Consider the following 57,671-nt stretch of genomic DNA (forward strand, 5'->3'; position numbering starts at 1 on the left):
ACCAGCGGTGGGCCGAGTCGGAGCGTCGTTGGCGCCAGGCCGAAGCGTGGGGCTTCGACCATGCCTGGACGTACGACCATCTGGGGTGGCGTGACCTGGTGGACGGCCCCTGGTTCGACTCGGTGCCGACCCTCACCGCGGCGGCCACGGTCACCAGCCGGATCAAACTCGGCACCCTGGTCGCCTCGCCCAACTTCCGGCACCCGGTGCACTTCGCCCGCGAGGTCACCGCACTGGACGACATCTCCGCCGGCCGGGTGCTGCTCGGCCTGGGCTCCGGCGGGATCGGCTTCGACTCCGCCGTGCTCGGTGGCGAGACGCTGCCACCCCGGCAACGGGTGGACCGGTTCGCGGAGTTCACCGAGCTGCTCGACCTGATTCTGCGCCAGGACCGGGTCGACTGGCGGGGCGAGTGGTTCGCCTCGGTCGACGCGCGTAACAACCCGGGCTGCGTACAGACGCCACGGGTGCCGTTCGTGGTCGCCGCCAACGGACCGCGCGCGATGAGGCTGGTGGCGCGCTTCGGGCAGGGCTGGGTCACCACCGGTCTCGGCGGCGACGACATGCCGTCCTGGTGGCGTACGGTGACCGAACTCAGCGCGCAGCTCGACCGTACGCTCGACGCGGCCGGCCGCGATCCGGCCACCCTGGACCGCTACCTCTCGCTCGACGCCGCCCCGGTCTTCTCCCTCTCCAGCGCGTCGTTCTTCGCCGACGCGGTCGGACGGGCCGCCGAGCTGGGCTTCACCGACGTGATCACCCACTGGCCCCGGAAGTCCAGTTGGTACGCCGGTGACGAGGCCGTGCTCGAAGAGGTGGCCACCACGCTCCTGCCCACGCTGCGCTGAACGCCCGTCGTCGACGTGAGCGGCCGGCTCGGATGAGCCGCACGGCTCACGGGTCCAGGTCGCGCCCGTCGAGCAGGCTGCGTACGCGCAGTTCGCGGGCGACCTCCGGCGGGCAGTCGGCGACGATGGCGGCGGTGCCGACCACGGTCCCGCCCCGGGCCTCGACCACCTGGTAGAGAGCGCGGAGCTGGGCGCCGGTGGCGACCCAGTCGTCCACGACGAGCACCCGGTCGGACGGGCCGAGGTGCCGGTCGCGTACGCCGAGGGCGAGGCGGCGGCCACGGTAGTCGGTCGAGGTGGTGGCCCAGGTGGTCGGTTCGGCGATCCGGCGGTCGCCGGTGTTCTTGTACGCGGGCAGGAAACCGACGCCGAGCACGGTCGCCACCAGGGGTCCGATCATCAGACCGGTCACCTCGGGAGCGATCACGACGGTCGGACGTACGGGCTGGAACAGGTCGGCGAGCGCTGGTCCGATCTCGGCGAGGATGTCCGGATCGCGCCACCAGCCCGACATGTCGCTGACCAGGTGCGTGCTCGCCGGCCCGGGGTCGGTCCAGCGGAACCGTTCGGTCAGACGTTTCCTCAGCTCAGCGGGCATCTGGACCATCCTGGGGTACGGGCACGACCGGCCCAGGGTGGGTCGGCCGATCGGCTACAGGTTTCACCACAAATCCGGGCAAACTACCATGATCACGTTGACGAGCCAAGTGCCCCGCTCGTTACCTTCCGACCTTCGTCGTGTTGTCAGCGGGAAGGACAGGTCGGTGACGGAGAAGCACCCCCTGGTTCGTGTATTCAAGTCGCCGGTCGGTCTCACCGCCAGCGTGGCGCTGGGCGTGGCGCTCGCCGTCGGTGGCGCGGTCGGCGGCGTACACCTGGCCAGTCGCCCGACCTCGTCCACCGCGACGGTCGCCACCGGCGCCGAGCCCACCACGTCGTCGGGTGGCCCGGCGACCGCGTCGCCGAGCCCGGTGCAGTCGCTGAGCCCGTCCCCCGCCGCGACCTCGGCCAGCCCGAAGGCGACCAGCACCCCGGCCCGTGCCTCGCGTGGCAACACCCGCGCCGCCACCCCGAAGCAGACCGCCACCAAGAAGCCCAAACCGGCCAGCACGCCGGTGGTCGGCACCGGTACCTGCGGCGCTTCCTTCTACGACCAGGGCCAGATCACCGCGAACGGTGAGAGCTTCGACCCGAACGCGCTCACCGCGGCCCACCTCACCCTCGCCTTCAATACCCGGGTACGGGTGATCAATCCGACCAACGGCAAGTCCGTCGTGGTACGCATCAACGACCGTGGCCCGTACGTCGGCGGCCGTTGTCTCGACCTGTCCCGGGCCGCCTTCGCGGCGATCGCCTCCACCGACCTCGGCGAGCTGACCGTACGGTACGAGATCCTCGGGTAACGGGACCTTGACCAGCGTCCTGATCGCTGCGTAGTGGTGGGACCTCAGCCCGGCACCGGCCAGGTGGACAGAACCGACTCAGACGAGGGGCCAACTTCGTTCAACAGCGCCCGTCGATCAGGCATGCTGTTCCGCGTACCCATGCAATTCTTGCCGCCGGGCCGCCGCCCGCTGAGTTCTGGTTCCCGCGCCGGTCTCGGCGCGGCCCTCGTGCTGCTCGCACTCGTCTCCGCGATCGAGTTCGCCGACGGCACCCGGGCCGACCACATCGGACTGCTGGTGGCGGCCCCGTTCCTCGCCGCCGCCTTCGCCTCCTGGCGGGTGGTGCTCGGGGTGGGCGCGGCGGCGACGGCGATCGGCGCGGCCTTCACCCTCGGGGCCCAGAACGTCGAGCTGGGCAACGTGGTGAACGTCGGTGGCGTGGTGATTTTCATCGGCGTCGCGGCGGCGGTGGCGGTGGTCCGCCAGCGGCAGGCCGAACAGATCGCCGAGTTGTCCAAGCTCGCGGCCGTGGCCCAACAGGCGGTGCTGCGCCCGCTCGGACCGCAGGTCGGCACGTTGGCGGTCGCCGCCCGCTACATCTCCTCCACCGCCGTGGCCGAGATCGGCGGTGACCTGTACGAGGTGATCGACACCCCCTACGGCGTACGGATGCTGATCGGCGACGTACGCGGCAAGGGGCTCGACGCGGTCCGGCTGGCCAGCATCGTGCTCGGCTCGTACCGGCACGTCGCCTACGAGCGGGCGGACCTGCGGGCGATCGTCGCCGACCTGGACCGTGCGGTGGCACGCAGTGTCGGTGACGAGGACTTCGTCACCGCCGCGCTGGTCGAGGAGCGGGGCGGCACCCTCACCATCGTCAACTGTGGTCACCCGGCCCCGCTGCTGCTGCGGCGTGGTCAGGTCATCCCGCTGGAGCCACCGTCGCCGGCCCCGCCGCTGGGCTTCATGCCGGTGGTCCGCCCCCGGGTCGAGCGGCTGGAGCCGGGCGACCGGCTGTTGCTCTTCACCGACGGGCTCGGCGAGGCGCGCAGGGAGGGCGAGTTCTTCCCCACCGAGGACCGGGCCTGGCAACTCCTCGGGCACGGCACGGTCGCGGACGGTCTGGCCTCGTTGGAGACCGCGCTGGTCGAGTGGGTGCACGGACGGTTGGACGACGACATCGCCCTGGTGCTGATGGAGTACGCCGGCCCTCGTACGGCCACCAGCGTTCCCGTACCGAGTTGGGAAGTCGGCGCCTCCGAGGTCTGAGCCGACCCCGTTCCTGCCCGGTCACGTCCCCCGTACGTGCTTCGGCGTTGTCTGTCGTGAATGTGTCCGCCGTCACTTCCTTGATTGGCTTGTCGGTGCTACTCGTCGGTAATACAGTCTGGTTACTGGCCGGTAACAGATGTTCGGAAGCGGGGCCCACTCACATGAGCCACTACAAGAGCAACATCCGTGACCTGGAGTTCAACCTCTTCGAGGTCTTCGGAGCGGATCAGGTGTTGGGCCAGGAGCCGTACACCGATCTGGATGTCGAGACGGCCCGCAGCATCCTGGCCGAGGTCGGCCGGTTGGCCCGCGAGGATCTCGCGGCGAGCTACGCCGACGGCGACCGCAACCCGCCGGTCTTCGATCCGACGACCCACTCCGCGCCGCTGCCCGCCTCCTTCAAGAAGTCCTACCAGGCCCTGATGGACTCGGAGTTCTGGCGGATGGACCTGCCGCCCGAGTTGGAGGGGAGCAACGCCCCCCGGGCCCTCTGGTGGTCACTGGCCGAACTGATCCTGGGCGCGAACGCGCCGCTCTGGATGTACGCCTCCGGGCCGTCCTTCGCGCACACCCTCTACGTCGAGGGGACCGAACGGCAGCGCGACTGGGCCAAGCTCTTTGTCGAGAAGCAGTGGGGCTCGTCGATGGTGCTGACCGAGCCGGACGCCGGCTCGGACGTCGGAGCCGGACGCACCCGGGCGATCCCACAGCCCGACGGCTCGTGGCACCTCGAAGGCGTCAAGCGCTTCATCACCTCCGGTGAGCACGACCTCACCGACAACATCATCCACTACGTGCTGGCGCGTCCGGTCGGCGTCGAGGGCGTGGGTGGTCCGGGCACCAAGGGCCTCTCCCTCTTCATCGTGCCGAAGTTCCACTTCGACGAGGCGACCGGCGAGCTCGGCGAGCGCAACGGGGTCTTCGCCACGAATGTCGAGCACAAGATGGGGATCAAGGTCTCCAACACCTGCGAGCTGACCTTCGGCGAGCACGGCGTACCGGCCAAGGGCTGGCTCCTCGGCGACGTGCACGACGGCATCCGGCAGATGTTCCTGATCATCGAGTACGCCCGGATGATGGTTGGCACGAAGGCCATCGCCACCCTCTCCACCGGCTACCTGAACGCGTTGGAATACGCCAAGACCCGCAAGCAGGGCGCCGACCTGCTCTCCACCGAACGGGAGGCGCCCCGGGTCACCATCACCAATCACCCGGACGTCCGCCGATCGCTGCTGCTACAGAAGGCGTACGCGGAAGGGCTGCGCGCCCTGGTCTGCTACACGGCGGGCTGGCAGGACAAGGTGAAACTGGCCGAGACGGCGGGCGACGAGGCGGCCGTGAAGCAGGCGAAGCGGGTCAACGACCTGCTGCTCCCGCTGGTCAAGGGATGTGGCTCGGAGCGGGCGTACGAAGTGCTCGGCCACGAGTCGTTGCAGACCTTCGGCGGCTCGGGCTTCCTCCAGGACTACCCGCTGGAGCAGTACGTCCGGGACTCCAAGATCGACACCTTGTACGAGGGCACCACCGCGATCCAGAGCCTCGACCTTCTGTTCCGCAAAATTGTGAAGGACAACGGTCGGGCGCTGATGGTGGTGGCCGGCGAGATCCAGGAGTTCATCACCGCCGAGGGCGGCAATGGTCAGCTCAAGGAGGAGCGGCTCGCGCTGGGGCGGGCGCTCACCGAGGTGCAGACCATCCTGGCCACGATGACCGGCTGGCTCGGTGAGGCGCAGGGCGGCGAGCCACGGGCGCTCTACAAGGTCGGGCTCAACAGCCGCCGACTGCTGCTCGCCGTCGGTGACCTGATCGTGGGCTGGCTGCTCCAGCGGCAGGCGGAGGTGGCCCTGCGCGCGCTCGGCGGCGAGGTCTCGCCGTCGGACAAGTCCTTCTACACCGGCAAGGTCGCGGCGGCCCGTTTCTTCGCCCACGAGGTGCTGCCGCGCATCGGCGCCGACCGTCGGATCATCGCCTCGACCAGCCTCGACGTGATGGACCTGCCGGAGGACGCGTTCTGAACCGATGGGCAGCGGTAGCCCCGATGGGTTAGCACCGGATCCAGCCGGCGGCCGACGAGCAAGACTGCTCGTCGGCCGCCGCGTTATCGTGGAGGCGGTACGACCAGCAGTTTGTTGGGATTTGTCAGGTTAGCCCAGAGCATCGCACAGGGGGAGTGCAGCGCACATGGGCGTCGGTACCGGGATTTTTCTCATCGCACTGGGAGCCATCCTGACGTTCGCCATAAGAGCGAACATCTGGTGGCTCGACCTTCGCGCGGTCGGGTGGGTGTTCATGCTCGCCGGACTCTCCGTCCTGTTGACCACGCTCTGGTACTGGCAGACCAGCAAGAAGAAGGCCCGGACCCTGATCGTGGAAGAGAACCGGCTGTCCCATCCGACCTCGATGATGCCGCCGCCACCGGATCCGCCGCCGCCGCAGGCCCCGCCCTCCTAGGTCGGGATGTCCCTGCCGAGCGTGGCGTCCCGTTCCGGCCATCCCTGGGTCGGGAACGGACGTCAGCTCCGGGCGGTGTGCGCACCGTCGAGCGGGGCGCGACCGGGGCGGATCTCCGCCCAGTTGTCGGCCGCCAGACGGTGTACGGCGATACCACTCGTACGCAGTCCGTCCGGATCGGCCAGCACCGGATCCAACAGTCGGGAAAGGCCGGAGATGCTCGGGTTGTGCCCGATCAGCAGCACCGTGCCCGCCGTCGGGTCGACCGCGCGGATCAGGTCGAGCAACTCCCGCGCGTCACCTTCGTACACGGCGGCCTCGTAACTCACCGCCGGACCACCGCCCATCTCCGTACCGACTCCGGCCCGCCCGGCCGGGGTCTCGGCCAGTCCCAGGGCCACCCCGTGCCAGGTCTGGCGGGTCCGCTTCGCCGGTGAGCAGATCACCACCGACGGCAGGTGCCCGTGGTTGGCCAGCCAGGCGCCGGCGGCGCCCGCGTCCGCGTACCCCCGGGCGGTGAGCGGACGCTCGAAATCGGTGATTCGGGCCGGCCGCTCCGCCTTCGCGTGCCGCAACAGCACCACATGTTTGGTCATGACGTCTCCTCGCTCCGCTCGTCGTCGTCATGACCTTTATAGCTGTGCTTGTTTGTGGTCCTCGCTGGGCGCTCGGTCCGGGCGTCTCCTCGCTCCGCTCGTCGTCGTCATGACCTTTATAGCTGTGCTTGTTTGTGGTCCTCGCTGGACGCTCGGCCCGGCGTCCTCGCTCCGCTGCACAACTCGTTGATTGGGCGACGAAGCACGTGGGTAAGTCCTTGTGTGCCGCAACCTCACAAAGTGGCCGCGGCGGCGGACTTTGCCAGCGGATAGCCAAGGAGGGCGACAAAGTGGGTATCGGTGGAAGTATCTTCCTCATCGCGATCGGCGCGATCTTCGCGTTCGCGGTGGATGTCGAGCTTGGTTGGCTCGATCTCAGCGTCGTCGGATGGGTGCTGATGCTCGCCGGCCTGGTGGGTTTGATCATGACCGCGTGGCTCTGGCGCGGGCGTCGACGTACCGTGGTGACCAGCCCCGTCGAGCAGACCCGCGTGGTGCCGGCGGTCCGGGACGACCGGGTGGTCGAGGAGTACCGCGAGGTGCGGCGCCCGGGCCACCCCGTCTGATTCCGAAGCCCGGGTCGGGCCGGCAGGCAGGTCCGACCCCACCCCTCGTAGCCGGCGCGGACCGTCCCCCCACGCGGTTCGTGCCGGTTACCCATGTTCGGGTACGACTTGAAGTGTTCGGACCGAACGGTCAGGCGAAGAGCGCGAAGTAGATCGCCACGTGGTGGCAGAGCGCCGCTACCAGGGTGCAGGCGTGGAAGAACTCGTGGTGGCCGAAGACGGTGGGCCACGGGTTCGGGCGGCGCAGGGCGTAGAAGACGGCACCGACGCTGTACGCGACCCCGCCCGCGATCATCAGCACCAGAGCGGTCACGCCGCCGTACCGGAGGATGTCCGGCAGCACCGCGACGGCGACCCAGCCCAGGCCGAGATAGAGCGGCGCGGAGACCCAGCGCGGCGCGTGCGGCCAGACCAGTTTGACCGCCACCCCGGCCAGCGCACCGCCCCACACGACCGAGAGCAGGATGGTGGCGCTCCGGGTCGGCAGCAGCAGTACGCAGAACGGCGTGTACGTGCCGGCGATGAAGACAAAAATCATCGAGTGGTCGAGCCGGCGCATCACCTGGAAGCCCCGCTCCGTCCACACCCGACGGTGGTAGAGCGCACTGGTGCCGAAGAGCCCGCAGACCGTGACGCTGTAGATCGCGCAGCTCACGAAGGGTGCCCAGCCGGATCGGGTGGCGGCGAGCGAGCAGAGCACGACGCCGCAGACGAGCGCCACGAAAAACGCGTACGTGTGCAGCCAGCCCCGCATCCGGGGCTTGCCGATGTCGACCGGTCTGATCCGGGGCGGGGCGGAGGTGGTCACCGGATCAGGTTACGGCACCGTAGGTTACCTACAGGTAGTGCATTCGATCACGTCCGCGTGGTGCTCCCGACCGACCCCGGTCTGCGGTTAGATATCCGGATGCGGATCCGTCCGGTCGGCGCCCGTGCGCTGCTGCTCGAATGCGAGGACAGCACCGAGGTCGAGGGCTGGCGTGCCGAGTTGTGGCGGCGACGCGAGGCCGGGGAGTTGGTCGCCGTCGACATCGTGCCGGCCGCCCGTACCGTGCTGGTGGACGGCATACCGGACCCGGCAGTGACGGCGGAGCTGGTCGGTGGTTGGACGCCGGGGCCGGCGGCCGACGCCGGGGCCGGGGACCAGGTCGAACTGCCCACCGTGTACGACGGGGAGGATCTGCCCGCCGTCGCGGAACTGTGGCGGGTCGACGTCCCCACGGCGGTCGAGCGGATCGCCGGCACCGAACTGCGGGTCGCCTTCTGCGGGTTCGCCCCCGGGTTCGCGTACCTCACCGGGTTTCCCGACGCGTGGGCGGTGCCCCGACTGGCCAGCCCCCGGCCCCGGGTGCCGGCCGGGTCGGTCGCGCTCGCCGGACCGTACGCCGGGGTCTACCCGACCGCGTCGCCGGGCGGTTGGCGACTGGTCGGACGGACCGAGGTGGAGCTCTTCGACGTACGCCGCGACCCGCCCGCACTGCTCGTCCCCGGCACCCGGGTCCGGCTGGTGCCGGCGTGACCGCCACGGCGATCGAGGTGGTCCGGGCCGGCGGCCTCACCACCGTCCAGGATCTCGGCCGTCCGGGCTGGGCGCACCTGGGCGTGCCCCGCTCCGGCGCGCTCGACCCGTACGCCCTGCGCCTGGCGAACCGTCTGGTCGGCAACCCGGAGCCGGCCGCCGCGCTGGAGACGACGATGACCGGGTGCGCACTGCGGCTGCGCCAGGCCGGCACCGTCGCCGTGACCGGCGCTCCCGCCGTACTGCGGGTGGACGGTCGGGCGGTGGACACCGGGGGGCCGGTCGCCGTACCGGCGGGGGCGCTGGTCGACCTCGGCCCGGCTCGTTCGGGCGTACGCAGCTACCTGGCGGTGGCCGGCGGGATCGCGGTCGAGCCGGTGTTGGGCAGCCGGGCCACCGACACCCTCTCCGGGCTCGGACCCGCGCCGCTGCGCGACGGCGACACCCTCCCCGTCGGCCTGGTTGTCACCGGCCCGGCGTCGGTGGACTTCCTGCCCACCGTGCCCCCGCCGGCCGAACTCGACCTACGGGTGCGACTCGGTCCCCGGCACGACTGGTTCACCCCGGCGGCGCTGGAGGTGCTGCTCGGTACGGCGTACACGATCGGTCCGATGAGCAACCGGGTCGGCGCCCGGCTGGCCGGCGCCGCCCTGCCCCGCGTGGTCCCCGGCGAACTGCCCAGCGAGGGCGTGGCGCTCGGCGCGATCCAGGTGCCGTCCGACGGGCAGCCGCTGATCTTTCTCGCCGACCATCCGACCACCGGTGGCTACCCGGTGATCGCGGTCCTCGACGACGTGCTGCCGCTCGCCCAGGCGCGGCCCGGGACTATCGTGCGATTCCATGGAGTCGTCGATCGATCGATCACCTGACCGCACCGCGGCCTCGCCGGAGGCCGCCTCGGGGAGCCTGTCGGAGGCCGTCACGGCGGGTCTGTCGGAGGCGGTGTCGGAGGGCCTGTCGGTGGACCTCAACGCCGATCTCGGCGAGGGGTTCGCGATCTGGCAGCTCGGCGACGACGAGGCCCTGCTCGACGTCGTGACCTCGGCGAACGTCGCCTGCGGCGGCCACGCCGGCGACCCGGTGACGATGCGCCGGGTCTGCCTCGCCGCCGCCGAGCGGGGTGTCGCGGTCGGTGCCCAGGTCGGCTACCGGGATCTCGCCGGCTTCGGCCGGCGGCGGATCGACTACGCCTTCGCCGAACTCCGCGACGAGATCATCTACCAGCTCGGCGCGATCGACGCCTTCTGTCGGGTCGCGGGCACCACCCTGCGCTACGTGAAACCGCACGGCGCGCTCTACAACGTGGCCACGGTGGACCACACCCAGGCGGCGGCGGTGGTGGCGGCGGTGTCCGAGTACGACGCGAGGCTGCCCGTGCTCTGCCTGCCCGGATCGATGCTGGCCGAGCTGGCCCGGGAGGCCGGACTCCGCCCGGTCGCCGAGGGCTTCGCCGACCGGGGATACCGGGCCGACGGCACGCTGGTGCCGCGTACCGCCCCCGGTGCGCTGGTCACCGCGGCCGAGCGGGTGGTGGAACGGGCCGTACGGATGGCGGTGGAGCGGACCGTTGTGGCGGTGGACGGCACCGTCGTACCGTGCCCGGTGGAGTCGATCTGCCTGCACGGCGACACCCCGGGAGCGGTCGAGATGGCCCGCCACGTGCGCGCCGCCCTGCTCGCCGCCGCCGTCCCCCTCACCCCGTTCGTGTGAAAGGAAGGGCCCCTTATTAACGCTATGCGTTAATAAGGGGCCCTTCCTTTCACTTGAGCGGTCAGGCGTCGAGGCCGCGCAGGATCAGTGGGAGGCGGGTCGCGCCGTCGGGCGTGATCCGCAGCGGTACGCCCCAGTCCTGCCGGGTCAGGTGGCAGGCCGCGTGCTCGGCCTCGGCATCGCAGGTGGCGGCCTGGGCGGTGATCTGGAGTACGCCGGCCGGCACGTCCGGGTTGAGCACCAGCTCCCGGGACAGGTCGGTGCTCGCCCCGGCGCCGTCGAGCAGCAGCTCCGGCGGGGAGGCCGAGACCACCACCCGGGTCGACGGCCCGAACGACTCGTCCAACTTCTGCCCCGGGGACGGGGTGAAGATCACGTCCAGGGTGATCGTCCCGGCGGCCAGGTCGGTCGGCGGTCGTTCGGTACGGTGCCGTTGCCCGCTCACCGTGGTCGCCCCGGCGGCCGAGAGCGCGCCCGGCGCCAGCCGGGTGAGCCGGTGTGCCGCCGACTCGACCACGAGTACGTCCCCGTCGCCGGTCAGCACCAGGTCGCTCGGCTCGGCCAGCTCGCCGGAGACCGTGCTGACCCGACCGGTCTCCGGGTCGAAGCGACGTACCGCGCCGTTGTAGGTGTCGGCGATCAGCACCGAGCCGTCCGGCAGCGCGCAGACCCCCAGCGGGTGCTGCAACAGCGCCTGGTCGGCCGGGCCGTCCACGTGCCCGAAGTCGAAGAGCCCCTGACCGACCGAGGTGTGCATGACCCCGTCCTCGACGTACCGCACCGCGCTGGTCTCGCTGTCCGCGATCCAGAGCCGTCGCCCGTCGGTCGAGACCGACAGCCCGGACGGCTGCGCCATCCAGACCTCGGCCAGCGGACCGTCCTTCAACGCCTCGACGGTGGTGCCGGCGTACATGCCGGCGGTCCGCTTGATCGGGTCGAACCACCAGAGCTGGTGGATGCCGGCCATCGCGATGATGACCTTGTCGTCGTACCAGGCGAGGTCCCAGGGGGAGGAGAGGTCGACCGAGAGCGCGTCGTGCGCGTGGTCGTCGACCGTCGAGCGCCACTGGCGCCCGGTGCCGGCGACGGTGCTCACCTCACCGGTCTCCAGCCGTACGCCGCGCAGCAGGTGGTTGACCGTGTCGGCGACCACCAGGTCGTAGCCGACGATGCCGGCCACCTGCGGCGGCAGTGGGCAGAGCCCCTGCGGCTCGGCGAACCGGGCGTCGCTCGCCGCGCCGTCCGTCCGGCCCCGGTCGCCGGAGCCGATCCGGCGTAGCAGCGTCTCACCGTCGGCCGCCAGTTCGACCACGGAGTGCCGGGACGAGTCGGAGACAAGAAGGTTGCCGGATTCCAGCGCCACCGCCTTGCCCGGGAAGCGCAGCGTGGTCGCCGGCTCGGCGGGCGGGACGTACGGGCCGTCGCCCCGGTGCAGGGTGCCCTTTGCCTCGTGGGTGGCGATCAGGTCGTCGATCAGCCGTTCCAGCCCTTCGGCGTGACCCTCGCCGGCCATCATCGCGACCACGTAGCCCTCCGGGTCCACCACGGAGAGGGTCGGCCAGGCCTTGGCCGCGTACTGTCCCCAGGTCGCGAGTTCCGGGTCGTCGAGCACCGGGTGGTGTACGCCGTACCGCTCGACGGCGGCGGCCAGCGCGTCCGCGTCCCGTTCGTGCTCGAACTTCGGCGAGTGCACGCCGACGACCACGAGTACGTCGCCGTACTTCTCCTCCAGCGGGCGGAGCTCGTCGAGTACGTGCAGGCAGTTGATACAGCAGAAGGTCCAGAAGTCGAGCAGGACGATCCGCCCCCGGAAGTCCTTGATCGAGTAGGACTTGTCCCCGGTGTTCAGCCACCCGCGGCCCTGCAACTCCGGAGCGCGGACTCGGGCCGTACGTATCTCAGCCATGGTCACCATCCTGCCTCAGCCCCGGTCCGCCCCGGCCGGGTGCCCGGCAACCGCACCTGTCTCCCTACTCACCGGGTACGGGGTCGACCGGCGTGTCCGGTGTCGCGGTACGACGACGGGTGACCCCCCGAGGTGCGGAGGATCACCCGTTCGCGTCGCTGGGGCCTGCTCAGCCGCCGTTGGCGGGTCGGAGGCAGAGCACCTGCTTCTTGCCGTCAGCCGTCGGAATGATCACCTTCGGCAGGGACTGGTCGGCGCACTCGGCCTCGGTGGGCACCTTCGACACCACGCTGAAAGCGTCGGCCTCGGTGCAGGCCACACCGACGGCACCCTCACCGGACTGCTTCACACACTCGCCGATCGCGGGATTGAAGGTGGGCTCGCTGCCGCCCTGGCCGATCAGCCAGAGCACACCCAGCGGGATGGCGAGCAGCAGCACCGCCGCCGTCAGCACCATGAGCAGCACCCGACCGTTGCGGACCTGGGGCGTGGGCGGCTGCTCGACCTTCTCCTTCTCCTCCGCCTCCGGCTTGAAGGCGTCGAACCGGTTCTGGTCGCTGTCCCCCGACTGACCGACGCTCGGCCAGGCGGCGGTGCCGGCGTTTGCCGGACCGGGCGGTGGCATCGGCGGCAGCGCGGGCGCGGGCACCACCGGGGAGACTGCCGTACGGTCGCCGAACCCGCTCATGCCCTGGCCGTCGCCCGGCTGCCCGAACTGCACGCCGGACGGACGGGCGGAGCCGGTGGCGGGAGCGCCCGGTGCCCCGCCGTGACCCTCGCCGAGCAGGTCACCGAAGGGCGCCGCACCCATCCCCTGGTACGGCTGAGTCGCCGACCCGGGTGCCGCGTCAAAGCCCCGGGTCGGGTTGTCGTAGCCAGGCTGTTGCTGCTCGAACCCGCCACCCTGTTGTGGCGTGAACCCGCCGCTCTGCTGTGGCTCGAATCCACCACCCTGTTGTGGCGTGAACCCGCCGCTCTGCTGTGGCTCGAATCCACCACCCTGTTGTGGCGTGAACCCGCCGCTCTGCTGCTGCTCGAACCCGCCACCCTGCTGTGGCGGGAAGCCACCACCGGCCGGGCCGAACCCGGGCTGCTGCTGACCGTCGAAGCCGGACTGCGGGGGCTCGAAACCGCGCTGTGCCGGGTCGAAGCCCTGCTGACCGTCGAAGCCGCGCTGACCGGCGTCGAAGCCGGACTGCTGCGGGTCGAAGCCCTGCGGAGCGCCGTGCGGAGCGTCGAAGCCCGCCGCCGGTGGAATGCTCACCCGGGCGGTTCCGGTGCTGGGAGCGCCCGCCGGTGAGACGGGCTGTTCCGCCGGGTCGACCGAGGGCTGGGCCGCCGGTCCGCCGTACGTGGTGGGGCCACGCCGAGGCGTCGGCTCGACGTATTCGTTCGGTTCGGGGTAGCCGGTCTGGTCGGCGTACCCGGTCTGCTCCTGGTGGTCGACCGGGGCGCCGTAGGTGGCCGGGGCCCGACGCTCGGCGTTCGCGCCCTGCGGGTCCGGCTGGCCCGGCGCCGGGGCGTCGGCCTCCACCGCTCGCCCGTACACCCGTGGCTGCGGCGTAGCGGTGGCGGCGGGCCGGACGGCCTGGTCGGTCGGCGGCATGACCCGACTGGCGAGCGGCACCGAGGCGCTGGCCGAGACGGCGGCGTTGGCGGAGACGGCCGCACCGGCGGCTTCCCCCTGCCCGACCTGCTCGTCCGGGAAGGCCGGTTCGGGCTGCTCGGGCCGGGGCATCGTCACGCGGCCGGCGATCCCCGACTCGCTCGACGTGCGTGGCTGTGGGACCACCGCGGCGGCAACCGACGGGGCTCCGGGGTCGACCGGTTCGGGCGCGTTGTAGCCCTCCGGCGCCCAGGGCTGCGACGCGTTCGGGAGGTCGTTACCGTCCCCCGGCCGCTGGCCGTAGACCGGTCCGGTGTCCCGTTCCGATCCGTGCCCGTGATCCGTCGCGCCGCCCGGGTCGGGGTTGCCGTACCCGCCGGGGGCGGGAGGGTTGTTGTCGGCGGGGACCGGTGTGGAGTATCCGGGCTGTTCGTAGTTGAGCTGCCGGGGATAGCCCGGGGACGGGGGGAAGTCGATCTGTGCGGGTGCGTCCGGGTAGTCGGGCATCTCGGCCCGGCCGGGAAAGCCCGTGCGGGACGCCTGAGCCGGGAAGGTCTGGCCCGACGCCGGTCCGCCGGGTTCCGCGCCCGCCGGTTGGCCGGTGGCGGGCGGGAAGTCGTCGGCGGGTGGGAAGCCGGACGGAGTGGACCAGTCTGCGGCCGGGGGGAACTCCGGCGCCGGGGCGAACCCGCCGGGAGGCGCGAAGTCCGGTGCCGGTGGGAATCCACCCGGTGTGGGCGCTGGGGCGGGCGGGGCCCAGCCACTCGGCGGGGCGTAATCCGCCGGCGAGGTGTAGTCGGCCGGTGGGGTGTAGTCGGCCGGTGGGGAGGCGGCCAGGCTCGCGCCCGGCACTCGCGCCTCCTGTGGCGGCAGCGGTACGGCACCGGCCGGGGAGATCCCCGGTCCGGGAGCCGGTTGGTAGATCGGGGTCGGCTGGGCCGGTGCGGCCTGCGGGGCAGCCTGGGCGGTCTCGGACACCCCCCATGCCTCGGCGGCTCCCCACGGCTGCGCCCCGGCGACCTCGGGCGGTAGCGGCGGCGGCGTGGACACCGGGCGTACGCTCGCCCGCGCGGTGACCGGGCCGCTCCAACCGGTGCCCGGCTCGGCCTGGGCGGCGGGGGGCGGGTTGGCGGACGCGCCCCAGGAGTTTCCCGCCTCGGAGTGACCCGAGCCGGGCTCAGTGCCCCAGGAGGCGGACGTGGACTGCCCTCCGGGTGGTGCCGGTGGTGCCCAACCGTTGTCGTATCCGGATGTGGAGCCGGGCGGGCTCGGGAACCGCTGCGGGGGGTGTGTCTCGTGGCTGCCCTGCGGCGCTGGTCCAGCGGGGCCCGGCGCAGCCTGGTCCGGCTCCTGGCCGGGATGCTGCAGGTCCTCGGACGTCATGCGCGCGTCTCCTCCATGACATGTCGGCCGTGCCGATGCCGTCCGGAGGTCCCCGGCGCGCGCCGGGCGACGCCGGCCGGATCGGCCGTGCAAGCTTCCCGCACGGTAACCGGTCGGGGCCGGTGACGCCCGGGCAGCGCCGGCCGTCGAGACCCGGGCACCGGGCGGGGGTCGAGCCGAGTGGAACTACTCGAACTCCCGGTCCGGCTCGGTCTGCTGACGGCCGAGACCAACCGTACCGGTCGCCTCAGTCGGGTAGGAATCCCGGTCTCGTCGGTACGGGCCGATGGTGACTCGCTGTGAAATGCCGATGACCCGCCCGGGTGAACGGGCGGGTCATCGATCTTGAGGAAAGAGGAGAAGGTCTGTGCGCGTCAGCCGTAGTAGCGCTGCGCGATCGCGAGGATCTCGTCGCGGACGGCCGGCGAGTTGGCGGAACGGAGCGCGCGCTCGATTGCCCGTGCGCGGCGTGCGGCGTCCCGGCGACTGCGGAATTTGTCGATCATGGTCATGGTGTTAGCCCCCCTAGGCTCGGCATCACTGCCGCTTGCGAGTTCCATTTAACCGCAGGGGAACTCGGGCCGCCAACGATTGTTAGGTGAGCTGTGACACTGGCCGAATAATCGAAGGCCAGGGAGGGCTTCGACAGACGTTTCTCTTTGCTCAAACGATGTGGCCGGTGTGCCCGTGGTTAACCGCGGGCACACCGGCCGGTCAACTTCTCCTCCGGTCGCCGGCTCACGCCGGGACCGGGGTGGGTGCGGCGGTGATCAGGTCCAGGCGAGCAGGGTCGCCTCCGGGTCGGCCAGGAACGCGCCGATGTCGCGCAGGAACTTCGACCCCAGTTCGCCGTCGATGATCCGGTGGTCGAAGGAGAGCCCGAGCGTGGTGACCTGACGTACCTTGATTTTGCCCTTGTGCACCCAGGGGGTGTCCCGGATCGTGCCGAGGGCGAGGATCGCCGACTCGCCGGGCGGCAGGATCGGCGTACCGGTGTCGACTCCGAAGACCCCCACGTTGGTGATGGTGAGGGTGCCGCCGGACATGTCGGCGGGTGCCGTACGACCGGTCTTCGCGGTCTGCACCAGCGCGGTCATCGCGTCCGCCAGTTCGCGCAGGGAGAGCCGGCCGGCGTCCTTGATGTTCGGCACGATCAGCCCCCGCTCGGTGGCCGCCGCGATGCCGAGGTTCACGTACTCCTTGACCACGATCTCGTCGCCGGCCCAGGTCGAGTTGACCATCGGGTGACGACGGACCGCCAGCAGCACCGCCTTGGCGACCAGCAGCAGCGGGGAGATCCGCACCTCGCGCCACTCCGGCACGGACCGCAGCCGCTCGATCGCCTTCATCGAACGGGTCACGTCGACGGTCAGGAACTCCGTGACGTGCGGTGCCGTGAACGCCGACGAGACCATGTTCGCCGCGGTCAGCTTCCGCACCCCCTTGACCGGGATCCGCTGCTCGCGGTCCGGCCCGAAGGACGCGGCCGACGACCCGGTCGGGGTCACGGTCAGCGGCTCGGCCGCCGCCGTGGCACCGGCCGAGGCCAGTTGTACGTCCTCCCGGGTGATCGAGCCGAGCGGCCCCGACCCGGTGAGGGTGAGCAGGTCCACGCCGAGGTCCCGGGCGAGTTTGCGGACCGGGGGCTTGGCCAGCACCGGCCCGCCGGTGGCCAACGCCCTCGACACCGGGGCCGGTTCCGGCCGTACCCCGGGCGCCGGTGCCACCGGTGCGACCGCGACCGGAGCCGGTGCGACCGGAGTCGGAGGAACCGGCGCCGGGGCGACCGGCTCGCTCGCCCGACGCGGACGGCGCTTGGCGGCGGTGGTCTTCGGTCCGTAACCGACCAGGACGGCGGTACGCCCACCCGGAGCCGGGCCGCCGATCAGGCCGGGCTCGACCGCACCCTCGGCCGGGGCGATCTGTACCGCGGCGAGCGACTCGGCCGACGGCACCGGCAGGTTGCCGGCGCCGGAATCGTCCGGTCCGATCGGTCCGGCACCGGGCTGGGTGTCGATCTGGATGATCGGGGCACCGACCTCCACCACCGCACCCTCGGCCTCGAAGATGGCGTGTACGACGCCGCCCCACTTCGCCGGGATCTCGACCGCGGCCTTGGCCGTCTCGACCTCGACGATCGGCTGGTTCAGCTCGATCGTGTCGCCGACCGAGACCAGCCACTTGAGAATTTCGCCCTCGGTCAGGCCCTCGCCGAGGTCGGGCAGGTTGAACTGTTCGATCCGTGGCATCGCGCTCACCAACCGAAGGTGCGGTCGACGCCGTCGAGCACCCGGTCGAGGTTCGGCAGGTACTCCTCCTCGACCCGGGCGGCCGGGTACGGCGTGTCGTAGCCCGTCACCCGCAGCACCGGCGCCTCGAGCGAGTAGAAGCACTCCTCGGTGATCCGGGCCGCCAGTTCCGCGCCGAGACCCAGGTTGCCCGGCGCCTCGTGCACCACGACGCAGCGTCCGGTGCGGCGGACCGAGTCGTAGACCGGGCGCAGGTCCAGCGGGGAGAGCGAGCGCAGGTCGAAGACCTCCAGGTCCCGGCCGTCCTCCTCGGCGGCGGTCGCCGCGTCCAGCGCGGTCCGGACCATCGGACCGTACGCCAGCACGGTCGCGTCCCGACCGGCCCGCACCAGGCGGGTGGCGTGCAACGGGTACGCGTCCGCGAGCGGGGCGTCGACCTCGACCGGACCCTTCTCGTAGTAGCGCCGCTTCGGCTCCAGGAAGACGATCGGGTCGTCCGAGAGCACCGACTGCTGGATCATCGCGTACGCGTCCTGGGGCGAGGCGCAGCTCACGACCTTCAGTCCGGCCGTGTGCGAGAAGTACGCCTCCGGCGACTCGGAGTGGTGCTCGACCGCGCCGATGCCGCCGCCGTACGGGATTCGGATCACGATCGGCAGCTTGACCTTGCCCTGCGACCGGTAGTGCATCTTCGCCACCTGCGACACGATCTGGTCGTACGCCGGGTAGACGAAGCCGTCGAACTGGATCTCGCAGATCGGCCGGTAGCCCCGGATGGCCAGGCCGACCGCGGTGCCGATGATGCCGGACTCGGCCAGCGGCGTGTCGATGATCCGGTTCTCGCCGAAGTCCTTCTGCAACCCGTCGGTGATCCGGAAGACGCCGCCGAGCTTGCCGACGTCCTCGCCCATGATGACGACCTTCGGGTCGTTGTCCAGCGCGCGCCGCAGACCGAGGTTGAGTGCCTTGCCCAGGGTGAGGGTTTCGGTGGCCATCAGTGCGCACTCCCTTCGAACGACTCCAGGTACCGGATTGCCTGCTCGCGCTCCGCGTCGACCAGCGGAGAGCCGTGGGCGTAGACGTGGTCGAAGATGGCGGACGGCCCCGGGTCCGGCATGGCGAGCACCCGCTCGCGCAGGTCCAGGGCCTCCCGCTTGGCCTGCTCGTCGATCTCGGCGAAGAAGGACTCGTCACCGATCTTCTGCTTCTCGATGAACGCCTTCACCCGGGCCAGCGGATCCTTGGCCCGCCACGCCTCGACCTCGCTGGCGATCCGGTAACGGGTCGGGTCGTCGGTGGTGGTGTGCGCCCCCATCCGGTACGTGTACGCCTCGATCAGCGTCGGTCCCTGCCCGTTGCGCGCGTTGTCCAACGCGTGCCGGGTGACCGCGTACGAGGCCAGCACGTCGTTGCCGTCCACCCGTACGCCTGGGAAGCCGAAGCCGGCGGCCCGCTGGTAGAGCGGAACACGCGTCTGCCGCTCCAGTGGCTCGGAGATCGCGTACTGGTTGTTCTGGCAGAAGAAGACGATCGGCGAGTTGAAGACACCCGACCAGACGAACGCCTCGTTCACGTCACCCTGGGAGGTCGCCCCGTCACCGAAGTAGGCGATGACCGCTTCGCCCTCGTCGCCGCCGGTCTTGCCGTCCATGGTGATGCCCATGGCGTAGCCGGTCGCGTGCAGGGTCTGCGCCCCGATGACGATCGTGTACATGTTGAACTTGAACTCGTTGGGGTCCCAACCGCCCTGGTCCACGCCCCGGAACAGGCCCAGCGGCATGATCGGGTCGATGCCCCGGCAGTAGAGCACGCCGTGCTCGCGGTACGTCGGGAAGGCCATGTCCTGCGGGCGCAGTGCCCGCCCGGAGCCGACCTGGGCGGCCTCCTGGCCGAGCAGGCTGGCCCAGATGCCCAGCTCGCCCTGCCGCTGCAACGCGGTCGCCTCGGCGTCCAGCTTGCGTACCAGGACGAGGTCACGGTAGAGCCCGCGGTACTCCTCGTCGGTGAAGTCCACCCGGTACTCGGTCCCGTCCGGACCGATGGCCGAGTCGATCCGATCACCCTCGGGGGTGAGTAGCTGAACCAGATTCGGATCGCCCGTACCCGTCGTCCCCCGCTTTTGTGCCCTGGGTGCGGCCCGCTTGCCGCGGGCCGTGGCCCCGCCGTCGCCTCTCGCCATCCGTCTCTCCCTGTCGTGTGTGCGTCGGCCTCGGGGGTTTCCCGACCGCGCAGCTGGTGCGCCCGCCCGGCTGCTGCCGGACCGGGTGTGGCCACCACGCCTAGCCCCGGTGGGGGTTGCCGCGCGGCGTGAACCGGATTCTGGCCGAACCAGGTTCGGGAGTTGCCGGCGCCGAGCCGCGCTGCCGCGGGGTGCGCGGAGACCCTGGCTGCGTTGCCGTCAGGTCCATATTTGCAGAGGTGGTGAGCGGACCCACAGCACGGCCTCGATCAGTGATCGACAGACGTCTGCTTCATGAAGACCTGTCCTTTTTATGACTATGGAGAGTGTCGCCGCCAAACCTCGTGAATTGACACGCTGTGGGGGGCTAGCCAACAAAGCGTTACTACGTCACTGTATGGGGCGGTGCTACCGATGCGGTAGGGAGGCCATCCCTGCCGCCCCGCCCGGTTGACGCCGCGGTACGTCGGCACCGGCAAGGTCGGTCGACTCGACTTCGCTGGTGCCGGCGTCAGGCGTACGACCGGGAGTCGAGGTGCCGGCACGGGTCGTCCACTCGACTCGACGAGATCCGCCCGGCCCCGCTGACGAGTCGGGGCGGCGAGCGGCAACAGGCCAGGACGAGGAGGGCGAGCGTGTCGCGCCACAGCGCCGAACCCGTACCCCCACTGCCGCCCCGTCACCGACGACCGGCTCGTACGCCGAGCCAGCGCCGGGCGGGCCTGCACCGCGCCGAAGGGCTCGCCGGACCGACCCGGCGCTACCTCTTCATCGTCACGCTGCTCGCGAGCACGTCGTCCATGCCGATCATCGCCGCGATCAGCGCCGGCTCGGCCACCGTCGGCGGCGACAGCCCGGCCGGCACCGCCCCCTTCCTCCCGCCGCCATCCTCCGGCCCGATCGTCCTGGTGCCGCTGCCGCCGACCGCGCTACCGGGGGAAGCACCATCCGGTGCCGAGGTCCGGCTCACCCCGTCCGTGCTGCGGCAGTCGCCCGACCCGATCGGGCCGGTGCCACGCGGCCCCGGCCCGAACCGGCCGGCTCGACCGGAGCCCGGCCACCCACCGCAGCCGGCCCCGCCACCGACCCGCCCACCCGTGCCACCACCGGCCCCGGAGCCGACCTCGCCCGGCCCCGATCCCGACCCGACCGCCTCACAGCCGACCCCGACCCCCTCCGGCACGCCTGTCCCGGACCCGACAGCCGGTCCGGACCCGACGCCCAGCCCGGATCCCACGCCCAGCCCGGATCCCACGCCCAGCGATCCGACGCCCAGCCCGGACCCGACGACCGATCCGGACCCGACCGCGAGTCCGACCGCCAGTCCCGGCCCGGATCCGACCATCAGCCCCGCCCCCGAGCCCTCCGGGACACCGAGCCCGGCCCCGACCGCCACCTCGTCCCCCGCGCCCGAGCCCACGGAGAGCGTCACCCCCGAACCGACGCCGACCGAGAGCGCCACCCCGGGTCCGACACCCACCGAGAGCGACACCCCCGGTCCGACGCCCGCGTACCGAGACGATCTCCTGACCGTGCGCTGACAGGTTCCTGACATCGTTGCTCGACAGTGCGGTCATGCCGAAGATTCGAGCAACGCTCTTCGCGGTGGCGCTGCTACCCGCGCTCGCCTACGCCTCCCCGGCCGCAGCCGCCTCCGCTTCCGCCGCCGGAGAGGTCACCACCCGGGACGGGGCCCGCACCGTCGCCCAACAGCGGGAGATCGACCGATACTGGACGCCCGACCGGATGCGGATGGCCGGTGCGCTGGTCCCGGAGATCACCCCGATACCCCCGGACGACCACACCCCGTACGACCCCGCCGTCCCGCCGGCGGACCAGCCCGAGGCCGGTGCCGTGTGGACGCACGGCGGCGCGGTCACCACGACGGTGGGCCGCCTCTTCTTCACCTTCAGCGACGGGTACGACGGCAGTTGCACCGCCACGTCGGTGGTGAGCGGCAACCGCAGCACGATTCTCACCGCCGCACACTGCTTCCGTGGTACGGGCGATCCGGCGGTCGCCGACACCTGGAACCACAACGTGTACTTCGTGCCCGGCTACCGCAACGGCACGAAGCCGTACGGTGGTTTCACTGTTCGTACGATGTTCACCTCGGCGCGTTGGGACACCGGCACCGACTCCAGCGAGGTGGCCGTCGCCGGCTACGACACCGGGATCGCGGTGGTGAACCGCGGCCCCGGTGGACGACTGCTCGCCGACGCCGTGGGCAGCCAGCGGATCGCCTTCCGGCCAGCCGTGACCGGCGAGTTCGTCCACGCCTTCGGATATCCGCACGTGCAGTCCGGCACCGAGTGGCTCGGCGCCCGCATGGTGCACTGCGCCGGTCCGGCGCGGCCCGGCCCCGACGCCCCGCTCCTGTACGGCATGCGCTGCGACATGGCCCACGGCGCGAGCGGCGGTCCGCACCTCGCCGGCTTCGATCCCGTCACCGGTCGGGGCACCGTCGTCGGGGTCACCACCACGGGCAGCGGCCTGGCCGGCGGTACGGAGGAACGCTCCTACGCCACCCGCCTCGGCACCGCCGCCCCGCTGCTCTACGAGCGGGCCGCCGGGTCGCGGTGACGCTGCCGGGGCGCCAGGGCACCTCCGCCGTGGCGCCCCGCCTCGTCCGCGTTCGACTCGACGACAGCGTCGAGCGGATCGGTCAGGCGGGCTCCTCGCCGAGCCGCTGCCGGTTCGCCTCGATCCAGGCGTCCAGCGCGTCCGGGTCGTCCGGGTCGACCCCGTCCGCCATCAACTGCGCCACCGCCGCCGTGGCCGGGCTGCGCCGCTCCCCGGTGCTGTAGAGCCGAACGAACTCCGGCACCATCTCCTCGATCGACTGGTCGGTCTGGCTGGCCGCCGACTCGGGCAGGCCCCGCTGGCGGGACGCGTACGCGGCCCAGGCGCGTACCGCGCGGGGCAGCATCGCGGCGTCGTCCATGTCGAGCACGGCCCGACGGTGCACCCAGTCGAGCAGGAAGAGGCCGGCCACCGCCGGACTCCAGCGCATCGGGTCGGCGTCCGGGAAGGTCGCCGAGTGGTCGAGCACCAGGCTCAGGCAGAAGTGCAGGGACGCCAGGTCGGCCTCGGGTACGTCCGGCAGCCCGAACCGGGCCGCCTCCGGCGAGTCGAGGAAGGCGCGTACGAGAGCGGTGCGCTGTTCCGCCGACGGCGGCTCGGGCTCGTCCGGCAGCGCGACCGGCCCCGATCCCGGCAGTAGCGCCAGCCGGGCACCGACCAGCGCGCGATCGGTGGCGAGCGAGCCCTCCGCCGGCAGGTCCCCGAGCCCGTCGGTGACCTCCAGGTAGCGCGCCACCTCCTGGCGCAACCGACGCGGGTCCTCCTCACGGAACCAGGTCATCTCGTCCTCGGAGCACATCTGTCGCACCTGCCCGAGGATCCGCTCGGCCGGGCCGCCGACAAAGACGTCCTTGGTGATGCCGATGTTGTGGTCGACCAGGGCCACCACCGCGTGTTCCGGTCCGCCCGACTCGCCGTCGTCGTAGGCGAACGTGGCGAGGTACGACGTCTGGTCGCCGTACACGTCGCCGTAGGCGTAGCTGCCGGTGAGCCGCACCCGGCCCAGTTGCTCGGACCACGGCGGCGCCGCCGCCCCCCGCTTGACCGAGGCGGCGCCCTCGGCGTCCGGGACCAGGGTGGCGAAGACGTTCCGGATGGTGATCGCGGCAGCGGTGCGCCGCCGCGAGGTGGCGGCGAGGAAGCCGCTGACGAACTCGCGTACGGCGCCGCTGCGGTCCTCTTCGGCGATCGCGTAGATGCTGCCCAGAAGTGCCGTGCCGAGCATTTCGGCGTCGAGCGCGCAGTCCAGCTTGGTTACGTCGCGTGCGGCCTGTAGCACCGCGTCGTAGGGGGTTTGAGGCGTCGCCATGGGTTCGACCCTACGCCCGAGGCCACCTGCTGAGCATCAGCAGCGCGCTCGGCGCGAGTACGCCGAGAGCGAGCGAGACCAGACTGGCGGCGAGCCCGGCGCCGGCCAGTGCACCGTGATGGCCCAGGTGAAAGGCCAGGTGGATGGTGGAGAAGAGCAGCACGCCGCCGAGCACCACCCGGGTCACCCGCCGGTCGGCGAGCCACGCCGCGGCGACCAGCAGCGCGCCCAGGGTCAGGAACGCCGCGCCGACGTCGGTCATCAGATGAGCGTTGTACGGCGGGTACGCGGCGGTCCACGCCTGCCCGAAGCCCGGGAAGTGGTCGAAGAACCAGCGCGGCGCGAGTACGGCCGGGATGCCCCAGGACAGGTGCAACACGCCGAGCAGGACCAGCCCGGCCCGCAGCAGTGGCCCGGCCCAGCGGTCCGCCCGGCCGGTCGCGTTCACCGGGGGGTGGTGGCCAGGGCGAGGGCCTCGCGGGCCTGCGCGTACCGGTGCAGCACCTCGCGTACCGGGGCGACGACCAGTTCCCGGCCCACCTCACCGACCGCGCCGTGCAGGCGCTCCTCGGCCCGCCCACCGGCCCGCCGCGCGGCCCACCGGATGACCGGCTTGACCAGCACCGCGACCACCAGCCCGAGCAGCAGCCCACCGAGCAGCATCAGGGTTGGCACCGGCGCCGCGCCGACGGCCGGGTAGTCCAGCGGTGGCAGGCCGAGTGCCCGTAGCGCGTAGCCGAGTGCCAGCCAGCCGAGCCCACCGAGGGCGGCGAGGATGGCCAGCCACTGCACCCCGCCGACCACCCGCCACCAGAGCGGTCGGTGGTCGAGGCCGAGGTCGGTGCCGGCCACCGCGCGGTCGAGCGCGTCCGGCAGGTCCGCGAGCCGGGACCGGGCGGCGGTGGCGACCGCCGCCGTCCAGGGGGCCGGGAGTGCCGCGCCGGCCTGGTCCGCGATCGCCCGTACGGCCAGCCCGACGGCGGCCCGCTGGGCGGCGGTCGGATCGGGCAGCGAGGTCACCCCGACCGGGCTCCGCTCCGCCGAGCCGTCCCGCCCGGCGCCGTCCTCGTCCGGGCCGGGCAGGTGCAGCCGGCGCAGCGGATCGGGGCGCAGCTTGCGCCAGCCCCGTACGACCGGCCAGCCGGTTGCCGCGGAGGCCCGGTGCGCGTACGCCGACCGGGTCGCCTCGGTCACCGCCGGCACCCCGGCCGAGCCGGCGAGTGCCTCGGTCAGCCGCCGGACGGTACGCCGGTCGACGTCGTTCTCGCTCGCCGGTGGGCCGGTCAGCTCGGCCAGTTCGGCGACGACCACGTCCACGTCGGCGGAGAGCCGGGCCAGGGCAGCCTGCCGCTCGCTGACGGTACGTTCGAGCGTGGTCCGCAACTCCGCGATGCCGGCCTGGTTGAGCGTCGAGGTGGCCAACACCGGCACCTGGTCGAGTTGGTCGTCGGCGAGGATCCGGCGCAGGTCACCGACGACCCGGGGCACCTCGGCCGGTGGCAACCGGTCGGACTGGTTCAGCACCACCACGGTGATGTCCTGGTGCCGGCGGAACTCGCGCAGGTAGCTCGCGTGCACCACCCGGTCGGCGTACTTCTGTGGGTCGACCACCCAGACGACCAGGTCGACCAGGCCGAGCAGCCGGTCCACCTCCGACCGGTGCGAGCGTTGCACGGAGTCGAAGTCGGGCAGGTCGAGCAGGACCAGCCCGTGCAGGGCGAGTTCGTCGTCGCCGTCCAGCGCGCTCTCCCGGACGAACCGGTGGCGGGGCAGCACCCCGACCCAGTCGAGCAGCTTGGCGGCCTCGGCCAGCGGTCCCCAGACGCAGGCGTGGGTGACGCCGGTGGTCGGTCGGCGTACCCCGACCGGTGACATCTCCCACCGGGCCAGCGCGTTGAACAGGCTCGACTTGCCGCTGCCGGTGGCGCCGGCGAGGGCGACCACGGTGTGGTCCCGGGAGAGCGCGAGCCGGGCCTCGGCCCGTTCGACCAGGGTGTGCGTGGCGCCGAGCCGGTCCTCGGGCAGCAGCCCGTCCACCGCGCGACGGAACCGTTCCACCGCCTCCAGCCGGTTCAGCAGCCGGTCGGCGTCGACCAGGCGGCCACCGCGCAGCACGTCGCGTACCTTTCCGGCGAGGTTGCTCACCACGCGCCCTCCGGGGCTGTCGGTTTGCCGTCGGTGGTGAGGGCGGTGGCGGCGCGGGCCCGCTCGACCGCGTGCCCGGCCAGGCGCAGCCGGCCGCCGGGCTCGGCGCCGACCTCGACCGAGGCGAGCCGGTCCAGGTAGCGCGCCAGCTCCTCGTCGAGCAGCCGGTCGACCAGGGTCAGCAGGTCCTGCCGCGCGCGGCTGGCGAGGGTACGGATCGCCTGGTCGCCGAAGATCGCTTCGAGCACCTTCTGGGCGGCCACGGTGGTGCCACCGGCGGTCGCCACCTCCAGCCCGGTCGGGATGAAGGCGGTGGAGGCGAAGACCGTCACCATCACCGCCAGCCCCATGGCGTTGACCGCGTACGCCGCCGTCCGGGCCACGAACCGTTTGCCGCCGGCCTCGGAGCGGACCAGCTCGAGAACGCCCCGCTGCCAGTCCCGGATCAGGCGCTCGGCACGTTCGGTGAGGTCGGCGCCGGGGCGGCCGAGTTCCGGGGTGAGTAGCGCCGCCCCGGACGGGTGGGTCTGCCAACCGAGGTACGCGGTCTCGGCCGCCTCCGCCGCCACCCCACGCAGCAGGTTGACCAGTTGCGACTCGATCGCGCTCTGGAGCTGCCGGCCGGGTGCCGGTCGCCCGGTAACCGCCGCCACGACCCGGTCACGCAACCGTCCGACCCGGGCCTCCAGGGTGCGGAACAGTTCGCCGGTGCCGACGAACTCCTGCCACCGGTTGAGCACCTCGCCCCGGAGCAGCCGCCCGTCCCGGAGGCCGTGCTCGACCGTACGCCGCCCGCCCCGGTACGCCGCGCGAGCGCGTTCGCCGAGGTCGTCGGCGGTGGCCGCCTGGTCGTCGGCGGCCGAGGCCAGGCTGTCGACCGCGGACCGCAGGGCGGTCAGTGCGCCGTCGAGGGTCTGGCGGACCACCGCGTCGCGGGCGTCCGCGTCGGCGGCGAGCCGACCGAACCAGGTACGCAGCGGCTCCGTGTACCGCTCCGGCAGCAGGCCCTGCCCGTCCACCGGTGTCTCGGGGAGCACGAACAGCGGCGCGGCGCCGAGGTCCTGCGCGGCGAGCATCTCGGCGAGGTGGTCGGCGATCTCGTCGGCGGCCTCGAACGGCACCCGGTCCAGGACCAGGGCGATCACCGTGCCGCGCTGGCGCGCGGTGCGGAGCAGTTCCCACGGGACCGCGTCGGCGTAGCGGGCGGCGGTCGTGACGAAGAGCCAGAGGTCGGCCGCGGCGAGAAGCTGCGCGGCGAGGGCCCGGTTCGCGTCGACCACGGAGTCGATGTCCGGTGCGTCGAGGAACGCCAGACCGGCCGCGAGGGCCGGGGCGGCGATCAGTTGCAGGGTCCCCGGGTCGTCGCCGGCCTCGCTGGTCCGTGTCAGGCCGGGCAGCAGGTCACCCTGCCGGAACCAGGCCAGGTCGCTCGGGTGGCAGACCAGCACCGGCGCCCGGGTGGTCGGCCGGAGCACCCCGGTCGCGCTCACCCTCGCCTGGACCAGGCTGTTGACCAAAGTCGACTTGCCGGCTCCGGTGGAGCCGCCGACCACCACGAGCAGCGGGGCGTCGAGCCGGGCGAGCCGGGGCAGCAGGTAGTCGTCAAGCTGGGCGGAGACCATGCCGCCGATCCGCCTGGCCTCGTCGGCCGAGGGGAGAACCAACGGGTACGCGCTCGCGGCGATCGCCGCGCGTAACTCCAGCAGGGCCGCGCGTAGATCCGGTCGGCTGCCGCCGCTCGGGCCGACCGGGGAGTAACCCGGCCCGATCGGGTCTGGCCCACCAGGTGGGACATAAGAGGAAGATTCGGAAATTGCGGGAGGTTTCGCCGCGACGGCGGGCGCGCTGGGACCGCTGGCGGGATCGCCGTGCGTCGTCACGGGTAAAGCCTGCCTGATGCATGCAAGCCAGACAACAGCCCCCCACCCGCCCGGCGGGGTTGGCGGGGTTGCGCGGGTGTGACTCAAGTCCGACTTGACGGCTGCGGTGATCGTGGCACTATTGAGTCCGGTCCACTCAACTTGCGGTGGGTGCGCTGCGGGCGGTGCCCGTCACCTGCCTAGTAACGAAGCGAGGAAGCGAACATGGCACGTGCGGTCGGCATCGACCTCGGCACGACGAACTCCTGCGTAAGCGTTCTGGAGGGCGGTGAGCCCACCGTCATCGCGAACGCCGAGGGCTCGCGTACGACGCCTTCGATCGTCGCGTTCGCCCGTAACGGCGAGGTGCTCGTCGGTGAGGTCGCCAAGCGTCAGGCGGTGACCAACCCGGACCGGACCATCCGGTCGGTCAAGCGGGAGGTCGGCACCAACTGGTCGGTAGACATCGACGGCAAGAAGTACACCCCGCAGGAGATCTCGGCGCGGACGCTGATGAAGCTCAAGCGGGACGCGGAGGCGTACCTGGGTGAGCGGATCACCGACGCGGTGATCACCGTTCCGGCGTACTTCAACGACGGCCAGCGGCAGGCCACCAAGGAGGCTGGCGAGATCGCCGGCTTCAACGTGCTGCGGATCGTGAACGAGCCGACCGCGGCGGCGCTGGCCTACGGGCTGGACAAGGGCTCCAAGGAGCAGACCGTCCTGGTCTTCGACCTCGGCGGCGGCACCTTCGACGTCTCGCTGCTGGAGCTGGGCGACGGCGTGATCGAGGTCAAGTCGACCAGCGGTGACAACCACCTCGGTGGCGACGACTGGGACGAGCGGATCATCGACCACCTGGTCAAGACCTTCCGGGGCCAGCACGGCGTCGACCTGTCGCAGGACAAGATGGCCATGCAGCGGCTGCGCGAGGCGGCCGAGAAGGCCAAGATCGAGCTCTCCGCGGCGACCACGACCAGCATCAACCTGCCGTACATCACCGCCGGTCCGGCGGGTGGCGACGGTGCCCCCTCGGCACCGCTGCACCTGGACGCGACCCTCACCCGGGCCGAGTTCCAGCGCATGACGCAGGATCTGCTGGACCGCTGCAAGGGCCCGTTCGAGCAGGCGATCAAGGACGCCGGGATCAAGGTCGCCGACGTCGACCACGTGATCCTGGTCGGTGGCTCGACCCGGATGCCGGCCGTCTCCGAGCTGGTCAAGCAGCTCATCGGCCGGGACCCGAACAAGGGCGTCAACCCGGACGAGGTCGTCGCCGTCGGCGCCGCGCTCCAGGCCGGTGTGCTCAAGGGCGAGGTCAAGGACATCCTGCTGCTCGACGTGACCCCGCTGAGCCTGGGCATCGAGACCAAGGGTGGCATCTTCACCAAGCTGATCGAGCGCAACACCGCCATCCCGACCAAGCGGTCCGAGGTCTTCACCACGGCGGACGACAACCAGCCGTCGGTGCTGATCCAGGTCTTCCAGGGTGAGCGTGAGATCGCGTCCTACAACAAGAAGCTCGGCACCTTCGAGCTGACCGGGCTCCCGCCGGCGCCGCGCGGCGTGCCGCAGGTCGAGGTCACCTTCGACATCGACGCCAACGGCATCGTCCACGTCAACGCGAAGGACCTGGGCACCGGCAAGGAGCAGTCGATGACGATCACCGGCGGCTCGGCGCTGCCGAAGGACGACATCGAGCGGATGATGCGCGACGCGCAGGACCACGCCGACGAGGACAAGCGTCGCCGCGAGGAGGCGGAGACCCGCAACGTCGCCGAGCAGCTCCAGTGGCAGACCGAGAAGTTCCTGGCCGAGAGCGGCGACAAGCTCCCGGCGGAGTCCCGTGACCAGATCAGCGAGGCCCTGGGCGACCTGCGCAGCGCGCTGGGTGGCACCGATCTGGAAGCGGTCAAGTCGGCGCACGAGAAGCTGGCCACGGTCTCCCAGCAGGCCGGTTCACTGCTCTACTCCCAGCAGGCGGAGCAGGGCGAGCAGCCGGGCGGGGCGGGCGCGGGCGCTGGCGCGACCGGTGCCGGCCCGACCGGCAAGCCGGCCGGCGGCCCGGACGACGTGGTGGACGCGGAGATCGTCGACGAAGACGACAACAAGAAGTGATTCGTCGCCACCACTCCGGCCCGGTCGCCCTCGGGCGGCCGGACCGGGGCGACCGGCCCCGAACCCGTCCGGTTCGGGGTGGTCGCGTGGCCGGACAGCGCAGGGGAACCGGCCGGCGGGGTCCCGTGGACCGTAGCCCGGCCGAGCGGAGCGAGGAGAAGCCATGACGGAGAAGCCACAAGCCGCCGACCCGGAGACCACCGGGGCGGCGCCGGGTGGCTCCGGCCCGGATGGGGTGCAGGCCGGCGAGCGGGTCGTCATCCGGGACAATCGGAAGATCACCCGGCCGGACGGCGACCCGGCGGGCGCTGCGGCCGAGAGCGACGCTGCGGTCAAGAGCGACGCGGTCGAGAGCGATGCCGACGAGCCGGTGGATGCCGGCAAGTCGACCGCCGAGGCCGAGCCGGGCGACCCGGACGACGCCGAGCCGGCGGGCGAGTCGGACCGGTCGGACACCCCGATCCTGGACGAGCTGGTGGAGGAGGCCGAGGTCGAGGTCGAACTCGCCGACGGCAAGGCTCGCGGGCCCAAGCTCGACCAGCCGGCCGGGCCCGAGGGTGCGGTGGTGGACGCACCGGCCAAGCCGGTCAGCGGCGCACCGGGTGAGGTCGGCACGTTCGGCGCCGAGCTGGAGGCGCTCCGCGCCGACCTCGACGAGCGGACCAAGGACCTCCAGCGGGTGTCGGCGGAGTACGCCAACTACCGCAAGCGGGTCGACCGGGACCGGGGGGTGGCGGCCGAACAGACCATGGGTTCGGTGCTGACGGCGCTGCTGCCGGTACTCGACGATCTCGACCGGGCACGCGAGCACGGCGACCTGGTCGGGCCCTTCGGCAGCGTCGCCGAACAGCTCAACGCCGTGTTGACCAGGTTCGGCCTGACCGCCTTCGGGGAGAAGGGCGACCCGTTCGACCCGACCCGGCACGAGGCCGTGGCGCACCAGACGTCGGCCGAGGTCACCGAGCCGACCTGCGTCGAGGTGATGCGTCGGGGTTACCAGCTCGGGGAACGGCTGTTGCGGCCCGCACTGGTGGCCGTCGCCGACCCGGAGTAGTCGAGTTCGACTGTCATGATCGGGGCGTGCCGGGACCGCTGTGGCGGACGCGGTACGCCCTGATCACGGCAGCAGGAAGGGGGTGGACGACTGATGAGTTCCAAGGACTGGCTGGAGAAGGACTTCTACGCCGTACTCGGTGTGGGCAAGTCCGCCTCCTCCGACGAGATCAAGAAGGTCTACCGGAAGCTGGCCCGGGAGTCGCACCCGGACCACAACCCCGGTGACCCGCAGGCCGAGGAGCGGTTCAAGGCCGTTTCGGAGGCGTACCACGTCCTCTCCGACGAGCGTAAGCGCCGAGAGTACGACGAGATGCGCTCCCTGTTCGGCTCCGGCGCGTTCCGGCGCAACGCCCGTGCCGGTGGTCAGCCGGGACCGGGCGGCTACCCGTTCGACGTCTCCGACCTGTTCGGCAACGCCGCACAGGGGGCCGGTGCCGGCGACCGGCGGTTCGGCGGGGCCGGCTTCTCCGATCTGTTCAGCTCGATCTTCTCCGGCGGTGGTGGTGCCGGGACGGCGCAACGTCGCGGTCCGGCCCGTGGTCGTGACGTCGAGGCCGAGGTGGCGCTCGACTTCAACGACGCCGTACGCGGGGTCACCCTGCCGCTGACGCTGCGCGCGCCGGGCGTCTGCGACACCTGCCACGGTGACGGTGCCAAGCCGGGCACCCAGCCGCGTGCCTGCCCGCAGTGCCACGGCGCCGGGGTGGTGACCCGCAACCAGGGCTCGTTCAGCTTCTCCGAGCCGTGCCGCGAGTGCCAGGGCGTCGGCACGGTGGTGGAGGAGAAGTGCCCGGAGTGCCAGGGCACCGGTGGGGTGACCAAGACCCGGACGCTCAACGTACGGTTCCCGGCCGGGGTCGGCGACGGCCAGCGGATCCGGCTCGCCGGTCGAGGTGAGCCGGGCGAGCGCGGCGGTTCCGCCGGCGACCTGTACGTGCTGGTCAAGGTCCGCGACGACGACCTTTTCGGGCGCAGTGGTGACGACCTCACCCTGACCGTGCCGATCACCTTCGCCGAGGCGGTGCTCGGGACCGACCTGAAACTGCCGACCCTGGACGGCGCGGTGACCCTCCGGGTGCCGCCCGGTACGCCCAACGGGCGGATCCTACGGGCGCGCGGCAAGGGCGTGCTGCGGCGCGACGGACAGCAGGGTGACCTGCTGGTGACCGTCGAGGTGGCGGTGCCGTCGCAGCTCTCCACCGAGGCCCGCGAGGCACTCGAGTTGTTCGCCAAGCAGAGCCCGCCCGCCGGGCGGGAACATCTCGACGCCCGGGTGCGTCGGGATAGTTAGTGGTGAGTGAGCGGAGGTGAGTGGCGATGGCTGAAGAGATCATCATCTCGGTCGAGCAGTCGTCCGATGCCAAGGTGCTGATGATTTCGGTGGCGGCCCGGATGGCGGGGATGCACCCACAGACCCTCCGCCAGTACGACCGGATGGGCCTGGTGCAGCCGGGACGGGCGGCCGGCGGCGGGCGCCGCTACAGCGCCCGCGACGTGGCCCTGTTGCGTGAGGTGCAGCGGCTCAGCCAGGACGACGGGGTCAACCTCGCCGGGATCAAGCGCATCATCGGCCTGGAGCAGCTCGTGGACGAGTTGCAGCAGCGGATGGCGCAGCTTGAGAACGAGCTGGAGCACGCGTACCGGCGGGTTGCCGAGTTGGAGACGGCCGCGGCCAGCGGTCCGTTCCCGCGCCGCGACCTGGTGCCGACCAACCAGGTCTCGACCGCCCTGGTCGTGTGGCGCCCGCGTCGGTCCTGACCTGCGGCTGTGAGCCGTTCCGGACCTCCGGCTGTGAGCCGTCCCCGACCTGCTCTCGAAGAGCTGAACGCCCCGCATTCCCGCCCGGGAGCGCGGGGCGTTGGCCTAGTTTGGGGGTGCCGGTCCGGGCCGGGCTCCACGGGGGGTCCCGGCCCGGACCGCATCGGCCTTAACCGGTCGTCCGGCGTTCCGTACTAGGGTCCATGCGTGATCTTGCGATTCGGCGCCCCGGCTCAGGTCCGGGTGGTCGCCGTCCTGGTCGGCGTACTGCTGGCGGTGCTCTCGCTGACGGGCTGCGGTGGTCGAGGCGGAGGCGAAGCCGCCGCCGGGTCGTCGACGCCCACGGGTACGCGGGGCGCTCCCAGCCCGATCCCGGAGCCCGACGCGGGGCTGGGACGGGCCCCCGCCGGGGCGAGCGCCTCCGCCACCGGGTCGGCCGGGTGCCGGCCCGCCAACGGTTGGGACTGCGCCTGGCAGGGCCGGTTCACCGCCGTGTCCGCGCTGGTAGATAAGAAGCCGGGCCAGCTCGGGGTGGAGGTTCGGGATCGCCGGACCGGCGCGGTGTTCCGGATCGGGGCGACCGATCACCGCTACTGGACCGGGTCGACCATCAAGCTGGCGATGATCACCACCGTGTTGGAGCGTGCCCGTTCCGGCCAGGTGACGCTCAGCGACGCCGATCGGCGCAACATCGCGGACATGCTGTCGTTCTCGTCGGACGACGCGGCCGACGAGATCTGGACGAAGTACGGCCGGGACGGCATGGTCGCGGGTTTCGGCAGCAAGTACGGGATGTCGAAGCTCGCCTTCGCCGGCTCCGCCCGCTACTGGGGGTTCATGAAGTGCACGCCGACCGACCTGGCGGCCCTGATGACGTACGCGTTGGGCAAGCTCGGCCCGGAGGACCGGTCGTACCTGGTGGGGGCGATGCGGCAGACCGATTCGATCCAGCACTGGGGCGTCTGGGCCGCCGGTGCGGCCCAGCGGCCGGGCAACAAGAACGGCTGGTCGGTCGAGCGGGACGGCGGCCGGGACCACTGGCTCACCAGCTCCGTCGGCTTCGCCGGACCGGACGAGCGTTACGTCGTGGCGATGATGTACGACATGCCGCCGGGAAAGGACTCCCTGAACCTCGGCGCGCAGACGCTGAGCGACATCGCGGCGCTGTTGTTCGGGGCGAAGACCCCGGCCCAGATCGTCGTACGTCCGAGCTGAGCGCTCCTCGCCCGCCCGGCCCGCCGTCAGCCGAGGCGGCGGCCCTGACGGACCAGGCCGCCCTCGCACCAGTCGTGGTAGTTGAACAGCTCCGGCTTCGCCATCAGCACCCGGCTGTTGTGCGCCCAGATCATCATCTGCTCGTCGCCCTGCTGCTCGGCCTGCTCGACGAGCTTGCGCAGGCGCCGCTTCGGGTGGGCCCGGAACTTCGTCCGGATCCCGTCGGCGGCGTAGATGTAGAGGCAGTGCAGGGCGAACCGGCGGGCCGGGCAGGACCGGTCCATCGCGAGGTCGAACAGGGTGACGATGAGCCGGTCGCCGGAGACCAGCAGGTCCCAGTCCTGTGGCATGGACTGGAGCGGTACGGAGTCGGGCTGGTAGGCCCAGGCACGCAACTCGGCGGGAGATGGGTCCACCGGGTTGGAGAAGCCTTGGAACGCGGTCTCTTGCACGCTCACCGGGCCGACCTTCCGCTCGCGAGCGCGAGCCACCTGAGCAGCCCGCGCACACCACTAACCTGCTGCGGCGACACGGTAGCGTGCCGCCGCCGATCTGGGGAAGAACCCTGACGTGCCATTTCACCGAGCCGTTACGCCAAAGGTACGGAGAGTCTGTCGTACCGGGGCGATTCAGTCGGCGATGGGCGCGGGAGTGAGCGTCCCCGACTGCGCCCTGCGGCGCAGCCAGTCCTTGAACCAGCGGGTGTCCGGCAGTCGGGCCAGCATCGGCCCGGTGACCACCGTGATCAGGACGTAGGCCGTCGCGAGCGGGGCCAGTTGCGGTTCGATCGCCACCCCGGCCGAGGTGACGGCCAGTCCGGCGATGACGATGGAGAACTCGCCTCGGGGCATCAGGGCGAGTCCGGTACGCCAGCGACCCGGCAGGGCGATCCCCACCCGACGGGCGGCGAGGTAGCCGGTGAGCACCTTCGTGGCCATCGTCACCACGGCCAGCCCCAGTGCCGGGAGCAGCACCGGAGGCATGTCGGCCGGGTCCGTGGCCAGCCCGAAGAAGACGAAGAACACGGCGGCGAAGAGGTCCCGCAGCGGCGAGAGCAGTTCGGTGGCGTGGTGCGCCACCGGCCCGGACAGGGCGATGCCGACCAGGAACGCGCCGACCGCCGCCGACACCTTCAGTCCGGCCGCGAGCCCCGCCACCAGCAGGGTCAGCCCGAGTACGCCGAGCAGCAGCGCCTCCGGGTCCGACGGCGCGAACATGCGCGAGATGATGTGCCCGTACCGGATCGCCACCACCAGCACCACGACGACCGTGGCGACCGCGATGGCCAGTGCCTGGGCCCCGCCGACCAGCCCGATCCCGGCCAGCAGCGCGGTGACCAGCGGCAGGTAGAGCGCCATCGCGAGGTCCTCGATCACCAGGATCGAGAGGATGACCGGCGTCTCCCGGTTACCGAGTCGTCCCAGGTCGGCCAGGACCTTCGCGATCACGCCGGACGAGGAGACCCAGGTGATGCCGGCGAGCACCACGGCGGCGAGCCAGCCCCAGCCGAGCAGGAGCGCGAACGCCGCTCCCGGCAGGGCGTTGAGCAGGCCGTCGATCAGACCGGCCGGAGCGGCCGCGCGCAGGTTGCCGACGAGTTCGCTGGCGGAGTATTCGAGCCCGAGCATGACCAGCAGCAGGATCACGCCGATCTCGGCCCCGACGGCGAAGAACTCCTCGCTCGCCGAGAGCGGCAGGATGCCGCCGTGGCCGAAGGCCAGACCCGCGAGCAGGTAGAGCGGGATCGGCGAGAGCCCGATCCGGCGACTCAGCCGGCCGAGCAGGCCCAGCCCGAGTAGCAGCGCGCCGACTTCGACGAGCAGGACGGTCGTATGGTGCATCCGCTCAGCCGTCCGGATCGCCGTCGGCGAGGATCGCGGTGACGCCGTCGAGACCCTTGCGGGTACCGACCACGACCACCACATCGCCGGCTTCGAAGCGGAACGAGGGGTCGGGAGAGGCGATGACCTCGCGCTCGCGCAGCACTGCCACGATCGAGGCGCTGGTGCGGGTGCGAGCCTTGGTGTCGCCCAGTCGACGCCCGACGAACGGTGACCCCGCCGGGATCGAGATCTGCTCGGTGAGCAGGCCGGCAGCCTGCTGGCGCAGCCCGGAGAGCTGACCCAGCATCAACGAGGCGCCGAGGATGTCGGCCAGGGCCTCGGCCTCGTCGTCGTTCAACGGGATGTCCGCCGTGCAGTCGTCCGGATCGTCGCGGTCGTATAAGACCAGATCGCGGCGGCCGTTGCGGTGAGTGACCACGCCGATCCGGCGGCCGGACGTGGTCACCATGTCGTGACGCACGCCGATCCCGGGTAGGGCGGTCTGTTCTACGCGTACTCGCACGCGGGCAACGGTACCGTGCGCCCGATCACGCTGCCGAATGGGCGAGCTTGGGCAGTTCACGGGCGGTCTCGGCCGGATCGGGTGGGCCGCCGAGTGATGGAGGTCACACGTTAGAGTTGAGCGGAATAGACTCAACTCTGGTTGTGTCGTCACCAGTGGACACGCCGATCAGGGGAGCCCATGAACGCCGAACGCCTCACCACCAAGAGCCGCGAAGTCATCACCGGTGCCGTGGCCATCGCCAACCAGCGCGGGCACGCCACCGTTGAGCCGTGGCACCTGCTGTTGTCACTGCTGGACACCGGTGGCTCGACCGCCGCCGGCCTGCTGCGCGCCGTCGGCGCCAACCCGGCCGAGATCCGCCGGGCCGCCGCCCGCGCGGTGGAGAACCTGCCCGCCGCGCGTGGCTCCAGCGTCGCCGAGCCCAGCCTCTCCCGCGAATTCGCCAACGCCATCGGCGCGGCCGAGCAGATCGCCCGCCCGCTCGGCGACGAATACACCTCCACCGAACACCTGCTGGCCGGGCTGGCCCGGGTGGGCGGCGTGGTGGCCCAGACGCTCAAGACCGCCGGTGCGACCGAGGAGAACCTGGTCGCCGCCTTCCCGGCCGTGCGCGGCGGTGACCGCCGGGTCACCACGGCCGACCCGGAGCAGACCTACCAGGCCCTGGAGAAGTACGGCGTCGACCTGACCGCCAGCGCCCGCGCCGGCAAGATCGACCCGGTGATCGGCCGTGACTCGGAGATCCGCCGGGTGATCCAGGTGCTCTCCCGCCGGACCAAGAACAACCCGGTCCTGATCGGTGAGCCCGGGGTCGGCAAGACCGCCATCGTCGAGGGGCTGGCCCAGCGGATCGTCGCGGGCGACGTACCCGAGTCGCTGCGCGACAAGAAGCTGGTCTCGCTCGACCTCGGCGCCATGGTCGCCGGTGCCCAGTACCGGGGGCAGTTCGAGGAACGCCTCAAGTCGGTGCTGGAGGAGATCAAGGGCTCCGACGGCCAGGTCATCACCTTCCTGGACGAGCTGCACACCGTGGTCGGCGCCGGCAAGGGCGAGGGCTCGATGGACGCCGGCAACATGCTCAAGCCGATGCTGGCCCGGGGTGAGCTGCGCATGGTCGGCGCCACCACACTGGACGAGTACCGCGAGCACATCGAGAAGGACCCGGCGCTGGAGCGGCGGTTCCAGCCAGTGCTGGTCGGCGAGCCGACGGTCGAGGACACCATCGGCATCCTGCGTGGGCTCAAGGAGCGCTACGAGGTGCACCACGGCGTACGGATCACCGACGCCGCGCTGGTCGCCGCGGCCTCGCTCTCCGACCGTTACATCACCGAGCGCTTCCTGCCGGACAAGGCGATCGACCTGGTCGACGAGTCCGCCTCCCGGCTCCGGATGGAGATCGACTCGCGGCCGGTCGAGGTGGACGAGATCGAGCGGGCGGTACGCCGGCTGGAGATCGAGGAGATGGCACTGGCCAAGGAGCCGGACGCCGCCTCGGCCGAGCGCCTCGAACGACTGCGCAAGGAACTGGCCGACAAGCGCGAACAGCTCACCGCGCTCAGCGACCGGTGGCGACTGGAGAAGGAGCACATCACCCGGCTCTCCACCGCCAAGGAGGAGCTGGAGCGGCTCGGTGGCGAGGCCGAGCGGGCCGAGCGGGACGGTGAGCTGGAGCGCGCCGCCGAGCTGCGGTACGGCCGCATCCCCACCATGCAGGGCGAGTTGGCCCGCGCCGAGGCGGAACTCGCCGTACTCCAGGCGGCCGGGGCGATGCTGAAGGAGGAGGTCGGCGCCGACGACATCGCCGCCGTGGTGGCCTCCTGGACCGGCATTCCGGCCGGCCGGCTGCTCGAGGGCGAGACGGCCAAGCTGCTGCGGATGGAGGAGTCGCTCGGCTCCCGGGTGGTCGGGCAGGCCGAGGCGGTCGCCGCCGTCTCCGACGCGGTCCGCCGGGCGCGGGCCGGTGTCGCCGACCCGGACCGCCCCACCGGCAGTTTCCTCTTCCTCGGCCCGACCGGGGTGGGCAAGACCGAGCTGGGCAAGGCGCTGGCCGAGTTCCTCTTCGACGACGAGCGGGCCATGGTACGCATCGACATGAGCGAGTACGCCGAGAAGCACTCGGTGGCTCGCCTGGTCGGTGCCCCGCCCGGCTACGTCGGGTACGAGGAGGGCGGTCAGCTCACCGAGGCGGTGCGTCGCCGGCCGTACTCGGTGGTGTTGCTGGACGAGGTGGAGAAGGCCCACCCGGACGTCTTCGACGTACTGCTCCAGGTCCTCGACGACGGCCGGCTCACCGACGGCCAGGGCCGTACGGTCGACTTCCGCAACGCGATCCTGATCCTCACCTCCAACCTCGGCACCGGGCAGGTCACCGACCTGACCCTTTCCGAGGAGCAGCGGCGGGAGGCGGTGCTGGCGGTCGTGCGTACCCATTTCAAGCCGGAGTTCCTGAACCGGCTCGACGACATCGTCGTCTTCGCGGCCCTGACCGGCGCCGACCTCAGGTCCATCGTGGACATCCAGCTCGACCGGCTGCGCCGCCGGCTGGCCGACCGCCGGCTCGCCCTGGTCGTCGCCGACCCGGCCCGCGACTGGCTGGCCGAGCACGGCTACGACCCGATCTACGGTGCCCGCCCGCTGCGTCGACTGGTGCAGTCGGCGATCGGGGACCGGCTGGCTCGGGCGCTGCTCGCCGGTGAGATCCGGGACGGCGACATGGTCCGGGTCGACCTGGCCGAGAGCAAGGACGCGCTGGCGGTTTCCGCCGGCTGATCGGCCCGGATCCCGGTGGTGGGCGGCCGTTGGACGGACGGTACGCAACCACCGGGATCCGGGTTCGGCCCGGCCCTTCTGGGGCACAATCGGAACATGGCCGAATCCACCGGACCGAAAGCCGGACCGAAAGACGGCATCGCCGAGGCGGTCCGCGAACTCCGGGCCGCCGACGTGGTGGCCTTCGGTGGCGTGGGCATCGCCGGGCAGGTGCTGCCGCCCACGGAGGCGTACCAGGTGTTGGAGTTGGCGCTGCCCAGCAGGTTGGACGAGGTACGTCCACAGATCTCGTGGCTGCTCGACCACGGCTCGGCCGCCGCCAAGGTGTACGCGGCGACCCTGCTCACCCGCTTCGACCCGGCCGCCGCCCGGGCGGCCTGGGAGTCGCTGACCGGCGACTCGGCCGAGTTCACCACCTACACCGGCTGCCTCATGGACCGCACGACCCTGGGCGAGTACGCCACCGCACAGCTCGACCAAGCCTGATCCGTACGGCGTCGCCGGTCGGCCGGTTGTGCACTGTCGCCGATCGGCCTTGATCGCTAGCGTCACGGCGGTGAGCTACCCCTCGCCGTACCCGGGCCCCCTTCTGCCGCCCGGTCCCCAGCGGATCGTCTGGCCCGGTCCGGGAACGCCGCCGTCCACGTTGGCACGACCCGTGGTGGTGACCGTGGCCGGATGGCTCTTCGCGGTCGTGATCGTGGGGCTGCTGGCCGGGATCCTGTTCACCGTGGCCTACTCGGTCCAGCACGACGCGCTGATCGACCGGACGGCCGCGGTGACCGACCCCGAGCCGTACGAGGTTAGCGACGAGCGGGGCGCCAACATCGTCGGGGCGATGGTCGTCGCGGTTCCGGCGGCGGTGCTGATGGTCTGGCTGGCGATCTGCGTGCCGTTGCTGCTTCGGGGACGGAACGCGGCCCGGATTCTCGCTCTCGTCCCGGTGGGTCTGACGCTGCTCTGCTGCGCCGGTCCGGCGTCGGCGATCTCCGTCGTACCGCTGGTCCTGCTCGGCGCGGCCCCGTTCGACGAGCCGCTGCCCGACTCCGACCCCGTGCCCGACTCCGACCCGGTGCCGGACTCCGACCCGTACGCCGAGCCGGAGTTCCCGGTCGACCCTGGTTACCAGGAATCGGAGTTCTTCGAGCGGCTCTACACCGACGCCGATCCGTTCTGGGACGCCGTCTCGGTCGGTACCCCGCTGCTGTTCTTCTTTGTCGCCGCACTGGCCATCGGTGCGGGGGTGCTGCTACTGACGCCTCCGGCGAACCGTTACTTCAATCCGCGCCCCTATCCGCCGCTGTACTGGCCCGGCTACGGATGGCCACCCGGGCCGCAACCCGCTCCCGACTTCCCGCCCGTCGCCTTTCCGCCCGCCGGCTTCCCGCCCGCCGGTTCTCCGCCGGGTGGGACTTCGTCGGTGGCGCCGCCCGGGCCGGGCGAGTGATACGGGTGTTACCGCAGCCTGCGGTGGCGAGCGGATCATGCCGCGTGCGTGGGCTTGTTACCGTCGGCGCCCGAGTGCGGTCGAGAGGAGCGAATCCGTGAACGGGGCGACGGCGTACCTGGTGGCCGTGATCGGCTGCCTGGTCGCGGTGGCGGGCGTGGTGGTGGCGGTGCTCGCCCTGCGCGCCAGACGGAAGCAGGCCGACCGGGCCACCCGGACCGCCGACCGCGACCCGTTCCGGGTGGTCGACGACGACGCCGACGCGCTCCGCGGTGACCCGCGCAAGCTGCGGCCGGGTGACCTGGTCGAGATCCGGAACACCTCGTACGGCGTACGCGGCAGCCTGCGGTTCACCGAGGGCGGCTGGAGTTGGAGCGAACACCTGCTCGACGACGCGCACGGGGCGAGGCTCTGGCTCTCGGTCGAGGAGGACCCCGACCTGGAACTGGTGCTCTGGACCGACCTGCCCTGCCCGGACGTGGCCATCGAACCGGGCGCGGCGCGGGTCGAGTTCGACGGCCGCCACTACGACCGGGACGAGTCCGGTCGGGCCGGCTGGACCGGCGCCGGCAGCACCGGTCTGGACCCGACCGGCACCATGCGCTACCACGACTATCTCGGCGACGGCGGGGCCCGGCTCTCGTTCAGCGCGTACGGCGACAGCGCCGACTGGGAGGTGTCCCGGGGCGAGCGGCTGTCCCGGGCCGAGGTGCTGGTCTACCGGCAGCCGCCGGAGGATCCGGACCGGGACCGGGCCGGACGGGCCGGTTGACATGCTCGTCACCCTGGACACCCCGTACGCGGACACCACCGCCGCCGAGCTGAGCCTGGCGCTCGGCGCGCCGGAACTGCCCGCGCTGCACGTACTCGAACTGGCCCATCCGGACCATTCCGGCGTACGGCTGCTGCTGCGCCTGCTCGGCGCCTCGCACCAGGTCGTGCTCGGTCGCGCGACCGTCGCCGACCGGCACCCGCCGGCAGCCGAACTCGTCGAGACCGTCGCCTGCCTGCCCGGTCGACGTCCCGAGTTGCCGTCGGAGCTGGTCGATCCGGCGACCGGTTACCGGTTCACCGCCCGGGTGCTGCGGTTGGACCCGGCGACGATGGCCACCCGGACGGCGGGTCTGCGGCGGGAACTGGCCGGCGACCCGTACGCCCTGATCGGTGTTTTTCCCGGCGGCCCCGACGCGATCACCGCGTTACGGCTGGACCGGCGCGACGACCCGGCCAGCCCGGTCGACGGTCGCGACGAGGTTCGCCCCGGTGGCACGAATGAGACCGGCGCGATCGGCTGGCGGACCTGGCACGCCTATCCACAGAGCGGCGAACTGGTCGAGACCGAGACGGTGGTGAGCGGGCCGTGACGTACCGCAGGTGGTTTCTTGTCGGGACGGCATTCGCCGTGCTGGGCGCCGTGTTGGCGGGATTCGCCATCTTCTACGGCAGCTTCTCGCCGCGCGGGTACGTGGAGAACCACTACGCCCGCACGGCTGCCCGGGACATCGGCTCCGAGGCGACCGCGTACCGCTCGGACAAGGTGCCGAGCGAGGTGGCCGAGGAGGTCACCGGTGCCTGGCGCCCGGCCGACCAGTACGTCGACGGCAGTGGGGTGTACCTCCGCTACGACGACGACGCGGTGGTGATCCTGCCGCTCGCCGGTGGCTCGCTGATCCTGCTCGAAGGGCTGCGGACCGCCTACCCGCGCTATTCGAGCACGGTCGGCAACGCCTGGGGCTGGGGGCGGGGCGTGACCGTACGCGGCGGCGGTCCCGGTGCCGGCAAGTAGCGGTCGATCCCTCCACACCCCCTCGGGAGCCTCATGTTGACCACCCTCGCCACCGATCTGTTGGCCACCCTCGCGTACGCCGTGGTCGGCGTAGTGCTGATGGGCATCGGTTACGCCCTGGTCGACATGGCCACGCCCGGCCGGCTGCACGAGCTGATCTGGGCCGACCGGAACCGCAACGCGGCGCTGCTGCTCACCTCGAACCTGGCCGGGGTCGGCATCATCGTGACCACCGCGATCGTGGTCAGCGACGACGACCTCGTCGCCGGGCTGGTCGGCAGCGCCGCGTACGGGTTGCTCGGGCTGGTCGTCATGGCCGGCGCGTTCCTCCTGCTCGACCTGGCCACCCCGGGCCGGCTCGGTGAGATCCTGGTCGACCCGGAACCGCACCCGGCGGTCTGGGTCTCCGCGGTCGTACACCTCGCCACCGGCGCCGTGATCGCCGCCGCGATGAGCTGATGGCGACGGAGTCGGGGCCGGGCCGCGATCCCGGTACGCCGCCCGCGGAACCGGACGCGCAGGCGTCGAACCGGACGACGAGGCGGGCCGCCAAGGGCCGTAGGGCGCGGGACAGGGAGACGGCCCGACGGGTCAGGACCGTTGCCATCTGGGTCGGCGTCGCGGTGGTCGTGGCCACCGCCTTCACCCTCATCGCTCTCGGCGAGGAGCCGGACGACGACGGTACGCAGGTACCACCGCCGACCGCGTCCGAGCTCGCGGACACCGTGCAGCTTCTCGGCGACGCGTACCGGGCCCAGGGCATCTGTTACGGCTGGCGGCTCGACGGCGGCCGGACATCGAGGCTGAGCGTCGGTTCGAATCTCGGCGACGGGGTGGAGGTGGAGGACGACCCGCGCTGCGAGCGCTGGGTGAAGATCGCGGCCGTGGTGACGTACACCTCGGAGAGCAGCGAGAGCAGTGACCTCGCGTCGTACGAGGTGACCAGCTCGGACGACCTCGCCGGGATCGACTACGAAACCGGGCTGAAGCGGCTCGACCTGCCCACCGACGCCTTCGTGGACGACCCCGGCTGGGCGGTCTGTCGGGCCGCCGTCTTCCTGCCACTGCTGGTGGCGGAGTCGGGGGCGGCGCCGGCCGCACCGACGAAGACGGTGCCGCCCGGGTCGGCACAGCCGGTGCCGGCCGCGCTGCCCGACTCCGGCGGCGACTTCTGGCGGGACCGCTGGGCCTACCTGGTCGGTGCCGGTGGCCTTTTCCTGATCACCGCGCTGCTGCTGACGGTCGGCTGGTTCGAGCGTCGGCACCAGCTTCCACCGCCCGGCGCCGCAGCCCGCGCTCGCCGGCCACCGGCGTCACGGCGATGACCGGTCCGACGCTACCGACCAGCGATGGGGCGGGCGGGCCGGGCGGGGCGATGCCGCGTACCCGGTGGCGAGGCGCGCGGGCGGCGGTGCTCGCGGCGGTCTTCGTCTGCGCGGCCTGCGGACTGGTCTACGAACTGGCGCTGGTGGCGTTCGGCAGCTACCTGATCGGGGACACCGTCGGGCAGGCGTCGATCGTGCTCGGTGTGATGGTGTTCGCGATGGGGATCGGGGCGCTGGCGGCCAAGCCGTTGCAGTCCCGGGCCGCCGCCGCCTTCGCCGCCGTCGAGCTCGCCCTCGCCCTCTTCGGCGGGCTCTCGGTGCTCGGGCTCTACGCGGCGTTCGCCTGGCTCGACCTCTACGCCCCGGCACTGGTCGTCACCGCCTTCCTGCTCGGCCTGCTGATCGGGGCGGAGATCCCGCTGCTGATGGTGCTGCTGCAACGGATCAGGGCGCAGGCGGCGGGGAGCGCGGTCGCGGACCTCTTCGCCGCCGACTACGTCGGCGCGCTACTCGGCGGCCTGGCCTTCCCGTTCCTGCTGATGCCGGTCTTCGGGCAACTCCGGGGCGTGCTGGTGGTCGGCCTGGTGAACGCGCTGGCCGGGCTGGCGCTGGTCTTCACCGTGTTCCGGCGCGAGCTGGGTGCGCGGGCCCGGCTCGGACTCACCGCCGGGTCCGTCGTGGTCGGCCTCGTCCTCGGGTACGCCTACCTCACCGCGTACGACTTCGAGGTGACCGCCCGGCAACAGCTCTTCCGGGACCCGGTGGTGCACGCGGAACGCAGCGCGTACCAGGAGATCGTGTTGACCCGGTCGATCCCGCTCGTCTCGCAGGGCGTCACCGACCTGCGCCTCTACCTGAACGGGGACCTCCAGTTCAGCTCGGTCGACGAGTACCGCTACCACGAGGCGCTGGTGCACCCGTTGCTGCGCGGCAGCCGTACCTCGGTGCTGGTCCTCGGTGGCGGCGACGGACTGGCCGTACGCGAACTGCTGCGCTATCCCGACGTCGGTTCGGTGACGCTGGTCGAGCTCGATCCGGCGGTGATCCGGCTGGCCCGAACCGAGCCGCAACTCCGTACGCTCAACCGGGACGCGTTCGACGACCCCCGGGTGCGCGTCGTCAACGCCGACGCGTTCCAGTGGTTGCGTCTCGGGCGCGAACGGTTCGACGCGGTCGTGGTCGACCTGCCGGACCCGGACGAGACCGCCACCGCGAAGCTCTACTCGGTCGAGTTCTACGCGCTGGTGCGCACGGCGCTCGCCGACGGGGGCCGGATGGTGGTGCAGGCTGGTTCGCCCTACTTCGCACCCAGGTCGTACTGGTGCATCGAGGCGTCGATCCGCGCGGCCGGCTTCGCCACCACGCCGTACCACGTGGATGTGCCCTCCTTCGGCGACTGGGGATTCGTGCTCGCGGCGGCGGCAGACGGCCCGCCCGCGCTCGGTCTGCCGACCGACCTGCCACCACTGCGCTTTCTCGACCAGGAGACGCTCCGTACGGCCGCGAACTTCCCCCGCGACCGGCGCCGGCAGGAGCTGCCGCCATCCACCCTGCTCCATCCACGGGTGCTCGAGTACGCCCGCGCGGAGTGGCGCAACTACTGACGCGGGTCGTCACCGTAGCCCCCCGCGACGCCGGGTGACTCCGGGGTGGCGGACCGCGACACGCCGGTTTGATCGGTAGGGGTGGCCGGGTACCGATACGGTGAGCCTCGATCTGAGGGAAGGAGTGCCGTGTCTGATCCGTATCCAACGACCGCGTCTGCGGCCAGGCCCCGTCCGGGCACCGTCACGATCGCCGGTTACCTGCTCTACGCGGTGGCCGCGGTGCAGTTGATTCAACTGATCATCTCCCTGACGCAGTCGAGCACCTTCGGCGACGTCTACGACGAGGCGCTCGCCGGCACCGAGGCGGCCGACGCGGCGGGTGCGTTCAGCACCGGCTTCCTGATCGGTGGCGCGGTGATCAGCCTGCTCGTGGCGGTGGGTCTGGTCGTGCTCGCGCTGCTCAACAACCGGGGCAAGAACGCGGCCCGGATCGTGACCTGGGTGCTCGGCGGCATCTTCTTCTGCTGTTCGGCGGCCGGTCTCGGACTCGGCGCCGCGGGCAACGCGCTCACGCCGTCGTCCAGCAGCGATCCGAACGTGCCGGACCAGGCCGAGATCCAGCGCATGCTGGACGACCGGCTGCCCGGCTGGTACGACCCGGTCACTACGCTGCTGAGCGTGGTGACGGTGGTCGCCGTCCTGGTGGCGTTGATCCTGCTGGCCCTGCCACCGTCCAATGAGTTCTTCCGCAAGGCGCAGCCGGTCTGGGAGCCGCCCGCGCCGGGCTCGGCGTACCCGGGCTACCCGCAGGCGGGGTATGCCCAGTCGACGCCTCCGTCCGGTGCCACGCCGCAGACGTACGGGCTGCCGCCGACCACACCGGCCGCGCCGTACGGTCCGCCGCCGACCGAGCAGGCACCGCCCCGTGATCCGGCCGGTCCGCCCGGGGGCAGCTCCGACGACCAGCCGGGGCCGCCAGCACCACGGTCGGAGCCGCCAACAAGCTGATCCCTCGAAGTCCGGCGGGCGGAGTCGGACGGCGATGTGTGGCCGGCGAAGTGGGCTGGCGAAGTCCAGCGGCAAAATCCAACAGCGCAGTCCGGCGGCAAATCGTGGAATTGATGACCCGCCGGTAACGCATTTGCCCCATCCCCCCGAGTAGGTTGCAAACCGACGCCTACTCGGGGGGATCTGTCGTGTCTGAGCCAGTGCACGCGTGGCCCGGTGGCCCGGTCTCGCCGTCGGCCGGTTGGCCCGCCCCGGCCGTGCCGGTGCCCGTACCCCGCCGTCCCACGGTGGTGACGCTGACCGCCTTCCTGCTCGGCCTGATGGCCTTCGGCGGCCTGGTGCACGCAGGTGTCGGGCTGGCCACGGCCGGCGGGACGGTCGACCGGTTCCGCGACGCCACGGCGGGCATCCAGGGTGACCGCTCGGAGGTGGACGCCCTGGTCTCGCTCGTACGCCTCGTCGCCGCCGTCGGCACGGCGGTGGCCGTCGTGGCGGCGGTGGTACTGGTCGGGCTGGCCGTCGGCAACCTGCGCGGCGCCAACCGGGTCAGGATCGCCACCTGGGTGGTCTGTGCTCTCGGTCTGCTCGCCGGGTGCGCCGTGCTCACCGTGCAGGCGGCACAGTGGTCGGTGCCGTTGGACAGTGCTCGTGACGACCAACTGTCGACCGAGGTGGTCGCCGCGCTCACCGACGCCTACCCGTCCTGGTGGGTCTCGTTGACGGTGGGGGTTTCGGTCACGCAGGCACTAGGTTACTTTGTAGTAGCAACGCTGCTGGCGCTTCCCGCGGCAAACGCCTATTTCCGTGGGCGTGCGCCCATGCCGGGTCCGTCGCCGGTGCCCCCACCGCCGAGCTGGTAAGGATCGCCCGTGCCCGCTGCGCCCACCTCGCCCCCTGTCGGTCGGGGCCGGGCCCTGGTCACCGGGGCGACGTCGGGCATCGGTGCGGCCTTCGCCCGGCGGTTTGCCGCCGACGGGCGGCACCTGGTGCTGGTCGCCCGCGACGAACGGCGACTGGCCGAGACGGCGGCCGAACTCTCCCGGCGGCACGGCGTCTCGGTGAGCACCCTGACGGCCGATCTGAGCACCGACGACGGTTGCCAAACGGTCGAGCGGCAGTTCACAGATCCGGCTGAGCCAATTGAACTATTGGTGAACAATGCGGGTATCAGCCTGGCTCGCTCCTTTCTCAAGTCGACCGCCGAGGACGAGGCGCGGTTGTTACGACTGAATGTCCACGCCGTGATGAGGTTGACCCACGCGGCACTGCCGACGATGACCGAACGCCGCAGTGGGGCAGTGATAAATGTCTCTTCGGTTGCCGGCTTCGGAGCCGTAATGCCGGGCTCCACCTACTCCGCCAGCAAGGCGTGGGTGACGAATTTCAGTGAGTCGGTCGGTCAGGCGACCCGCCGGTACGGCGTACGGGTGATGGTGCTCTGCCCCGGCTACGTCCGTACCGAGTTCCACCAACGGGCCGGCATCAACACGTCGAAGATGCCCGACTGGCTCTGGCTCTCGGCCGACTCCGTTGTCGCAGAAGCCCTGCGTGACCTGGGAAAAGGCAAACTTCTCAGCGTTCCGGACTGGAAGTACAAGGCGGCGGTCTTCGGTCTGCGGCACGCGCCGCGCGGCTTGCTGCGCACGGTCAGCGGGGACACTCGCGGCCGGATCGGCCGAGACGAACGTTGATCTTGTCTGGCTGACCCCGGCGCCGCGACGGTCCAACCGGGATCTCCGGAGTCCTCGAGATCCGCACCGCGCGCCCAATACGCAGAGTAATCGCGCACCGTCATTCCTGGCCATCATTACCGACTGGAAACATTCGGCTGGTCGGGTCCACCCAACGGTCCTCAGACTCGAGCAGTACCCTTGGGCGCCATGGGGGACCACGACGACCTGCGTAAATTCATTTCTGACCTGGCCGTAGTACACGGCCGGGTGGTGCTGTCATCGGGCCGCGAGGCGGACTGGTACGTCGACCTGCGTCGCGTAACGCTCCATCACGCGGCGGCACCGTTGGTCGGTCGAGTGCTGCTCGACCTGACCGCGGACTGGGACTTCGACGCCGTCGGTGGCCTGACGTTGGGCGCCGACCCGGTGGCGGTATCCATGCTGCACGCCGCTTCGGCGGCGGGGCGCGGACTGGATGCCTTTGTGGTGCGCAAGGCGGAGAAGACACATGGCCTGCAACGGCGGATCGAGGGGCCGGACGTGGCCGGTCGCCGGGTGCTGGCGGTGGAGGATACTTCGACGACGGGCGGCAGTGTGCTGACCGCGGTCGAGGCGTTGCAAGAGGCTGGGGCCGAGGTTGTAGGCGTTGCGGTTATTGTTGATCGAGGCGCGGGCGACGCCGTTCGAGCGGCCGGACTGCCATACCGAGCGGCCTATACGTTGCCTGACCTCGGCCTAGTGGCCTAAAAGTTTGACGATTCGGATCTGCTGATATGCAGGCGGGTCGATGCTGCTGGTGGAAGGATGGAAAACGTGGGAACTGCGTTGGCTGAAATGACTATGCCTCAGATCTCGCCGCTTGCCGGCGAGCCGATCGAACGTGCCGACGCCGAGCGACTTGCGGGGGTCCTCAAGGCCCTCGCGGACCCCGCCCGGCTTCGGCTGCTCAGCCTGATCCAGTCGGCACCGGAGGGCGAGGCGTGCGTGTGTGACCTCACCGCACCTCTCGGTCTCTCGCAGCCGACGGTCAGTCACCACCTGCGTATCCTCACCGAGGCCGGCTTGCTGGAGCGGGAGAAGCGCGGTGTGTGGGCGTACTACAGGCTGGTGCCGTCGGCGATCGCCACGATCGCCGACCTGTTGACTCCGCCGCGTAAGCGAGCCACCAAGAAAGCTCGCTGAATCAGCGTGCGACCGTCTGGTGTCTCCCTCGCCGGGTGACACCAGACGGTCCTACGGCTGTTCGCCCGGAGTGGCCGGGACGGACGGGGCGGCGTAGCCGGATGACCTGCGCTACGTGCTCCCGCCCGGACTGCGGCCGGACGACCGTCGTCCCATAGGCATGCCCGCTTCGTCGGCATGCCCGACGGCGATGACCGCTGGGCGGCCACGGTCGACACCCGATCCGGGATCACCGCCTGCCCGACCCGAGTGCTCGTCCTTACGGGTGACGGTGGTGCTGCTGGCTCTCGCGGGCGGCCTCGTCCAGTGCCGCGCGCTCGGCCGCGGTGGTGCCCCGCCGGGCGGCCATCCGTGCCCGGAGCAGCTCGATGACGATCGGCACCACCGAGATCACCACGATCGCGATCAGGATGATCTCGATGTGCTCCTTGACGAAGTCGATCTGCCCGAGGAAGTAGCCCAGCAGGGTGACCCCGGTGCCCCAGAGCGTGCCGCCGAGCACGTTGTAGATCACGAAGGTGCGGTAGTTCATCTTGCTCACCCCGGCGACGATCGGGGTGAAGGTCCGCACGATCGGTACGAAGCGGGCCAGCACGATCGAGCGGGCGCCGTACTTGTCGAAGAACTCGTGCGCCTTGAGCAGGTTCTCCTGCTTGAACAGCCGGGAGTTCGGGCGGCGGAACAGGGCCGGGCCGACCCGCCGGCCGAACAGGTAGCCGACCTGGTCACCGGCGATCGCGGCGATCGTGATCAACAGGCAGACCAGCCAGATCGGGTACGTGATGTACTGCCCGTCCGAGGTCAGCAGGCCGGTGGTGAACAGGAGCGAGTCACCCGGCAGGAAGAAGCCGATCAGCAACCCGGACTCGGCGAAGACGATCGCCAGGATGCCGAGCAGCCCGAAGGTGGAGATCAGCCACTCCGGGTCCAGGAACTCGGGGCCCATGGCCAGCGTGGTGGTGGGCGTCGGCACGGGGTGACCTCCGAAGTTTCCGGTCGGGCAGCGATTTTCCGCGCGGCGGCGGACATTTCGAGCAGGCTAGTCCCGCTGCCGCCGACCACGGGCACCCCCGCAGTCTAGGCGGCAGCGGTTCACGCTCGCCTGGCGACGTCGCTAGCGTCCCGACCTGGCGTTCCGTTCGAGCTGTCGATTGTTCCGTTCGGGCTGTCGATTGTTCCGTTCGGGCTACAGCCGTGGGTCGACCGCGGGCTACAGCCGTGGGTCGACCGGCTCGGACTCGCAGGCCAGAATCGCGAAGACCAACTCGTGCCGCCGCCAGAGCGGGGCATCCTCCGCCAGCCGGTCGAGCGCGGCCAACCCGAGACCGTGTTCGCGCAGTGCCATGCCCCGCTTACGCCCGAGTGACCGGTTGCGCAACTGCGCCAACTGCTCCGGCTCGGTGTACTCCGGCCCGTAGATGATCCGCAGGTACTCCCGGCCCCGGCACTTCACCCCCGGCTGGAGCAGTCGACCACGCTGGTCGCGCGCCGCTGGTCCGGCGTACGGCTTGACCACCATGCCCTCGCCGCCGTCCCCGGTCAGCGCCAACCACCAGTCGATGGCCTCGGCGACCGCCGCCTCGTCGGCGAGGTTGACCACCCGGTGCCGGGTCCGGGTGAAGAACCCCGGGTCGGCGGCGTGCAGCCGGTCGGCCAGGGCCAGGTGCCAGCCGTGGTCCCGACCCGTGTGGGTCGCGCCCGCGCTTGCCAGCAGCACGAACGGGGCCAGGGTCACCCCGTCGAGACCCTGCGACGGGTGCACGTACGCCCGGTAGGCGTCGGTGTAGCGGAGCAGGTCAGCGTTGCGGCGAGCCATCCGGACGCGCAACTCGTCCACCGGCACACCCCGTGCGGCGGTTCGGTCCAGCGCGTCGAGCACCGCCGGCAGAGCCGCCCGCCCGGCCGCGCCGACGCTGGCGTACTGCTCCCGGATCAGGCCGGTCGCCTTCGCCGACCAGGGCAGCAGTTCGGTGTCGAGCAGCAGCCAGTCGCTGTCGAACTCGGTCCAGAGGCCGGCGACGGTGGCCGCCGCACGTACCCGATCCAGCAGCGCCGCGTCGAGTGGCGCGCCGAAGAACGGCCGGCCGGTACGGGTGTAGACCGCGCCTCCCGCCGGCCCGAACCGGTCGTCGTCGGCCCGCTGGCAGACCAGCACCACCGCGCGGGAGCCCATGTGCTTCTCCTCGCAGATGACCCGGTCGACCCCGGCCGCCCGGTAGTCGGCGAACGCCTGAGCCGGGTGTTCCAGGAAGCCGTCCAGCTCCGACGTCGAGCAGGGTGCCATGGTCGGCGGCAGCCACGGCAGGGCCCGGGGGTCCACCGCGAACCGGCTCATCACCTCCAACGCGGCGGCGGCCTGCTCGGCCTCCACGGTCAGGGTGCCGTAGCCGTAGTCGAGGTGCCGCCGGCCGGTGACGTCGCCCAGGTCGAGCGATCCCTCGGCCCGGTCGGCACCGTTGGCGAGTCGGTGGGCGTCACGGCCGTCGGTCCCGGCCACGGCCAGGGGCCGGGCCGGGGCGTAGTACTCCTTCGCCGCCGGCACCGAGACCAGGTCGCGTTCCGGGTAGCGCAGCGCGGTCAGGGTGCCGCCGAAGACGCAACCGGTGTCGATGCAGATGGTGTTGTTGACCCACTCCGGCGTCGGGGTCGGGGTGTGGCCGTAGACGACCATGGCAGAGCCCCGGTAGTCGCGGGCCCACGGGTAGCGCACCGGCAGGCCGTACTCGTCGGTCTCGCCGGTGGTCTCGCCGAAGAGCGCGAACGCCCGTACCCGGCCCGAGGCCCGACCCTGGTACTCCTCCTTCAGGCCGGCGTGCGCGACCACCAACCGGCCGCCGTCGAGCACGTAGTGGCTGACCAGGCCGTCGATGAAGGCGGACGCCTCGGCGACAAACGCCGGCTCCTCGCCGTCGAGCTGGGCCAGCGTCTCGGCCAGCCCGTGGGTGACCTGCACGTTGCGGCCGCGCAGCTTGCGCAGCAGCTTCTGCTCGTGGTTGCCCGGCACGCAGATGGCGTGCCCGGCGGCGACCATGCCCATCACCAGGCGGAGCACGCCGGGGGAGTCCGGGCCGCGGTCGACCAGGTCACCGACGAAGATCGCGGTACGTCCCGCCGGATGGGAGGCGTCCACCGGTCGCCCCTCAGCGTCCCGGTGCAACGCCCAGCCGAGCCGGGTCAGCAGCGTCTCCAACTCGGCCCGGCAACCGTGTACGTCGCCGACGATGTCGAACGGGCCGGTCAGCTCCTTGCGGTCGTTGAACAGGCGCTCGTACCGGATCGTCGCGGCGTCGATCTCCTCGATCCCGCGCAGCACGTGCACCTTGCGGAAGCCCTCCCGGGCCAACTGCCCCACCGATCGGCGCAGGTCCCGCTGCATCCGACCGAGCACCTGCCGGCCGAAGGTCCGGTCGGTCCGCGCCTGGGTACGTTCCCAGCAGAGCGGTTCGGGCGCGTCGAGCACGATCGCCACCGGCAGCACGTCGTGCTCGCGGGCCACCCGGACCAGCCCCGCGCGGGCGTGCGACTGGAGATTCGTCGCGTCCACCACGGTCAGCCGACCGGCCCGCAGCCGCTTGCCCGCGACGTAGTGCAGCACGTCGAACGCCTCGGCCGAGGCGGACTGGTCGTTCTCGTCGTCCGCCACCATGGCCCGGAACGCGTCCGAGGAGAGCACCTGGGTGGGTGTGAAGTGCCGGCGGGCGAAGGTCGACTTGCCCGACCCGGAAATGCCGACCAGCGCCACCAGCGCCAGCTCGGGAACATCCAACACGCTCATCGCAAACTTCCTTCCACCGCACCGGTCCACCCGCCGCGGGGTAAGGAAGGGCCCCTTGTTATCGCTTTTTGTAGAGGAAGGGGCCCTTCCTAACGAGTGGGTCTCTAGCGGGTGAAGACGGCGAGTTGGGTGGGTGCGCCCACGAGGTCGTCGTTGTCACCGACGCCGCTGATCGTCGCGGTGTAGCCGTAACCGGTGGCTACCCGCGCGACCCAGTCGGCGAACTCGGCCCGGGACCACTCGAACCGGTGGTCGTGGTGGCGCATCGCCCCGGCCGGCAGCCCTTCGTAGCGTACGTTGTACTCCGCGTTCGGCGTCGTGACCAGCACCGTCGCCGGCTGCGCGTGACCGAAGACCGCCGCTTCCAGCGCCGGCAACCGGGGCGGGTCGAGGTGCTCGACGACCTCCATCAGGACTGCGGCGTCGTACCCGCGCAGCCGGTCGTCGCGGTACGTCAGCGCGGACTGCCACAGCTTGATCCGGTCCCGCTGCCGCTGTGGCAGGCGGTCCAGCTTGAGCCGTCGCTCCGCCATCGCCAGCGCCCCATGCGACACGTCGGTGCCGACGATCTCGATGTAGCGGCGGTCGCGTACCAGGTCGGCCAGGAGCGCGCCGCCGCCGCAGCCCAGGTCGAGTACGCGGGTCGCGCCGGCATCGGCGAGCGCCGCCAGTACGGCCGCGCGGCGTCGTACCGCCAGTGGCTGCCGGCCCGAGCCGGAGGGCAGAGCGGCGGAGGACAGATTGGCGGGGGGCAGAGCGGCGGAGGGCAGAGCGGCGGAGGACAGATCGGCCTCCTCGTCGCTGTTCCGTTCCTCGGCGACATCGACAGTGTCGGGGTCGGTCGGGTCGTCAGCGAGCCGCAGCTCGGCCAGGCGGGCCAGGGCGACACCGGCCAGTGCTCGGCGGTGAGCCAGGTAGCGGCGGGTGACGAAGCCCCGTTCCGGGTGCCGGCCGAGCCAGCCCTCGCCGGCCCGGAGCAGCTTGTCGATCTCGTCCGGCGCCACCCAGTAGTGCTTGGCGTCGTCCAGCACCGGCAGTAGGACGTACAGGTGGTTGAGCGCGTCGGCCAGGCGCAGCGTGCCGTGCAGGGTGAGGGTGGCGTACCGGCTGTCGCCCCAGTCGGGATGGGTCTCGTCGAGCGGGATCGCGGTGGCGGTGACGGTCCAGCCGAGCGGGGCGAAGAGCCGCTCGGCGAGTTCGGCGCCGCCCCGGCAGCGCAGCACCGGTACGCCGATCTCCAGCGGGATCGGGGTCGCCGCCAGCTCCGGGCGGTCCTTGGAACTGCCGTGCAGGGCGGAGCGGAACACCTTCGCCAGGGCCGAGGAGAGCAGGCTGGACGCGGCGTACGGGCGGTCGTTGACGTACTGCCCGAGGGTGAACGCCTCGGGGGTGGCGCCCGTGCCCCGGCCACGGCCTTTGCCACGCGCGGTGGTCAGCCGCAGCGGGTCGACGTCGAGCAGCAGCGCGGCGGTGCACCGGTCCTCGTCGGCCTGCGGATAGAAGACGTGTGCCGTGCCCGTCGGTACGTCGAACGAGTGCTGCCGGTCGGGGTGCTTGACCAGCAGGTATCCCAGGTCGGTGGCGGGCCGGTGGGTGGTGGTGACGGTGAGCAGCACGTGGAGAAGGATCTCAGCCGGAGATACCCGGTGTCGCCCGGATTTGCCGGCCGGAGCCGCTCGCGGTGCAGCCGGTGCCCGTGCCGGTGCCGGTGCCTGTGCCCGTGCCCGGAAACGGAAACGGGAACGGAAACGGGAACGGAAACGGAAACGGTGCAGCCGGTTACCGTGCCCACGCCCGGGAGGTCAGCCACGTGACCCGGGACGGCCGGGGCCCGTCGGCGATGACCGCCGACGGGCCGCTGCACCAAACCGCTGCACCAAACCGCTGCACCAAAACGCTGCACCAAAACGCTGCACCAAAACGCTGCACCAAAACGCTGCACCGGACCGGTCGATTCCTACCGGATGGCCCGCAGATCGAGCAGGTAGCTGCCGTCCTTGCCGTCGGACCACTGCACCAGCGCGCTCTCGGGGTTCATCGACATCCAGGGATCGGATCGGTTGTTCTGTCCCAGCGACCCTGACAGGGCGGGTTGCCGAGGTGTCTTGACCACCGCCGCCTTCCCACTGAAGCGGTCCCAGATGAACGGGAACCGGTCCAGGGCCGTCTCGAACCAGGCCGCCGCGAACCGGCCGTCGAGCGCCACATCCATTCCACCCCAAACGCCGGCCGGCGTACCGGCCCGGTCCGCGAACTTCCGGAGATCGCTGCCGTCCAGCCGTTGTAGCGTCGGCTGCTGGTTCACGACCTGGCCGAGGCAGAGGACCGGGTCGCACAGGACGGTTCCGAGGCCCGGGGCCGCCTTCCAGGCACGGCGTTCACCGGTGACCAGGTTCCACACCTCGCCGGAGCCCGGTGGCCCGCCGACCGGGGTCTGTCGGGTGTGGGTGTCCACCCAGGGTGAGAGGCCGCCAAGGTAATAGGTGCCGGACCCGGGCACCAGGGTCGGCTCTCCGCCGGAGACCGGGATGCGGTAGATACCGGCCGGACGCCGGCCCGCGTCCTGCCGCCAGTAGACACTGTCCCCCGTCGTGCCGAGATGTGGATACGCGTGGTCCAACTCCTGAAAGGTGTAAACCAGGCGTGGCGGGGTCCGGCCGTCGAGCGGGGCGGCCCAGAGCGCGAGCCATCCGGCGCTGGTGGGATTCGGCACGCCGGCTGTCCAGAACACCTCCCGTCCCGCGACCACCGCCGAATTGATCCTGCCGCCGAGGGAACTCCCGGCGCCGGTGGTCGGGTCCGCGAGGGGACGTACGTCGCCGGTTCGCACGTCGAAGAGCAACAGTCCCCTGGTCCCGTTCGGCGTGTTGACCAGGTAGCGATCCCGGTCCACGATCGCCGTCACGACGTAGCCGTCGCCGTTCGGGAGCGTGCCGGGCAGCTTGCGGACCGCTCGCGGCCAGACCTGTTCGGGTGTCTTGAGCGCGGCGAAGTCCGGTATCTCGCCGGACCAGTCGGTGGCGGTGGTGATCGGATCCGGGTCCGCCGTGGGGGCCTGCTCGGTGGGCCGGAGCACGCTCAGGCCGCCGACGATCGTCAACGTCGCGGCACAGGCAGCGGCGACAGCGACCCTCCGCTGCCGACGTCGCCGCTGGCGGCGTCGTATTCCGGGTACGAAGTCCGGGTCGAGCGGCGGCGCGGTCGCCCCAGCGCGGGCCAGCGTACGGATCAGTTCGTCTTCCAGTTGGTCGGTCATCGCCTGCTCTCCACCATTCCCTCCCGCCGTGTCGTGCTCGTCGGATGCCAACTGGCCCGTAACTTGCCCAGCCCGCGAAACGCCTGGCTGCGTACCGTGCCCTGGGTTATGCCGAGGTGCTCGGCGATCTCCTCGTCGGTGCGGTGCTCGTAGTAACGCAGCACCAACACGGCACGCTGCCGTCGCGGCAGCCGGGCCAGTGCCTGCCACAGCCCGCCGTCCCCGTCGGCGTGGGCGAACCCCGCCTCGGTGTGCGCCTGCTCGGGCACGTCACCGGAGAGCCGCTCGCGTCGTCGCTTCCGCCACCAACTGATGTGCAGCCGGGCCATGATCGTGCGTACGTAACCCTCGGGGTCGCCCTTGTGGCGTACCCGTGACCAGGTTGACCCGAGCCGGGCCAGCGCCTCCTGTGCCAGGTCCGCGGCGTCGTGCGGGTTGCCGGTCAGGACGTACCCGTAGCGGACCAGCGCCGCCGATCGGGCACGTACGAATTCCTCGAATGCTTGACCATCCGCGCTCTGCATCTCCACCTCCTCGGACCGGGGACGCCTGACGGCGGTGAGCTGTTGCACGGGAGGGAGTCCGGAAACGACGAACGCCCCGCCGGCCGTGGGGCCGACGGGGCGTAAGAACGCCGATTGGATCAGGCGACGAAGTGCGTCCGGCGACGCCGGGCCAGCACGAAGCCGACCACGCCGGCACCGAGCAGCAGCACGCCCACACCGGCGGTCAGGCCAGCCGAGGCACCGGTGATCGGCAGGCCGCCCCCGCCGCCAGCGCCGCCGTCACCCTCGCCGCCGTTGTTGGTGGCGTTGACCAGGAGCTTGGCCACGTTGTTCGTTGCGTCCAGGTCCTGGGAGAAGTAGCCGTCGCACTCGCACTCGGGGTTGACCGTGACCTGGCCAGCCGCGTCGGCGATCACCTGGTCGATCCGGAAGCCGAAGTCGAAGGTGCGCTTCTCACCCGCCACGCTGATCGACTCCGGGTAGCACCGGTAGTTCGCGGCGCCGGGCTTGCCCGGGTTCTCCCAGTCGTACTCGCCATCCTCGAACGGGACGCATTCCTCGGGCACGGTGACCGCGGTCGTACCGGTCGGCACCTTGATGTCCACGTTGGTGACCGGACCGCCGCGCCGACTGACGTCGATCGTCGCCGGGCCGTTGTTCTGGAACCCGACGGCCGCCGGGACGACCTTGCCCGCGTCGCCGGAGACGCTGGCGCCGACCGCCGAGAGATCGGCACCGTTCTTGCCGGTGACGGTGATCTCGATGTGGCTCCAGTTGTTCTCCGGATCGGTGTCCGCCTGCGCCCCCCGGGCGTTCGCGCTGACCACCTCGGTCAGCTTCAGCTCACCGCCGGTGCCCGGCTTGCCCACGTCGAAGCCGTTGATGTCGAGGTACTCGGAGAAGTCCTCGAACTCGGCGGCGGTCAGCCAGGAGACATCGCCGTACTCACTCCCCGGCGCGTACGTGTCGGCGCCCAGCGCGTACGGGATGTTCGTGGTGTACGACTTGCCGGCGGCCAGCGGCGTCTCGAAGTAGCAGGAACGGAGTTCGTCCTTGACGTAGGTGCAGTTGCTGAACTGCTTGTCCGCCCGGATCGAGTAGTCGTTGTAGAACAGGACGTTGGTCCCGGTGACCGTGGTCCGGCCGACGTTGCGGACGGTGAGCGGGGTGGTGAACTTCCCACCGGGCTGTGACGTCACCCGCTGCTCGGGGCCGGCGGCCAGGTCCACGCCCTCGCCGATCCGGATCCGTGACTCGTGGGTGACGGTCTCGAAGCCGGCCGCGCTGAAGCTGACCTTGAGCTTCCCGTCGACGCCGTCCTGCACACCCTCGACC

At 71.4% G+C, this 57,671-nt stretch carries 53 protein-coding genes (2 of these 53 cut by a window edge); 31 read left to right on the plus strand and 22 right to left on the minus strand.

Annotated features, from left to right (window positions below):
- Positions 1-848, plus strand: partial view of an LLM class flavin-dependent oxidoreductase gene (locus tag ACI2K4_RS20150; protein ID WP_404513224.1) — the 3' portion only. 28 nt of this gene lie to the left of the window's left edge; only the last 848 of its 876 coding nucleotides appear in the window; the start codon falls outside the window, past its left edge; it ends in the stop codon at positions 846-848.
- Between the two features lie 46 nt (positions 849-894).
- On the opposite strand, the gene ACI2K4_RS20155 is transcribed toward ACI2K4_RS20150, so the two are convergent.
- The gene (locus tag ACI2K4_RS20155) at positions 895-1,446 is read right to left on the minus strand and encodes a phosphoribosyltransferase family protein (RefSeq protein WP_404513225.1); all 552 of its coding nucleotides are present in this window, start codon (positions 1,444-1,446) and stop codon (positions 895-897) included.
- Positions 1,447-1,612: 166 nt separating this feature from the next.
- Between ACI2K4_RS20155 and ACI2K4_RS20160 the strand changes: the two genes are divergently transcribed.
- The 4 genes from ACI2K4_RS20160 to ACI2K4_RS20175 all read left to right on the plus strand — a co-directional run bounded on the left by ACI2K4_RS20160 (position 1,613) and on the right by ACI2K4_RS20175 (position 5,956).
- A complete protein-coding gene (locus ACI2K4_RS20160; RefSeq protein ID WP_404513226.1) occupies positions 1,613-2,251 on the plus strand; it encodes a septal ring lytic transglycosylase RlpA family protein in 639 nt (212 codons plus the stop codon).
- Between the two features lie 123 nt (positions 2,252-2,374).
- On the plus strand, positions 2,375-3,502 hold the full coding sequence (locus ACI2K4_RS20165) for a PP2C family protein-serine/threonine phosphatase (RefSeq protein ID WP_404513227.1): 1,128 nt from the start codon (positions 2,375-2,377) through the stop codon (positions 3,500-3,502).
- Between the two features lie 164 nt (positions 3,503-3,666).
- Positions 3,667-5,520: an acyl-CoA dehydrogenase gene (locus ACI2K4_RS20170; protein WP_404513228.1), complete on the plus strand. Its 1,854-nt coding sequence runs from the start codon at positions 3,667-3,669 to the stop codon at positions 5,518-5,520.
- A 166-nt stretch (positions 5,521-5,686) separates the two neighbouring features.
- Positions 5,687-5,956, plus strand: a complete 270-nt coding sequence (locus tag ACI2K4_RS20175; protein WP_404513229.1) for a DUF6458 family protein — start codon at positions 5,687-5,689, stop codon at positions 5,954-5,956.
- 62 nt (positions 5,957-6,018) lie between these two features.
- Here ACI2K4_RS20175 and ACI2K4_RS20180 read toward each other — a convergent pair whose 3' ends face one another.
- A complete protein-coding gene (locus tag ACI2K4_RS20180) occupies positions 6,019-6,552 on the minus strand; it encodes a SixA phosphatase family protein (protein ID WP_404513230.1) in 534 nt (177 codons plus the stop codon).
- 290 nt (positions 6,553-6,842) lie between these two features.
- Between ACI2K4_RS20180 and ACI2K4_RS20185 the strand changes: the two genes are divergently transcribed.
- On the plus strand, positions 6,843-7,118 hold the full coding sequence (locus tag ACI2K4_RS20185) for a DUF6458 family protein (protein ID WP_404513231.1): 276 nt from the start codon (positions 6,843-6,845) through the stop codon (positions 7,116-7,118).
- 130 nt (positions 7,119-7,248) lie between these two features.
- Here ACI2K4_RS20185 and ACI2K4_RS20190 read toward each other — a convergent pair whose 3' ends face one another.
- A complete protein-coding gene (locus ACI2K4_RS20190) occupies positions 7,249-7,926 on the minus strand; it encodes a hemolysin III family protein (protein WP_404513232.1) in 678 nt (225 codons plus the stop codon).
- A gap of 99 nt (positions 7,927-8,025) precedes the next feature.
- On the opposite strand from ACI2K4_RS20190, the gene ACI2K4_RS20195 reads away from it, so the two are divergent.
- From ACI2K4_RS20195 to ACI2K4_RS20205, 3 genes are all read left to right on the plus strand, one after another.
- On the plus strand, positions 8,026-8,637 hold the full coding sequence (locus ACI2K4_RS20195) for an allophanate hydrolase subunit 1 (protein ID WP_404513233.1): 612 nt from the start codon (positions 8,026-8,028) through the stop codon (positions 8,635-8,637).
- Positions 8,535-9,506 (plus strand): biotin-dependent carboxyltransferase family protein, encoded by a 972-nt coding sequence (locus ACI2K4_RS20200; RefSeq protein WP_404513234.1) that lies wholly within the window; start codon positions 8,535-8,537, stop codon positions 9,504-9,506. Before ACI2K4_RS20195 ends, ACI2K4_RS20200 begins: the two co-directional genes overlap by 103 nt.
- Before the next feature lie 91 nt (positions 9,507-9,597).
- Positions 9,598-10,347, plus strand: coding sequence for a LamB/YcsF family protein (locus ACI2K4_RS20205; RefSeq protein WP_404513410.1), 750 nt, complete (start codon positions 9,598-9,600; stop codon positions 10,345-10,347).
- A gap of 61 nt (positions 10,348-10,408) precedes the next feature.
- Here ACI2K4_RS20205 and ACI2K4_RS20210 read toward each other — a convergent pair whose 3' ends face one another.
- The gene (locus ACI2K4_RS20210) at positions 10,409-12,244 is read right to left on the minus strand and encodes an NHL domain-containing thioredoxin family protein (protein WP_404513411.1); all 1,836 of its coding nucleotides are present in this window, start codon (positions 12,242-12,244) and stop codon (positions 10,409-10,411) included.
- 178 nt (positions 12,245-12,422) lie between these two features.
- Positions 12,423-15,242, minus strand: a complete 2,820-nt coding sequence (locus ACI2K4_RS20215) for a hypothetical protein (protein WP_404513235.1) — start codon at positions 15,240-15,242, stop codon at positions 12,423-12,425.
- Positions 15,243-15,422: 180 nt separating this feature from the next.
- On the opposite strand from ACI2K4_RS20215, the gene ACI2K4_RS20220 reads away from it, so the two are divergent.
- Positions 15,423-15,545: a hypothetical protein gene (locus ACI2K4_RS20220; RefSeq protein WP_404513236.1), complete on the plus strand. Its 123-nt coding sequence runs from the start codon at positions 15,423-15,425 to the stop codon at positions 15,543-15,545.
- 71 nt (positions 15,546-15,616) lie between these two features.
- Here ACI2K4_RS20220 and ACI2K4_RS20225 read toward each other — a convergent pair whose 3' ends face one another.
- The 4 genes from ACI2K4_RS20225 to pdhA all read right to left on the minus strand — a co-directional run bounded on the left by ACI2K4_RS20225 (position 15,617) and on the right by pdhA (position 19,670).
- On the minus strand, positions 15,617-15,748 hold the full coding sequence (locus tag ACI2K4_RS20225) for a hypothetical protein (RefSeq protein WP_404513424.1): 132 nt from the start codon (positions 15,746-15,748) through the stop codon (positions 15,617-15,619).
- A gap of 264 nt (positions 15,749-16,012) precedes the next feature.
- Positions 16,013-17,491, minus strand: a complete 1,479-nt coding sequence (locus ACI2K4_RS20230; RefSeq protein WP_404513412.1) for a dihydrolipoamide acetyltransferase family protein — start codon at positions 17,489-17,491, stop codon at positions 16,013-16,015.
- A gap of 5 nt (positions 17,492-17,496) precedes the next feature.
- Entirely contained in the window at positions 17,497-18,486 is a 990-nt protein-coding gene (locus tag ACI2K4_RS20235; RefSeq protein WP_404513237.1) for an alpha-ketoacid dehydrogenase subunit beta, read from the minus strand.
- The gene (gene pdhA / locus ACI2K4_RS20240) at positions 18,486-19,670 is read right to left on the minus strand and encodes a pyruvate dehydrogenase (acetyl-transferring) E1 component subunit alpha (protein ID WP_404513238.1); all 1,185 of its coding nucleotides are present in this window, start codon (positions 19,668-19,670) and stop codon (positions 18,486-18,488) included. Before pdhA ends, ACI2K4_RS20235 begins: the two co-directional genes overlap by 1 nt.
- A gap of 635 nt (positions 19,671-20,305) precedes the next feature.
- Here pdhA and ACI2K4_RS20245 point away from each other — a divergent pair.
- Positions 20,306-21,211, plus strand: a complete 906-nt coding sequence (locus ACI2K4_RS20245; protein WP_404513239.1) for a hypothetical protein — start codon at positions 20,306-20,308, stop codon at positions 21,209-21,211.
- Positions 21,212-21,245: 34 nt separating this feature from the next.
- Positions 21,246-22,253: a trypsin-like serine peptidase gene (locus ACI2K4_RS20250; protein WP_404513240.1), complete on the plus strand. Its 1,008-nt coding sequence runs from the start codon at positions 21,246-21,248 to the stop codon at positions 22,251-22,253.
- Between the two features lie 82 nt (positions 22,254-22,335).
- Here ACI2K4_RS20250 and ACI2K4_RS20255 read toward each other — a convergent pair whose 3' ends face one another.
- From ACI2K4_RS20255 to ACI2K4_RS20270, 4 genes are read right to left on the minus strand one after another with little or no spacing between them, the layout of a single operon-like run.
- Complete coding sequence (locus ACI2K4_RS20255) at positions 22,336-23,562, minus strand: hypothetical protein (RefSeq protein ID WP_404513241.1); 1,227 nt, start codon at positions 23,560-23,562, stop codon at positions 22,336-22,338.
- Between the two features lie 10 nt (positions 23,563-23,572).
- Positions 23,573-24,010 (minus strand): hypothetical protein, encoded by a 438-nt coding sequence (locus ACI2K4_RS20260; RefSeq protein WP_404513242.1) that lies wholly within the window; start codon positions 24,008-24,010, stop codon positions 23,573-23,575.
- A complete protein-coding gene (locus ACI2K4_RS20265) occupies positions 24,007-25,707 on the minus strand; it encodes a GTPase (protein ID WP_404513413.1) in 1,701 nt (566 codons plus the stop codon). The genes ACI2K4_RS20260 and ACI2K4_RS20265 overlap by 4 nt, the downstream gene beginning before the upstream one ends.
- Complete coding sequence (locus ACI2K4_RS20270) at positions 25,704-27,587, minus strand: ABC transporter (RefSeq protein ID WP_404513243.1); 1,884 nt, start codon at positions 27,585-27,587, stop codon at positions 25,704-25,706. The genes ACI2K4_RS20265 and ACI2K4_RS20270 overlap by 4 nt, the downstream gene beginning before the upstream one ends.
- Before the next feature lie 204 nt (positions 27,588-27,791).
- On the opposite strand from ACI2K4_RS20270, the gene dnaK reads away from it, so the two are divergent.
- From dnaK to ACI2K4_RS20295, 5 genes are all read left to right on the plus strand, one after another.
- Positions 27,792-29,684, plus strand: coding sequence for a molecular chaperone DnaK (dnaK, locus tag ACI2K4_RS20275; protein WP_404513244.1), 1,893 nt, complete (start codon positions 27,792-27,794; stop codon positions 29,682-29,684).
- Between the two features lie 163 nt (positions 29,685-29,847).
- On the plus strand, positions 29,848-30,738 hold the full coding sequence (locus tag ACI2K4_RS20280) for a nucleotide exchange factor GrpE (RefSeq protein WP_404513245.1): 891 nt from the start codon (positions 29,848-29,850) through the stop codon (positions 30,736-30,738).
- Positions 30,739-30,831: 93 nt separating this feature from the next.
- Complete coding sequence (gene dnaJ / locus ACI2K4_RS20285; RefSeq protein ID WP_404513246.1) at positions 30,832-32,031, plus strand: molecular chaperone DnaJ; 1,200 nt, start codon at positions 30,832-30,834, stop codon at positions 32,029-32,031.
- A 26-nt stretch (positions 32,032-32,057) separates the two neighbouring features.
- The gene (locus ACI2K4_RS20290; protein ID WP_404513247.1) at positions 32,058-32,498 is read left to right on the plus strand and encodes a heat shock protein transcriptional repressor HspR; all 441 of its coding nucleotides are present in this window, start codon (positions 32,058-32,060) and stop codon (positions 32,496-32,498) included.
- A 207-nt stretch (positions 32,499-32,705) separates the two neighbouring features.
- Entirely contained in the window at positions 32,706-33,713 is a 1,008-nt protein-coding gene (locus tag ACI2K4_RS20295) for a hypothetical protein (protein ID WP_404513248.1), read from the plus strand.
- A gap of 26 nt (positions 33,714-33,739) precedes the next feature.
- On the opposite strand, the gene ACI2K4_RS20300 is transcribed toward ACI2K4_RS20295, so the two are convergent.
- From ACI2K4_RS20300 to ACI2K4_RS20310, 3 genes are all read right to left on the minus strand, one after another.
- On the minus strand, positions 33,740-34,171 hold the full coding sequence (locus ACI2K4_RS20300) for a hypothetical protein (protein WP_404513249.1): 432 nt from the start codon (positions 34,169-34,171) through the stop codon (positions 33,740-33,742).
- Positions 34,172-34,342: 171 nt separating this feature from the next.
- The gene (locus ACI2K4_RS20305) at positions 34,343-35,554 is read right to left on the minus strand and encodes a cation:proton antiporter (RefSeq protein ID WP_404513250.1); all 1,212 of its coding nucleotides are present in this window, start codon (positions 35,552-35,554) and stop codon (positions 34,343-34,345) included.
- Positions 35,555-35,558: 4 nt separating this feature from the next.
- Positions 35,559-36,059, minus strand: coding sequence for a cation:proton antiporter regulatory subunit (locus tag ACI2K4_RS20310; protein WP_404513251.1), 501 nt, complete (start codon positions 36,057-36,059; stop codon positions 35,559-35,561).
- A gap of 180 nt (positions 36,060-36,239) precedes the next feature.
- Here ACI2K4_RS20310 and clpB point away from each other — a divergent pair, with 180 nt between their 5' ends.
- From clpB to ACI2K4_RS20380, 14 genes are all read left to right on the plus strand, one after another.
- Positions 36,240-38,831, plus strand: coding sequence for an ATP-dependent chaperone ClpB (gene clpB, locus ACI2K4_RS20315; protein WP_404513252.1), 2,592 nt, complete (start codon positions 36,240-36,242; stop codon positions 38,829-38,831).
- Positions 38,832-38,927: 96 nt separating this feature from the next.
- Entirely contained in the window at positions 38,928-39,317 is a 390-nt protein-coding gene (locus ACI2K4_RS20320; protein ID WP_404513253.1) for a hypothetical protein, read from the plus strand.
- A gap of 70 nt (positions 39,318-39,387) precedes the next feature.
- Complete coding sequence (locus ACI2K4_RS20325) at positions 39,388-40,278, plus strand: hypothetical protein (protein WP_404513254.1); 891 nt, start codon at positions 39,388-39,390, stop codon at positions 40,276-40,278.
- A 97-nt stretch (positions 40,279-40,375) separates the two neighbouring features.
- A complete protein-coding gene (locus ACI2K4_RS20330; protein WP_404513255.1) occupies positions 40,376-41,050 on the plus strand; it encodes a DUF4178 domain-containing protein in 675 nt (224 codons plus the stop codon).
- A gap of 1 nt (position 41,051) precedes the next feature.
- On the plus strand, positions 41,052-41,642 hold the full coding sequence (locus tag ACI2K4_RS20335) for a DUF2617 family protein (RefSeq protein ID WP_404513256.1): 591 nt from the start codon (positions 41,052-41,054) through the stop codon (positions 41,640-41,642).
- Positions 41,639-42,064 (plus strand): DUF4247 domain-containing protein, encoded by a 426-nt coding sequence (locus ACI2K4_RS20340; protein ID WP_404513257.1) that lies wholly within the window; start codon positions 41,639-41,641, stop codon positions 42,062-42,064. Before ACI2K4_RS20335 ends, ACI2K4_RS20340 begins: the two co-directional genes overlap by 4 nt.
- 33 nt (positions 42,065-42,097) lie before the next feature.
- Entirely contained in the window at positions 42,098-42,523 is a 426-nt protein-coding gene (locus ACI2K4_RS20345) for a DUF350 domain-containing protein (RefSeq protein WP_404513258.1), read from the plus strand.
- Entirely contained in the window at positions 42,523-43,389 is an 867-nt protein-coding gene (locus tag ACI2K4_RS20350; RefSeq protein WP_404513259.1) for a hypothetical protein, read from the plus strand. Before ACI2K4_RS20345 ends, ACI2K4_RS20350 begins: the two co-directional genes overlap by 1 nt.
- Positions 43,390-43,439: 50 nt before the next feature.
- Positions 43,440-44,993, plus strand: coding sequence for a polyamine aminopropyltransferase (locus ACI2K4_RS20355; protein WP_404513414.1), 1,554 nt, complete (start codon positions 43,440-43,442; stop codon positions 44,991-44,993).
- Between the two features lie 129 nt (positions 44,994-45,122).
- Positions 45,123-45,944 (plus strand): hypothetical protein, encoded by an 822-nt coding sequence (locus ACI2K4_RS20360; RefSeq protein WP_404513260.1) that lies wholly within the window; start codon positions 45,123-45,125, stop codon positions 45,942-45,944.
- A 188-nt stretch (positions 45,945-46,132) separates the two neighbouring features.
- On the plus strand, positions 46,133-46,804 hold the full coding sequence (locus ACI2K4_RS20365) for a hypothetical protein (protein ID WP_404513261.1): 672 nt from the start codon (positions 46,133-46,135) through the stop codon (positions 46,802-46,804).
- A 9-nt stretch (positions 46,805-46,813) separates the two neighbouring features.
- Positions 46,814-47,635 (plus strand): SDR family NAD(P)-dependent oxidoreductase, encoded by an 822-nt coding sequence (locus tag ACI2K4_RS20370; RefSeq protein ID WP_404513262.1) that lies wholly within the window; start codon positions 46,814-46,816, stop codon positions 47,633-47,635.
- 189 nt (positions 47,636-47,824) lie between these two features.
- Entirely contained in the window at positions 47,825-48,364 is a 540-nt protein-coding gene (pyrE, locus tag ACI2K4_RS20375) for an orotate phosphoribosyltransferase (protein WP_404513263.1), read from the plus strand.
- A 57-nt stretch (positions 48,365-48,421) separates the two neighbouring features.
- Positions 48,422-48,799 carry a helix-turn-helix transcriptional regulator gene (locus ACI2K4_RS20380; protein WP_091081602.1) on the plus strand — a complete coding sequence of 126 codons (378 nt, stop codon included), beginning with the start codon at positions 48,422-48,424 and terminating at the stop codon, positions 48,797-48,799.
- Positions 48,800-49,058: 259 nt separating this feature from the next.
- Here the strand turns inward: ACI2K4_RS20380 and ACI2K4_RS20385 are convergent, their stop codons facing one another.
- The 6 genes from ACI2K4_RS20385 to ACI2K4_RS20410 all read right to left on the minus strand — a co-directional run.
- Positions 49,059-49,772, minus strand: coding sequence for a DedA family protein (locus ACI2K4_RS20385; RefSeq protein ID WP_404513264.1), 714 nt, complete (start codon positions 49,770-49,772; stop codon positions 49,059-49,061).
- Between the two features lie 237 nt (positions 49,773-50,009).
- Positions 50,010-52,574, minus strand: coding sequence for a polynucleotide kinase-phosphatase (locus tag ACI2K4_RS20390; protein ID WP_404513265.1), 2,565 nt, complete (start codon positions 52,572-52,574; stop codon positions 50,010-50,012).
- A gap of 104 nt (positions 52,575-52,678) precedes the next feature.
- On the minus strand, positions 52,679-54,190 hold the full coding sequence (locus tag ACI2K4_RS20395; RefSeq protein WP_404513266.1) for a 3' terminal RNA ribose 2'-O-methyltransferase Hen1: 1,512 nt from the start codon (positions 54,188-54,190) through the stop codon (positions 52,679-52,681).
- Between the two features lie 341 nt (positions 54,191-54,531).
- Complete coding sequence (locus ACI2K4_RS20400) at positions 54,532-55,830, minus strand: hypothetical protein (protein ID WP_404513267.1); 1,299 nt, start codon at positions 55,828-55,830, stop codon at positions 54,532-54,534.
- Positions 55,827-56,354 (minus strand): SigE family RNA polymerase sigma factor, encoded by a 528-nt coding sequence (locus tag ACI2K4_RS20405; protein WP_404513268.1) that lies wholly within the window; start codon positions 56,352-56,354, stop codon positions 55,827-55,829. Before ACI2K4_RS20405 ends, ACI2K4_RS20400 begins: the two co-directional genes overlap by 4 nt.
- Positions 56,355-56,473: 119 nt before the next feature.
- Positions 56,474-57,671, minus strand: partial view of an LPXTG cell wall anchor domain-containing protein gene (locus ACI2K4_RS20410; RefSeq protein WP_404513269.1) — the 3' portion only. Its footprint extends 389 nt past the window's final position; the window shows 1,198 of its 1,587 coding nt (coding positions 390-1,587); its start codon lies beyond the right edge, outside the window; it ends in the stop codon at positions 56,474-56,476.

Source organism: Micromonospora sp. NPDC050397 (genome assembly GCF_044901685.1).
Lineage (GTDB): Bacteria > Actinomycetota > Actinomycetes > Mycobacteriales > Micromonosporaceae > Micromonospora_G.

Bases quoted from the DNA above. Each gene is read 5' to 3' on its own strand.
- ACI2K4_RS20155 (WP_404513225.1), bottom strand. From the start codon at position 1,446: ATGCCCGCTGAGCTGAGGAAACGTCTGACCGAACGGTTCCGCTGGACC.
- ACI2K4_RS20165 (WP_404513227.1), top strand. From the start codon at position 2,375: ATGCTGTTCCGCGTACCCATGCAATTCTTGCCGCCGGGCCGCCGCCCG.
- ACI2K4_RS20170 (WP_404513228.1), top strand. From the start codon at position 3,667: ATGAGCCACTACAAGAGCAACATCCGTGACCTGGAGTTCAACCTCTTC.
- ACI2K4_RS20175 (WP_404513229.1), top strand. From the start codon at position 5,687: ATGGGCGTCGGTACCGGGATTTTTCTCATCGCACTGGGAGCCATCCTG.
- ACI2K4_RS20180 (WP_404513230.1), bottom strand. From the start codon at position 6,552: ATGACCAAACATGTGGTGCTGTTGCGGCACGCGAAGGCGGAGCGGCCG.
- ACI2K4_RS20195 (WP_404513233.1), top strand. From the start codon at position 8,026: ATGCGGATCCGTCCGGTCGGCGCCCGTGCGCTGCTGCTCGAATGCGAG.
- ACI2K4_RS20215 (WP_404513235.1), bottom strand. From the start codon at position 15,242: ATGACGTCCGAGGACCTGCAGCATCCCGGCCAGGAGCCGGACCAGGCT.
- ACI2K4_RS20225 (WP_404513424.1), bottom strand. From the start codon at position 15,748: ATGATCGACAAATTCCGCAGTCGCCGGGACGCCGCACGCCGCGCACGG.
- ACI2K4_RS20230 (WP_404513412.1), bottom strand. From the start codon at position 17,491: ATGCCACGGATCGAACAGTTCAACCTGCCCGACCTCGGCGAGGGCCTG.
- ACI2K4_RS20235 (WP_404513237.1), bottom strand. From the start codon at position 18,486: ATGGCCACCGAAACCCTCACCCTGGGCAAGGCACTCAACCTCGGTCTG.
- pdhA (WP_404513238.1), bottom strand. From the start codon at position 19,670: ATGGCGAGAGGCGACGGCGGGGCCACGGCCCGCGGCAAGCGGGCCGCA.
- ACI2K4_RS20250 (WP_404513240.1), top strand. From the start codon at position 21,246: ATGCCGAAGATTCGAGCAACGCTCTTCGCGGTGGCGCTGCTACCCGCG.
- ACI2K4_RS20255 (WP_404513241.1), bottom strand. From the start codon at position 23,562: ATGGCGACGCCTCAAACCCCCTACGACGCGGTGCTACAGGCCGCACGC.
- dnaK (WP_404513244.1), top strand. From the start codon at position 27,792: ATGGCACGTGCGGTCGGCATCGACCTCGGCACGACGAACTCCTGCGTA.
- ACI2K4_RS20280 (WP_404513245.1), top strand. From the start codon at position 29,848: ATGACGGAGAAGCCACAAGCCGCCGACCCGGAGACCACCGGGGCGGCG.
- dnaJ (WP_404513246.1), top strand. From the start codon at position 30,832: ATGAGTTCCAAGGACTGGCTGGAGAAGGACTTCTACGCCGTACTCGGT.
- ACI2K4_RS20290 (WP_404513247.1), top strand. From the start codon at position 32,058: ATGGCTGAAGAGATCATCATCTCGGTCGAGCAGTCGTCCGATGCCAAG.
- ACI2K4_RS20305 (WP_404513250.1), bottom strand. From the start codon at position 35,554: ATGCACCATACGACCGTCCTGCTCGTCGAAGTCGGCGCGCTGCTACTC.
- clpB (WP_404513252.1), top strand. From the start codon at position 36,240: ATGAACGCCGAACGCCTCACCACCAAGAGCCGCGAAGTCATCACCGGT.
- ACI2K4_RS20320 (WP_404513253.1), top strand. From the start codon at position 38,928: ATGGCCGAATCCACCGGACCGAAAGCCGGACCGAAAGACGGCATCGCC.
- ACI2K4_RS20335 (WP_404513256.1), top strand. From the start codon at position 41,052: ATGCTCGTCACCCTGGACACCCCGTACGCGGACACCACCGCCGCCGAG.
- ACI2K4_RS20345 (WP_404513258.1), top strand. From the start codon at position 42,098: ATGTTGACCACCCTCGCCACCGATCTGTTGGCCACCCTCGCGTACGCC.
- ACI2K4_RS20350 (WP_404513259.1), top strand. From the start codon at position 42,523: ATGGCGACGGAGTCGGGGCCGGGCCGCGATCCCGGTACGCCGCCCGCG.
- ACI2K4_RS20355 (WP_404513414.1), top strand. From the start codon at position 43,440: ATGCCGCGTACCCGGTGGCGAGGCGCGCGGGCGGCGGTGCTCGCGGCG.
- pyrE (WP_404513263.1), top strand. From the start codon at position 47,825: ATGGGGGACCACGACGACCTGCGTAAATTCATTTCTGACCTGGCCGTA.
- ACI2K4_RS20380 (WP_091081602.1), top strand. From the start codon at position 48,422: ATGGAAAACGTGGGAACTGCGTTGGCTGAAATGACTATGCCTCAGATC.
- ACI2K4_RS20390 (WP_404513265.1), bottom strand. From the start codon at position 52,574: ATGAGCGTGTTGGATGTTCCCGAGCTGGCGCTGGTGGCGCTGGTCGGC.
- ACI2K4_RS20400 (WP_404513267.1), bottom strand. From the start codon at position 55,830: ATGACCGACCAACTGGAAGACGAACTGATCCGTACGCTGGCCCGCGCT.
- ACI2K4_RS20405 (WP_404513268.1), bottom strand. From the start codon at position 56,354: ATGCAGAGCGCGGATGGTCAAGCATTCGAGGAATTCGTACGTGCCCGA.